The sequence below is a fragment of the Saccharopolyspora sp. ASAGF58 genome, from assembly GCF_012277335.1.
Lineage (GTDB): Bacteria > Actinomycetota > Actinomycetes > Mycobacteriales > Pseudonocardiaceae > Saccharopolyspora > Saccharopolyspora hattusasensis.
Genome location: NZ_CP040605.1, coordinates 345,001 through 400,576, shown reverse-complemented (window position 1 = coordinate 400,576; position 55,576 = coordinate 345,001). Strand labels below are relative to the sequence as shown.

Sequence of the window (55,576 nt, the reverse complement as noted above, 5' to 3'; positions counted from 1 at the left end):
CGTGCCCCGGGAGATGTCAAATGAATTTCCCGGGTCGACCCGGTGTCGTAACACCGGGTCGATCGCCCATCGCTTCCCGCCCCTCGGCGGAACGCTCCACCCGGGTCGCTCCACCCGGGTCGCTCCACCCGGGCCCCTCCACCCGGGCCCCTCCCTGGTCGCTCCGGCGGCGATTTCGCGCGAAATCGGCGTTCCTCACGCGAGCGGCTCGTCGATTTCGCGCGAAATCGCCCACGTACCGGGCGGCGCTTCAGGACGTCCGGCCGCTGGCGATGAGATCCCGCCGCTCGCGCTCGCCTAGGCCGCCCCAGACGCCGTATGGTTCGCGGGCCTTCAGCGCATGGGTCCGGCACTGCCGCATGACCGGGCACTTCCGGCAGATGCTCTTCGCCCGGCGCTCGCGGTTGTCGCGGGCGCTGCCGCGCTCGTTCTCCGGGTGGAAGAACCGGCCCACGTTGACGTCGCGGCAGGCCGCTTGGAGCTGCCAGTGCCAGGCTTCGCTGACGGGTTTGGGCAACCGAGCTGTTGCGGCCACTGCTACCACCTCCGGTGATCTTGCGTTGGCTGGCACCAGTCGCCCTACCCGCCGCGGTGCCCCGGTACACCTCCTGCGGCGAAGTGAACCCGGGGTTGATCGAGCAAGATTCATGTCCGGACGCGTGCTCGGCCAACGGGCTGAATGTCCACAGCGGACAGTGCTGGTCGATCCGGCCGGCCCACTACCGGCCGGGGGTAACCTTTAGCCCGGACCGGTGGCGATGGGAGCGGAGATGCACGGATACACCCAGGACAAGGACAACTACCTGAAGCGCTTGGCGCGCATCGAGGGGCAGGTCCGCGGGTTGGCCCGGATGATCGAGGAGGACAAGTACTGCATCGACATCCTGACCCAGATCTCCGCGGCCACCAGGGGCCTGCAGGCGGTGTCCCTGCGGCTGCTCGACGAGCACCTCAAGCACTGCGTCGCCGAGGCGCTGTCCGAGGGCGGGAAGAACGCCGACGAGAAGGTGCGCGAGGCCAGCGAGGCGATCGCGCGGCTGGTCAAGTCCTGACCTGCGCCGGCGCCACGCCGAAGTCGAGCGGTTGAGGGGCACCCGCGGCCTGGGTCGCGGGTGCCCCTCGCTCAAGAGCTGGTCAGCCCTGGGAGAGCAGGCCCCGCATGGTTTCGATCTCGGCTTGCTGGGTGTCGATGATCTGCTGCGCCAGCTGCTTCGCCGCCGGGAACTGGCCGCTGGTGAGCTCGGTCTGCGCCATGGCGACCGCGCCCTCGTGGTGCTTGATCATCAACGTCAGAAACTGCCGGTCGAACTCCGCGCCGCGAGCCCGTTCGAGCTGCTGCATCTCGGTGTCCGACATCATGCCGCCCATGTCGCCGTTACCGATGTCGCCGTGACCGATGTCGCCGTGACCCATGGCGCCGTGGTCCATGCCGGGCATGGACGCTGGGGCGCCCCAGTCGCGCAGCCAGCCGGTGAGCGTCTGGATCTCCGGGCCCTGCGCGGCCTCGATCTGCCGGGCCAGGTTCTTGACCTCCTCGGACTGGGCCCGCTCCGGTGCCAGCCGGGACATCTCGATCGCCTGCTCGTGGTGCGGGACCATGCCCTGCGCGAACGTGACGTCGGCCGCGTTGTTCGCCGCCTGCGGGTTGGCGCCGGGCTGGCTCGCGCTGGTCGGCGCCCCGTGGCCGGGCATGTTGCTCATGTCGTCACCGCCGCCGCAACCGGCCAGGACGGCCGCTGCTGCGGCCGCGCCGATGGCAGCGGTGAGCACGCGCGTGCGCTTCATGTGTTGTCCTCGTCTTTCGTGCGCTGAATCGGGCATGCGGAAGCAGGCCACGGGTTCCGTGGCCGCTCGGCTGCCGATCAGCGCCGAAGCACGCACAACATCGCCAACCGCCGGGGCACCGGGGTGGGCGGTCGGAAGCGGGTGAACGCCGTTATCGCGAGCGGCTTCGGGGTCCCGGCCAAGGCGCTGGCGATGCGGTGCAGGACGGGGAGCAGGAGCGCGATGAACCCGGCGGCGATCGCTAGGCAAAGGTGCAGCAGGCCGTGGTCCGGCGCTGCGGGCAGTTCGCGGCGCTCGGTCGGCATCCCGGCGTGCATGGCGGCCGCGGCGGGCGGTTCGCTGTGCTCGGTCGGCATCCCGGCGTGCATGGCGGCCGCGGCGGGCGCGGCGGGCGGGTGGGACTCGTGGTGCTGCGCGGGCATGTGGTGCATCAGCACCACGCCGAGTGCGAGGACCACCAGGAGTCCCCACCGCACGAGCCTCGAACGCGCCTGCACGACAGCAACCATACCGGGGCTGGGTTCAGGACTTGACGAGCCGGGCGATCGCGTCGCTGGCCTCGCGGATCTTCTCGGCGGCCTGCCCGCCGCCCTCGGCCACCGCCTCGGACACGCAATGCTTGAGGTGCTCGTCAAGCAGCCCGAGGGCCACCGCCTGCAGGGCCTTGGTGGTCGCCGAGACCTGGGTCAGCACGTCGATGCAGTACTCGTCGTTGTCGATCATCCGCGCCAGGCCGCGCACCTGGCCCTCGATACGGCGCAGTCGCTTGGCGTAGTCGTCCTTGTTCTGGGTGTAGCCGTGCATCGCGACCTCCTCGGGTGCTCCGGCGACACCACCGTTATACCCCTAGGGGGTAATGCGGGCAAGGTGGCCTCAGAGGAAGCCGTCCGGCCTGACCGGCTCCTTCGCGGACTCCGGGTCGTTGCGCTCGGTGCGCCGTAGCCACAGCACGCCGCCGAGCTGCACCAGCGCGGCGGCGCCGGTCAGCACCGCTGCGATGACCGCGAACGACGGCCAGTCGTAGATGAAGCCCAGCACCACGGCAGCGACGAAGAAAAGTGCCGTGCGCACCAGCAGCACGGTGAGCCGACTCTTGTTGATCACTCCGGGGGCACCTTCCTGCAGACGTTCGCCACCGTTGGGCCCGTGAGCACTTTTGGGGGCTATAGCACCCGAAAGTACTCACGGGCCCTAGACGTGAGTGTAGGCGGCGCGAACCGCCAGCCGCGCCCCGCGCCAGATCAAGAAGTGCCTGCTGAGCCCGATGAACGACAACTCACGCCGGGGCGTCGGCGATTCGACTCAGCACTCCGGCGACCAGCGCGACTCGATCCGGGATGTCGTCGACGATCACGGGCTCGTGCCGGGCGTGATCGCCATCACCGCTGGCGCCGAGCCCGTCGAGCACCGGAAGGCCAAACGCGGAAACAAGTTCGCATCACTGCCGACACCGACGCTGATCGGTTCGAGCGGCGCGCGCAGAGATGTGGCGCTGACCCGGATGTCGATGAGGCAGCTGGCCTTCCCCGCGATGACGTTGCGGGCGGTGCCACCGCTGACGGTGCCGACGTTGATCGTGGTTCCACGCTCGTGGTCGGCTTCTCCGGTGAGCTGGCTGATGATCTCGGCCAGCGAGTGGTAGCGCTGGCACCATCGGTGGGTTGTACCCGGAGTGGGCTTCCACGCCGTGCGTGGTAATGGTGAAGATCCCGACGCCCTTGCGCTCCGTCTTGACGTCCCAGCCGACACCCGGTTCCAGCCCGCAGCGGCTCCAGGGACGCCGTCCTCGTCCTCCATCACGAAGAATCCCGCGTTGATGCCGAAGATCGCGTCCCGTCGCGCCGACATGGCGGTCAGCTTCTCCCAGCCCGCGACCCTCACGGTGCCCTACAAGCATTCTCCGTCACCCGGGGTTGGCGCAATTTCGCGAGAAATGTGCCTTCACCCGGGTGACGGTCGATTTCTCGCGAAATTGCGCCGCGTCGGGACCCAGCCGGGCACCGGGTCCCCTACCGGCCCCGACCGGGCGCGCAGCGGGGTGTCCATGCGAGGCAGCTTGGCTCAATGAGCCGGCTAAATTGTTGTCGGGCGGTCGTCCCGCCCGGCAACAACTCACCTTTCAGCGTGTCATGCCTTCAGCGCGTCCGAAGGGGGAACACCTGGCTCGCCAGCGGGCACGCAGTAGATGGGATTGGCCGGAACGCCTGGCACCTCGCTGGGGTCGTAGCTGGAGATGGGCAGCGTCGGTGCCGGCACGCCGTCCGGCGTGCATTCGATGGGCGGAGTCGGATGCGTGGGGCTCTCAGTAGTGCCTCCGGCGAGAGCCGCTGCGGACGTGGTGGCGAGACCGACAACGGCCAGGCCGGCCAACGTGAGTGACTGCGCGATTCGCATTGTCTTCATGTGAAAATCTCCGAATGGTTTCCGGTTTTCATTCCGAATGTTCATCGGAACTAGCGCTAGAGTGCCTGATCTGGTGTTGGTTGAGCGTCAGGCAGCGCCTTATCATTTCTTTAGGGTGGAAGGTGCAGACTGTGTTGCCCGTACGCACTTTTCGCTCGTCGAGGGCGGCGCGCACTGTGGTATAGGAATGCTATGCGCGTACTGGTGGTCGAGGACGAGAGAATGATGGCGGACGCGGTGGGTGAGGGTTTGCGGGATAGCGGACTTGCCGTGGACGTCGTTTATGACGGTGCCGCCGCGCTCGAGCGATGCGTCAGCACCAGCTACGACGTCGTTGTACTCGACCGCGGACTCCCATTGGTGCACGGCGACGAAGTATGCCGCTCGCTCATCGCGGAGCGTCGCGAGACACGGATCCTGCTGCTCACCGCTGCGTCCGGGGTCGCCGACCGAGTCGCTGGACTTGAACTCGGTGCGGATGATTATCTGCCCAAACCGTTCGCCTTCACCGAACTCGTCGCTAGAGTGCGCTCACTGGGACGACGGAGCAGGCCGGCTGTACCGCCGGTATTGCAACGCGCAGGCATCGCCCTGGACCCGGCGCGGCACCGGGTCACGCGTCACGAACGCCCGGTTTCCTTGACCAAAAAGGAATTCATTGTCCTCGAAGAATTGCTTCGTGCGGATGGTGCGGTCGTTTCGGCGGAGGAACTGTTGGAAACGGCATGGGACGAGAACATCGATCCCTTTACCAACGTCGTGCGCGTAACCATGGCAACGCTGCGGCGCAAGCTGGGCGATCCCTCGCCTGTCGAGACCGTCTCCGGTGTTGGGTACCGGATCCCGTGAAACGCTGGCCGCTGCGGGTCAGGCTGACACTCGCGTACGTGATGCTGACAGCGGTCACGGGCGGGATAATGCTCGGCCTGATTCTGCTGATGGCGCAGCCGGTAACCCCAATGGGTGCCACGAGCGCCCCCGTGATTCCTGGCTCGTCGCCATTGGACGTCGCCCCCGAGCTTGGGGTGACGCCGATGACTGATCCAGAAGATCCGGAACTCGTCGATGTTGCCGGCACCTTGACCTATTCGTCCGTGCTCGAAAACGGTGTCGTCGCCCTGGCGATCGTCATGGCGGTGGCCTCTGTCCTCGGGTGGTTGACGGCCCGGCGGGCGCTGCGCCCGGTCCGGTCCATCACGAGTGCTGCTCGACGGGCGGCTGACCAGGAGTTGAGCACGCGCATTTGCCTATCCGGGCCCAACGACGAGATCAAGGAACTCGCCGATGCCTTCGACCACATGCTGGCGCGGCTGGAGCGTTCGTTCGCCAGCCAGCGCAGATTCCTCGCGAACGCCGCTCACGAGCTGAAGACCCCGGTAGCGGCGCAGCGAGCGGTCACCGAGGTGGCGATGACGCGGCCTGACGCCGAAACCGGGACCATAGAGCTGGGCCGCAAACTCCTGGCCAGCCTGGACCATCAACAGCGCGTACTCACTGGCCTGTTCGCGTTGGCCCAAAACGCTGAAACCGTCGAGAGGAGAGACACCGTCAACCTAGCTGACCTCACTCACGACATCCTGCACGAGCGAATCGCCAGGAACGACGAACAGATCGAGCCCAGATCGGAACTCGACGTGACCAAGGTCCGTGGTGACGCCGCCCTGCTCGAACAACTGATCCGCAACCTCATCGAAAACGCTTTCGTCCACAATGAACCCTGCGGCTGGGTGTTCGTACGCACCGGCGGCACGCCGACCGAGTCCGTCCTAGAGATCGCGAACGGCGGTACCCACATCGACGCCACCAAGATCGACCAATTGTTCGAACCATTCAGGCGGTTGTGCTTCAACAGGGCGAGCCCGCCCCCGGGCAGCGGCCTCGGACTCTCGGTGGTGCGAGCGATCACCGAAGCACATGGCGGTTCCGTCACTGCTCGGCCACGTGACGAGGGCGGGCTCGTCGTCCGGGTTTGCTTGCCGGCTGCCTGACACATGCCCCGCGAGCAGGCTTAACCGGTGCGGCGCTGGCGGGGACTGTCGCTGGCGTCAGAGCTGCTCAGGTTTAGCTCGATCTCCGCGCCCCAGCTGCTGCCGTCGATGTCCTGCACCGAGCCGAACGCGCTCACAGCACCCGCGTTGTTGAATGCGCCGTCCAGCCGACGGAACTCGTCCACCGCCGCGCGCACCAGCGCCGCGACCTCGCTTTCCACCGTCAATCGGTGGGTACGAACAGCGCCCGGCCCCCGGTGCCGCAGATGTCGGCCGCCAGCTGTTCGCCGACGTCCTTGCTCCGCGCGCCCAGGACCATCGCCGCGCCTTCGGCGGCCAGCCGCCTGCTCGTCGCCTCGCCGATCCCTGATCAGCGGGGTTCCGGGGGCCTCGGACGTCCCTGGAATTCCACGCGCCTTGTCGCGAAACGTCCGAGTCCGATCACGTCGAGTGATCTTGATCCGATACAGTGAGTTTGTGTCAGGGGGGACACGCGCGTGTGCCTGCGGGCGGGCAGCGCGTCCGCGGCGTGCCGAGCGACCTGTCCCTGAGCGGGGCCAGAACCATGGAAAGTACGTGGAAGTGACAACCCAGAACGAGCCTTCGGCACCCCCTGGAAAACCGCGACGTCGCCGGTCCGAGCGGTCGAACAACTCCATCCGGTCGCGGCTGACCTGGGCAGTCGTCATCCCGTGGATCGTCGTCGGCATCCTCTGGAGCGTGGGGTGCGCCCTGTTCGCCTACCAAGCCGTCTACGCCCAGCAGGTCGCCTCCGGTGTCCGGCAGCTGTCGCTGCCCGCGATGGCCGCGCTGGAGGAGGTGAAGAAGGAACGCCTGCGCAGCGTGGAGGTCCTGAGCCAGCCGGGGCTGGACATGACCGAACTGGTCGACCAGCAGGGCCGGACCGATCGCGCGATCGGTGAGATGAACGCCGTCGCCAGCGAGCTGCTCGAGCCGGCGCCGGACGAGATCCGGCGACCGATGGCCGACCTGACCGGCTACTTCGCTCGGATGAGCGACATCCGCTCGAAGGTGGCCACCAAACAGGCCACGGTCGACGAGATCGACGACTTCTACAACGGCCTGTTCGACACCGCCACGTACCTGGCCGACATGCAGGCGCGGATCATCCCCGACCCGGAGACGCTGCAAGGCGTGCTCACTGCTACAGACCTCTTCCGGGCCACGGACATGCTCTCCCGTGAGGCGTCGCTGGTCGGTACCGCGCTGAGCAACGGCCAGATGACCCCCGAGCAGCACCGGCAGATCGCTCGCTACATCGACGCGCATCACACCACGATGGAACAGAGCGCCTCGACTCTGCTGCCGAACGTCCGCGTGCGGTACGAGCAGATGCTGGCCAGCCCCGCCTGGCAGGAGTTGATCGCCGCCGAGAACCGCATCATCGCCACCCCCGGCTTCAACAAGAGCCAGGCGCCGGTGAAGCTCGAAGACTGGCGCCGGATCACCAACCAGGTCGGATCCGACATGTCCGGACTGGTGTACACCCAGGCAGACGACGTCTCCGCCGCAGGTGTCGACAACAGCATCAGTCCGCTGTGGACGGTGCTGTGGGGCAGCCTGGGCGCCTTGGCGGTCGCGGTCGTGTCGTTCGTCTTCTCCCGCCGCGTCTACCGCACGGTCGTCGACGACGCGCTGCTGACCCGGCTCCAGGGCCTGCGCAGCGAATCGCTGGAAATGGCCCAGAAACTGCCGGACGTCGTGCGCAGGCTGCGCAACGGTGAGCCCGTAGACATGCAGACCGAGATGGTGGTGCTGGAGCACTACGGCCACGACGAGGTCGGCCAGGTGGCGCAAGCGATCCGGCTGTTCCAGCAGGAGGCGGTGGAGGCGGCCGTCGGCGAAACCCGGGCCCGGCAGGGTGCGCGCGTGGTGTTCGTCGGCATGGCGTACCGGATCCAGCGGTTGCTGCGGCACATGCACGGCACCATCGACCAGTTGGAGCGCAACGAGGAGAACTCCGCGCAGCTGGCCAAGCTGTTCGACCTGGACAACTCGACCACCCGCGCCCGGCGCACGGTGGAGAACCTGCTGGTGCTCGGTGACCAGCAGCCGGGCCGGCGGTGGAGCCGCCCGGTCGCGCTGATGGACGTGCTGCGCTCGTCGGTCTCGGAGATCGACCAGTACTCGCGCGTGGTCATCGGGCACGTCCCGGAGGTGATGATCAGCGGTGCCGCCGTCGGCGACACGATCCATCTGATCTCCGAACTGATCGACAACGCGACCGCGTTCTCCCCGCCGACGACCCAGGTGCACGTGGACGCCACCGCGGTGGCGCGCGGCATCGCCATCGACATCGCCGACCAGGGTCTGGGCATGGAGGCGGCGAACCGCGACCACGCGAACTCGATGATGTCCGAGCCGCCGGAGTTCGACCGGCTGGTGCTGGAGAACAACAAGGCGGAGCAGCTGGGCCTGTTCACCGCCGCGCGGCTGGCGCACCGCCGCGACATCACCGTGAAATTCGGCGTTTCCGCTTACGGCGGAACCCGCGCCACCGTGCTGCTGCCGGACCGCATCCTGGACGCCGAAAACGCGCTGAGCACCAGCAACGGCAGCGGCGGGCTGCCCGGCTTGCCGACCGGGCGCGAGGCGGGAAGTGGCGCCAAACACGAACTCGACGCACCATCGGAGGTGCCGCAGTCGCGGGAATTGAGCTGGAATGGGGCCATGACCGACCAGCCCACCCCGCCGGCGCCGGAGCCGGTCGAAACGACTTACGAGTGGCCGAAGTCGGAAATTGCCCCGCAGGCCGACCCGCCCCGGTTCGAGCCCGCGTCGCAACCCGACCCGAACCCGGCACCGCTGCCGGAGCCCCCGGCGGAGCGGCGGCGGGCCGCGGGCGGACGTCCGGCGTTGCCCAAGCGCGTCCCGCAGACGCACCTCGTGGAAGGCCTGCGCGACGACCCGGACCACGAGGAGCAGGCCGTCATCGCATCCCCGACCCGGTTGGCGGGGTTCCGGCGAGCGTTCCGCGGCGGCTTCGACGACGCGCCCGGCGACCGCTCGTAAGCAGACCAGACAACAGCGCAAGTGTGTGAGGTGGGCATGACCGAAACAGCATCGAAACTGAGTTGGCTGCTGGACGACTTCGTGCAGGGCGTGCACGGTGCCGACCACGCCGTCGTGCTGTCCAACGACGGACTGGTGATCGCCAAGTCCGCAGGCATGGACCGCGACTCCGCCGACAAGTTGGCGGCTGCTTCGTCGAGCATGCGCAGCATCGGCAAGGGCGTCAGCAAGGACTTCGACCGAGGACAAGTGGCGCAGACGCACGTCGAGATGGAGCGCGGATTCCTGTTCGTCTCCGCGGCCGGCAGCGGGGCGTGCTTGGCAGTGCTGAGCACGTCGGAGGCGGACATCGAGCTGGTCGCCTACGAGATGGGCCGACTGATCACCCGGGTCGGCAGCTTCCTGTCGGCAGCTCCGAGGGACGTGCGTGGCGTGGCGGCGGAAAGGACCTGAGCGTGGACGAGGCGTGGTACGACGATGAAGCGGGCCCGATAGTCCGCCCGTACACGATCACGCGTGGACGCACTACCGGCAGGCACGCCCGGATCGACACGGCCAGCCAGATCATGACCGCCGAGCCCCAGCTGGAGGCGCCGCGGATGGAACTGACCCCGGAGTACCGCTGGATCCTGGACGCCTGCGTTCGTCCGGTGTCGCTGGCGGAGCTGGCAGTCCTGATGAAACAGCCGTTGGGCGTGGTCCGAGTCCTGTGCAGCGACCTGCTCGACCACGGCGCCATCCTCGTGCGCTCGCCGCGTACCGAAGTCAGCCGAGAAATCCTGGAGCAGGTGTACCGTGGGCTTTGCCAACTCTAGCCCGGCCGAAGGCCGTTCCTCGCAGCACAAACCCGTGCAGGTGCGGATCGATCCGGCCCACGAGTCCAATGTGGCGCCGATCCCTGTGAAACTGGTGATCGCGGGCGGTTTCGGCGTGGGGAAGACGACGCTCGTCGGTGCGGTCAGCGAGATTCCGCCGCTGACCACCGAGGAGGAGATGACCGTCGCCAGCGAGGGCGTGGACGACCTCACCGGCGTCGAGCGCAAGAAGACCACGACGGTCGCGCTGGACTTCGGGCGCATCACCATCTCCGAGAGGATCGTGCTGTACCTGTTCGGCGCGCCGGGCCAGAATCGGTTCTGGCCGCTGTGGAACGACCTCGCGCAAGGTGCGGCCGGTGCCGTGGTGTTGGTCGACACCCGGAAGTTGGAGGACGGGTTCGCTTCGATCGACTTCTTCGAGCGGCGCGACATCCCGTTCGTGGTGGCCGTGAACGTCTTCGATGATGCGCACCACTACGAACCGGAAGAACTCCGCGAGGCGCTGACGATCCCGTCGGATGTGCCGATCGTGCTCTGCGACGCGCGGGACCGGGAACTAACCAAGAACACCCTGACGACCTTGGTCGGGCACGCGATCGAGAAGTTATCGTCCACATCGGACGTGGCCTGATCGTGATCCGGTGAAGGCAGCCCGGTCGAACGACTCGCCGGGACGCCTTTCACCTTTCCTCTTCAACCCACGATGGGTTCGGTTCGGCAGCGGAAGTGGCGCGGGTGCGGTGCTCCGTTGGTCTTCGGGACTGGACGGAGAATTCCAGCGGGTTTCGTCGCCGGCCACGTCTTGCGGGATCAGTAGACTTGTGGCATTTGTCACTCATATCCGTTTGAGCTTCATCTTGACTCGAGTGCTGCGCACGTCTACCCGGAATCGGAATCCCGCCAGGCGCCCTCCTGGACCTTAGTGCTAAAGACTGGGCGGCGGGGCAATCACGCAGCGGGTGACCCGGGCAGAGGATGCGGGGCCGGCACGGTATTCCAGCACGGTATTACTGCCGGGGGCGCGCAGTCGATGGCGTCACGGTCAGTGTTGGAGCGTCTCCGGTAGACTTCCTCGGCCGGGGCGCAGAGTGGAAGCGAGAGTCTCGATGGCACGTGATGGGGACCCCAGCGGTTTCTCCGGGGGCGTGAGCAGGATCGATCCTTTCTGCTGGATCCCGGTGGTGCCGATGCTGCTCCTGGCTTTGGCGACCGTGCTGATGGGCGTGCCGCTGCTGGGGTTGCTGCTGCTGATCCTCGCGCTGGCGATCGTGGCTTTCGACCTGTGGGTGAACAACCGCCGTAAGTCGTCGCAGCGCCGTCTGCCGCCCCGCCGTGAGCCGCCCCGCCGTGAGCCGCCCCGCCGTGAGCCGCCCCGCCGTGAACCCACCCGCCGTGAACCCACCCGCCGCCCGGCGCGCCCGGCTGCGTCGGAACGCGCGGCGGCCCCGCGCGACGGTGGCGCACGAAACGGGGCGACCCGTGCCGTGAACCAGCCGCGTCGCAACCCCACCGGACAGGGAGCGCGCCCGCAACAGCGCCCCTCCGGGCGTCCCGGCGCCCGCCGCTGACAGTCGCCTGTCGGCGGCGCATTCCCGGGTGGCCGCACACCGCAGGCAGCGCTTGGCAAGCAGCGGCGTTTGACGCTCGCGGTGGGGTGGTGGTGTGGGGCGAACGGCCTGTTTGCCCCGTCTAGGGAGGCGGACAGGCCGTTCGCTCCGACAGGATCGGCTCAGGTGAGGTCGTCGAACTCGCCGGCTTTGCTGCCTTTGATCCAGGCGGAGATTTCGGTTCGGGTGAAGAGGATGGTGCCGGTGTCGGGTGTGTTGCTGTTGCGGATCGCGATGCGGCCGTCGGGCAACGCGGCGATTTCGCGCGAAATCGCCATTGCCCACGCGTGCCGGGTGGCGATTTCGCGCGAAATCGCCAACGCGGCGGCTTCGACGCAGTCCCCGCCGCCGCCGTTGCTTCCACCGGAGAAGCTGCTCTTGCGCCACTCCACATCTTCGAAGTGGTTCACGATGCCCTCCTGAGATGCTTTAGGTGAGGTCGTCGAACTCGCCGGCTTTGATCCCTTTGATCCAGGCGGAGATTTCGGTTCGGGTGAAGAGGACGGTGCCGGTGTCGGGTGTGTTGCTGTTGCGGACCGCGATGCGGCCGTCGGGCAACGCGGCGGTTTCGACGCAGTTCCCGCTACCGTTGCCGCCGGTCCCGGAGAAGCTGCTCTTGCGCCACTCGACCTGGTGTAAGACTTTGTCTGCGGTCACCGGATGCCTCCTAGCAACGGCACTCAACTGTACTTTCGGGCAGCCTGTGCAAGTCGTTCGGCTGATTTCGCAGGCGAAAGAGCTCGCTCCGTGAGAATACCGAAGCGGAGCGTGTACTCCCTTACTGCATCTCGATCCTCGATGTAGACCATGCGCCCAGGAGCTTCAGCCAGGCCGAAGTCTGGAACCGGGTCGGGCAGCGACAGGATTGCGAACGGTCCGTCGACGGCTGGGCTTGCTCCTGCGGTCATGGGCAGGACCTGGATGGTGATGTGCTCCTTCTTGCCCTCGTCGAGGAGTCTTTCGAGCTGGCGGCGCATGACCGGGTTCGTGCCAATGGGCCGTTCGAGCACCGCCTCTTCGATGATGGCGTGCAGCTTCATCGGGTGCTGCTTGGTGAGGATCTGTTGACGGGCGATGCGGGCGAGCACCCGTCGCTCGATGACATCGGCCGCAACGCCGGGGCTTCCGCCGGCCATGACTGCTCGGGCCCAGTCTTGGGTTTGCAGCAGGCCCGGGACGACCATCGTCTCGAACTGCCGTTGCGCGACCAGCTCGGCTTCGATGTTGAGCACGGCGTGGAAGTCCTGCGGCAGCTCCCGTTGGAAGGAAAGCCAGTAGCCGCGTTCGCTCGCGGTTGACGCCAAACCCAGAAGCCAGTTCCGCAGATCTGCGTCCGCGACCTCGTAAAGGTCGAGCAACTGCTCGACCTCGCGGGCTTTGACGCCCTGGTCACGAGTTTCGATGCGTTGCAGCTTCGATCGCGACCACTTTCCAGGCTGGTGCTTGAGCTTTTCGGCGGCCTCGGTCATGGTCAGGCCCGCCTGCTCGCGGAGCTGGCGCAGGCTCTCGGTCAGCTGCCAGCGGCGAACCGTGGCGCTGGCGACATCACCCATGTCCTGGCTCATGAATCTCCTATGTCGACTCGATCAGGCGAAATAACTGGGTACCCACTTGAAAATTTGGGTAACCAGATCGATTCTAGCTACCGTCAGTGCGCGATCAATTGCGGGAGGTAGTGATGGTAGTAGGCGCTGGTCAGGGTCTTCGTTCGAGTCCGGGCTGATTCCGGGGTCGTTGCCGGACGATGAGTTCGCCGCGTTGGTGCAGGAAGAGGCCGACGGCTCGCCACCTCGGGTGTTCGCGTTGGTGGAGGAGTACGGGCAGCGCGAGGACTGCGAGATCTTCGCCTGGGGGTTGGAATTCGGGAAGCGCGCGGCGGTCTTTGACCTCGACGGCACGCTCTTTGCGAGGTGCGCTTCGGCTGACGGCGCGCATGCGCTGTTCTCCCGGATCCGCAACGTGCGCCTCGCCTGGCCTTCCGCGGCGGCACCGCAGCCGCGGGGTTGATCCGGTCGCCCAACCGCAGGCAGCACCGTTTGATCGTTGCCCGCGGTTGGGCGGTGATCCCCCGGGAGATCAGCCGTGAGTCTTTGGGCTGCTGTAGCGAGGCTGCTGTAGCGAGGCTGCTGTCGCAACCCAACAGACTTACGGCCCCTGACCAGACGAAACGCTGGTTCGTCAGAGCTCGATGTGGAGGTTCTGGCCCGCGTTGATCGTGCAGCCGTTGGGAAAGTGGAGGATCGGGCGGCCGGTGTCGTCCGTGGCCGGGTGGACCTCGACCGGGGTGCCGTCGAGGGTGGCCCGCGGGACGTGGCTGGTGGCGTCGAGGCGGAGGGTTCGCAGGTTCAGGCGGCCGTGGTGGAGGTCGATCGAGCTGGTGCTTGCCGACTCCGCGCGGGTCTGGCGGTAGGTGCCCCAGCCCTCGGCCGTCGTGAACGCCGCCGCGAAGTTCTCGGTACCGATCTTGGGGGCGAAACCCAAATGGCCGCCGGGGCCGTGGTGTTCGAACCCGAGGGCGCTCAGGTAGGTGCCGAAGCTGGCCATCGAGCGCGCGTAGTGGTCGCTGCATTCGATCTCGTTGTACGGGTTCCGGCGCAGCGGGCCGTAGCGGTCGTGCACGGAGCGGGCGACCGCCAGGCCCTCGCCGACCATGCCTTCGGCGATCAGGTGAGCCGCCACCTGGTACTCGATGCCGTGCCAGGCCTCGTTGAAGTAGCTCACCGACCAGTTGTCGCCGGCCTCGTCACCGCCGCCGTTCGGCCAGGCGCACATCACCAGCGCGGGGACGTCCGCGTCGTAGAAGATGCGCCCGCCTTCGATCGGGCTGTTCTCCCGGTATTCCATCGGTCGCGGCACGAAGTTGTGCCGCCAGATGCTGCGCAGCGCCGACCGGGTCGGCTCGGGCGGCAGCACTCGGGGCAGCCCGAGCTGGGCGGCCCAGCTCTGGCCGAGCAGCTGGTCGGCGAAGCAGCCGCGGTTGGTGTTGACCGAGCCGGGGTGCGCCGGATCGCGTTCGTGCACGAAGTACTCGCCGTTGAACAGGTCCCGCACGATCACCTCGGTCCCGTTCGCCGCCAGCTCGGCGCAACGCCGGGCGAACGCGTCGTCGCCGGCCTCGCCGGCCATCGCAGCACCGGCCCGCAGCGCCGCCACGTAGAGTCCGGAAAGCCAGCTGTTGCGGCCGAACCAGGTGGCGTCCTGGGTGTTCGGCTGAGCGCCGTCGAGGGTGCCGTCCGGCTCCGCGTCCGAGGCGATCAGGTACTCGACCGCCTGCCGGGTTCGCGGCCAGACACGTTGCAGCCACTGGGAATCCGGTGACATCTGGTGTTCGCGGTAGATCCGCAGGATCGTCCCGGCCTGCCCGTCGACCGCCGGGCTCCGGTCGGCTTCGCCGCGCATACTCAGCTGCCCGGTCGCTGCGTGGAACCCGATCCCGAGATCCACGCGTTCCCGGATGTCCCGCTCCACGGTGGGGAACAGGCGGGCGAGCGCGTGCGCGTAGTGCCAGACGTGCGTGCAGGTCCCGGCGCAGCAGTAGGCGCCTTCCCAGCCGTAGAACCGGCCGTCAGCGAACCGGTAGCAGGTCGACGTCGACAGGATCGTGGTGTTGGTGGCGATCCGCTCCAGCAGCCAGTGCGGCAGCGTCGAGTCCTCGTACCAGGCGCGCTGCCACGCCCGCGTTCCGTCGATCAGGCGCTCTTGCTCGCGAGCCAGGTGCGCGACGACGTCCTGCGCGCTGCCGAACCGGGCCGCGTAGTGCCGCAGCAGCTCTCGGCTGTGCTCGAGGAAGGACAGTCCCTCCCGGTCCGGCACGGGGAAGAACCAGGCCAGCACGAACCGGATCGTCCGCTGCTCGCCAGGAGCTAGCGTCACGCCTGCCCGAACCACTGCGGCGCTGCGTTCGGCCAGACCGTCCACTGTGGATGCGCCGGGGGTCGGCTCGAAGATGTCTTGCGGCGAATTCCAGGACGCCGCAGCCGGGAGCACTTGCGCCCGGTCGGCGCCGAGCGTGGCGAGGGCGGCGCTGCCAAGATCCGGAAGCTCCGGCAGGGCGGGCTGCGCCGGGGCGTGATCGGTGAGCCGGAGCTGGTCGACCCCGACATGCCCCCACGGCCCGGTCTCGGCGTCGATGATCTCGACGACCGCGTCCTTGCCCTGCCACGGCCCCAGGTAGAGCACGCGGTCGGCCAGGTGGTCGCTGAACGAACCGGTGGCGGTGCCGACGATCTCCCCGTCCACGACGACGTTCAGGCAGCACGTGCCCGGGTAGTTCCCGCCGCTGATGCGGAACCTCAGGTAGTTGCGGTCGATCCGGAACGGCTCGCTGCGCAGCGTCCCGGTCGCGCGGTCCCTGGCGCCCGCGTCCTCGCCGGGCGCGCTCGCGTGCGAATCGACCATCCGCATCCCGAACGCCCCCGCCTCGCCCTGGTAGCCGGGCCGGTCGAGGGTGCGGACCGGGCCGGTGCCGAACGCGTCCCCAGTGGCGGACCAGCCCGAGTAGTCGGGTTTCTCCCAGTCCTCCAGCGCGAGGTCCGCACGTGCCGGGTTGTCGTCGGCGCCTTCGGCGGCGGTGAACTGCACACCGGCCGCGCCGTCGAGCGCGAACTCCTGAGAGCGCAGGCGGAGCGGGCGGGTGTGCCGGCTGGTCAGGCAAACGGGGTTCGCCATGAAACCGGCGATCTCGACGTCCACTGTGGCCGGTCCGGCGTTCGCCGCGGTGTAGTCGAGGAACACCGCCGGGTACGAGCTGTCGTCGATCTCGGTAGGGATGAACGGCGAGCACGCATCGAGCCTGACCTGCACCGGCTCCTGCGCATCGGCGTAGTCGACCGCCGCGGTCGGTGGGCGCCCCGCGAAGGTCACGCCTGGGAAGCCCCGCGCGTCGAGCCAGCGGGTGCGCACGTCGTCGCCGTCGGTGACGCGTACCGCGAAGCCGTGCTCGACCGGCGAGCTCGGCGGCATCGGCCGGGTGAAGTGCAGATCGTTGATGTTGGCGGGGGCGGTCCGGTTGTCGACGTCCCAGAGCCAGAGCCGCCCGTCGCCGCCCAGGTAGAGCTGCCCGCAGCCGATGCCGCCGATCGGCAGCCCGACGTACTTCAGCTCCTCGCCGCGCAGCCGGCTCCCTTCGCCGCGGTCGGACAGGTCCTCGCGTTCGGTTTCGGCGGACACCGCACACTCCTCCTGCGCTACCGCGCGTGATCGGCGGACTTCGGGGAGAAATCCAGCCAAGTCTAGGAATCCGCCGCGTCTCGGAGGGGGCACTCGCCGCGTTGATCAGCCGGTCGGACGAAGGCCTGCAGCGAACGGACCGTCCGCCTCGATAGGGCGAGCGAACGGCCCGTTCGCCTCATCCGCACGCTCGCCGGAGCCCGTTGTCGGCCGTGAGGATGGCCACTATGCGGGAGCGGCGTCCCGATATGTGGTCGGCCGGGGATTACAGTGCTGTAGTCCATTCGTGTTTAACGAGGAAGGTTTCGGCGCCATGGCTGTCGGCCACGCCCCAGCACCAGGTGTGCGGGGTCCCGGACCATCGGGGGGTCCCACCCCGCGGAACTCGACCCGGCAGGTCGTGCTTGCCAGCCTCGTAGGGACCTCGATCGAGTTCTTGAAGTAGGTGCGGAAGACCTGCACGAACGGCACCTTCGCGCGCTCGTTGCGGGCCACGACCTTCGCGAACGCCGGGGTCTCGTGCCTCGGTGTCCTACAACCTCGCCAGCCTGCTGGGCGCCTCGGTCGCCCCGTACATCGCGACCTGGCTGGCCAGCTCCTACGGGCTGGGCTGGGTCGGCGTCTACCTGGCGGCGATGGGCGTGATCACGCTGATCGCGCTGTTCGTCGCGAAGGAGACCCGCGAGGAGTCAATCGACGACTGAGCCCAGCCGCGCGAGCAGCTCGTCCAGCAGCGGCAGCGAGGTCGCGTGGTTGACACGGATGAAGCCCCGTCCGGCCGTCGAGCCGGGCGGGGCGCATCGCGTTCCGGCGTTGACCCGCACGCGAGCCTCGCGCAGCAGCACGTCCGCCGGTTCCGGGCCGAGGACGCTGAAGTCCAGCCACGCCAGGAAACCGGCCTGCCCCCGGTGCACCCGGATCTGGGGGCGGTCGTCGGCCCACGCCTGGAGCCGGTCGCGGGTGCGGTCCAGATAGCTGCGCACCGCCGCGAGCCAACCGCCGTCGTCGCGCCACAGCGCGGTCGCGACGGCGAGACCGGGAACCGAGGCGCGCATCGCCTCGTACGGCGGAATGGTTTCGACGACGTGCCTCGTGGATTCCTGGCCGACCAGCACGGCGGATTTGAGGCCAGGCACGTTCCAGGCCTTGGACACGCTGGTCACCGCGACGGCGTGCGACGCGGCAAGCTCGCTGACCGCGGCATAGGGGACGAACTCCTGGTCGCTTGCGCGCAGCGGGGCGTGGACCTCGTCGCTGATCACGAAAGCACCGTGCCGGTCGGCGAGTTCGGCGATCGCTTGCAGCTCCTCGCGCGTCCACATCCGGCCGGTCGGGTTGTGCGGGTGGCAGAGCAGCACCGCCCGCGCCCCGGCGGCGAGTGCGTCGGCGACCGCGTCGAAGTCGATCCGCCAGCCCCCTCCGGTGGGCAGCAGCGGGCATTCCCGGACCGGCCGGTCGAGGTGGGTGAGCAGGACCAGGAACAGGGGATAGGTCGGGGTCAGCAGCACGACGCCGTCGCCGGGTTCGGTCAGGTGGCGCAGCGCCGTGTCGAGCCCGGACATCACGTCGGCGACAGGCGTGAGCAGTGCGGGATCGACCCGCCAATCCTGTTCCCGCGCAGCCCAATCGGCGAACGCCGCCAGGTACTCGTCTGCCACCGGGTAGCCGAAATCGGATCGCTCGATCAGTTCCAGCAGCACGTTCCGGGCAACCGGGCACAGCGGGTAGTCCATCTCGGCGACCCAGGCGGGCAGGACGTCGGGGGCGACCAAGGCCCACTTTTGCGAACGTCGGCGCTGCAGCTCCTCGGGGTTCAGGGCGTCGAACTCGGCGTGCAACTCCGCAACGGTCATTTCCACGATTGTGCAGCAACCCGGCTCGCCCAGCCACGATCGGCGAAAATCGTTGGCGCGATCCCGGGTTCTCGTGGTTAGGTCCGGGGCATGTCCGACATCGTCGCTGGTGGGCACCTGCGCGCGTGGGTTCGGGAAGACTTCGACGTCGATCTCGTGGCGATCGATCCGGTTGGCAACGGCGCCGACGTGGCCGCGGAAGTCTGGCGCGGGACTTCAGCCGTGGGGCAGCGGTACGCGGTCAAGTGGAGCGGTGGCGGCACGACGGCCGGGCTGGCGGTGTCGGCGTGGCTCGCCGAGCGCGGGGTGCCGGGGGTCGTCGGACCGGTGCCGACGCGTGGCAGCGGGTTGTGGAGCGAGCGCGCGGGGCGTCGGTTGTCCCTGGCGCCGTGGGCATCCGACGAGGGCGCGTTGAACGGCGGGATGACGGCAGAACACTGGGAGGCATATGGGGCGATGCTTGCGCAGGTGCACGCCATGCCCGCGGCGGATGCGCCGAAGTCGCTGCCTCGCGAGGAACACACGCATGAGCGTTGGGCATCGGCCGTTCGCGTCCTCCACGGCGAGTGCACTTCCGGTGAGCTTCCGGCCGATGACCTGGTGCGCACCCTGACCTCGGAGTGGCGCGCCGCGGCGGACCGCATCGGGGCGCTGCTCGCGCAGGCCGACGCCCTGGGGCGGAAACTCCGCGCGCAGTACGCGCCCAACGTCGTCTGCCACGGCGATCCGCACCTGGGGAACCTGCTGCTGCGCGGCGCGGACATGTTCCTGATCGACTGGGACGATGCGGTTCTCGCGCCGCGCGAACGGGACCTCCTGTTCGTGATCGGCGGGGTCCTGCTCCCGTTCGCGCCGGTCAGCCGACAGGAACAGCAGTGGTTTTTCGCCGGTTACGGGCCGGTGGACATCGACCCGCACCGCCTGACCTACTACCGGTGCGTTCGGGCCTTGGAGGACCTCGCTGTCCCGGCCGCCCAGGTGCTGGAACTCCGCGAGCCGACGGCCGAGCGAGCAGAAGCGCTGTCCATCTTCCGAGGCGTCGTGTCGTCCACCGGGCTCGCCGGTCTCGTCCTCGACTCGCCGGCCCCGTAGCTGCGGTGGTGCGGGCTGTAGAACCGTAGCGGTGCGCGCAGTGGAACCTAAGAGCCTGTTGGTGAATGGTCTGGGTGGGTGGTCGCTTAGCGGAACCTGAGAGCTTCCCTGGACTGCGGGCGCCCCTCCTGATGTATGTCCAATACGCGGCGGAGGGGCCGTCCTCGCCAGAAAACCTCTCAGAACCCGCCGATGGTCTTCTTGGCAAGGTGGATGCAAGCGGCTGCGCCGCTTCCAAAGGCGCGGACGGCATTCGCCGACAGGCTCTTAGCTTGTTGTTTAACCTTTGAGCGTTATTCAGGCAGCGGGTGATCACCCCAAAATAGAGCAACGACCCCAACCAGGTAAGATCGTTTTCTCCCAAAGAAGACGACTTAAAGGTAGGGCCGTTGCGTTATCAGTCTACTACAGGGCTTGCTGCTGACCAGATCGAGGAGCTTGTCGTGCGTATCTGGCAGATCGTCCAGTGTCGCGGCAAGCAACCGTGGCCTCTGACGGTGGGACTGTATCGGGCTGTCGTGATCACTTTGGTGTATGTCCGACAGAATTTAAACCAGGCAGCTGTCGGCGATTTATTCGGTCTGAGCCAGCCGACTGTATCGCGGATCTATCGAGGGATTCTTCCCTTGATCGGGGAGGCATTATGTCTGCACATTCCAGATCTCAAGGATGCCATCCGTGGCCGACTCGTCCTGGTCGACGGAACCGATGTCCCGACCGGCAACCGCGCTGGTCACGAGGTCAACTACTCCGGCAAGCGCCGCCGCGCAGGCCTCAACATCCAGATCGCAGCAGATACCGATGGTGACCTGTTGGGAATATCCGCGCCGATGCGCGGCTCGATGCATGACCGCAAAGCATTCGACGAGTGCGGTTGGGAAGATCGCCTCTCGGACACCCCTACTATCGCCGACCCCGCATACCAAGGGACTCACGCGATCACTCCACGCAAGAAACCCAAGGGCGGTGAACTCTCCACAAACGACAAGTCGAACAACAAGACCATCTCCTCAATACGGTCTGCCGTCGAGCGATGCATCGCCCACGTAAAGAACTGGAAAATACTCGCCACCGGCTATCGGGGACGCCTCGCCGAACTGCCTACCATCATCCGCATTATCGCAGCGCTCGAATTCTACCGCCTTGGGTGGTAACGCTCGTGAATAACGCTCTTTGCGGTTTTGGTGCTGTTCGAGGGTTAGGTCGCGTTTGATGGTCTTGCCGACGTCGTGACGGGTGGCGCGGTGGGTGTTGCGGGAGCCGGTTGGGCGTCCGGGACCGGGTCGGGAGGGTTTCGGTGCGGCTGCCGGGGAACCGGTCTTCGCGTGGAGGTTGCGAAACCCCCGCCGGACGCGGGCGGGCGTCAGCCGACGGGCCTCGGTGACCGGTCTTTCCCAGGGCCGTCGAAGGTCTTCAGCGATGGGGCGGGCGAGGCGTAGTTGCGTGTGGGCGACCACGATGAGCCAGGTCCAGCGATCGGCCGAGCCGGGTGCCCGCAGTTTCGGGCGGGTCCACCCGAGGGTCTGCTTGAGCAGTCGGAAGGTGTGCTCGAGGTCGAATCGGCGGAGGAATGCCTGCCAGAGCAGATCAACCAACTCGGCGCTGGCGCCGGTGACCGAGGACCACAGCCACACCGGTTTGGGGTCCCGGTCTCCGGGCAGGTGGTCGACCTGTAAGCGGATCAGGGTGCCCTCGACGAGGGGTAGCTCGCCCTCATGGTCCAGCCAGGCACCGCGGTGGGTCAGGCGGGGGTGCAGCCGGTCCCAGGCCCGTGCCTGGGCGTGTCCATAGCGGGTGGTGTCGGTGCCGGTGGTGTGGTCGGGGGCATGCCAGCTGTTCTCCTCGGCGAGGGTGAACACGCCGCCGTGCTTGCGTGGCCGCCCGACGGTACCCGGCGGTCGGGGCGGTGCGGGCCGCAGCAGGACGCGGTCGGAGCGGATTCTGCCCACCAGCTCCACGGGCAGATCGGCGAGGACGAAGGCCAACCGGGTCACGTCGTAGCCGGCGTCGGTCACGATCAGGATGCGCGGATCGCCGGGCCGCCAGTGTCCGGCGTCCATGATCCGGCCCACGACCTCACGTAGCTGAGCGGCGGTGACCGCGGTGGCATCGTCGGCGGGCCCCAGCCGCACCGCATCCAGGATCGCCGTCCACGAGGTACGCCCCGTCTCCAGCGCGGCGACAAAGGAGTAGGGCCAGCCCGGGATGAGCTGCGAGGCGCTACGGGAGCGGCCATAGACATGGCAGAACAGCCGCTCGGGGCTGCACGCGGCGTCCGGGCGCAGCCAGGGCGAGACGTCCACGGCCAGGGTGATCCGCCCGTCAGCGGCACGCGGTAATGGCAGCCTGGCCAAGGTGGTGCGTAACCGGTCGACCTCGACGCGGCCGTGGTTGATCGCGTCGTAGCCGGCGCCATGCCCGCGCCGGTGCTCCGCGGCCAGGGACAGCTCGGCCAGGCTGGTGACCGGTCCATCGCTGCATAACACCGCGTCGGTCAGCTCGAACAACGCATCCGCCCGCCCGGTCAGACACTCGTAGAACCGTTGGCGGAACCCGGACAGCTCCCCGAGCGCATCAGCTTGGCCGGTGTCGTGCACACTCATCATCGAAGCCCTTGGTTGTGATCTTCCATCTGTCGCAAGAGGAATGATCAACCAAGGGCTTCATCTATGATCAACCGGGGCCCCACCACGGTGCTACCTGGTTAAACAACAAGCTTAGACCACGCCGTCGTCCTAGATGATTGATTCCGTGAAGTTGGTGTTAGTGGTCGAACGCGATGAGTGAGCGTTTGCTGGTCGCGCCGGTTTCCCAGTTGTGCCAGATGCCTGCGGCCATGGCCAGCAAGCGCTGGGCGACGCGGGTGAACACGCCTGCCGGGGTGCGTCCGCCGTGCTGTTCGAGGCCGAGTTGGCTTTTGAGGGTCTGGTTGACCGACTCGATCCACTGGCGCACACCGCCGAGGTTGCCGCATGCGTAGGTTTCGTCCTTGCGGTCCGGGCGCAGTAGCCGCAGTTGCTTCGACTCGGTGAGTTTCTTGAACTCCTTGCCGGAGAAACCCTTGTCGGCCAACAGAATCTGGCCGTTGCGGATCAGGTAGTGGTTGTTGTCGAGTAACGCGGCCAGCACCTCGCGTTCGCCGATCTTGGGGTCGGCCAGGCACCACATGACCGGCATCCCGTCCCCGGTACACACGAGGTAGAGCTTCAGGCCCCAGTACCACCTGGAGTGTGACGCGCAGTAACCATAGTTGGCGTGGCCGGCCAGGTCCGAGCGTTTCACCGTCTCCCGGGACATGCCGCATGGCACCGGGGTGGCGTCGGTGATCCACAGGTCGTCGAACCAGGACGGGCAGCACGCGGCCAGGGTGATGATTGCCTTGCACAGCAAGGGCTGCGCGTTCCTCAAACGCTTGTTGTATCCGGGCTGGCGAGGCACGTGCGGGAACATCGCCAGCAGCTCGGGGTTGCTATGCACGTGCCGCATCCAGCGACGCTCACCGTTGTAGCGCAGCAGAACCTGAGCCACCGCCAGCGTCAGCAACTCACTGTCGGTGAACAGCGGGCGCCGTCCCCGTCCGGTCCGAGCCGGGACGACATGGTCATCGATCAGCACGTAGAGTGCGGTCAGGAGGGTGTTCAGTTCTTTCGTCACAGTTTGATCTTGAACACCCTCCTCCCAGGCCGTCACACCGGCCCCCTTCACATGATCTTCACGGAATCAATCATCTAGAAGAACGTGCGCACCAGGTCGATCACGGTGTCGCCGGCGATGACCGGGATCAGGGGCCACTTGTCGAACACCGTGCAGGGGTGGGACAGGCCGAAACCCATCCAGTCGCCGATCTGCGGATCGGCGTCCCGCACGGTCAGGAACGCGTGCTGGTCGGCCAGCGAAGTCACCTCGCACGAACCGGCGGCCAGCTCCCGGATCTCGCCGTCCGCGCCGCGGATCACCTGCGGTTCCGGGAGGTCCTGGTCGAACGACACGTCCCGGCGGCCCATGGTCAGCAGCGCCAGGCCCCGCTCGGGCCGGGAGGTGACCTGCGCCCACACCCGCATCGCGGGGCGGAACGGCGATTCCGCGCCCGCCAGCCGGTGCTCGCGGCCGAACGGCGAGCGGACCCGGTAGAAACCGTCGTCGTGCAGCAGGTATCCGCCGCTGCGCAGCACCGGCACGACCTGCAGCCCGGCCGGCCACGGCTCGGTGAACGCCTCGGCGACCTGGTCGAAGTACGCGCTGCCGCCGCAGGTGACGATCACCTCGTCCAGCCCCGCGAAGTGGCCCGCCTGGGCCAGTTCCGCCACGAGGTCGCGCAACCGCCCCAGGTATCGATCCACAGTGGACAACGCCTGCTCGCTGACGTCGTGCCCCAGCGCGCCCTCGTAGCCGCCGACCCCGACCAGTCGCAGCATCGGGCTTTCTAGTACCAGGTCGGCGATCTCGCGCGCTTCGGCGATCGTGCGCGCACCGGTCCGGGCACCGTCGCTGCCGAGCTCGACCAGCACGTCGACCCGCCGGGACGCGCCGTGGTGGGCCAGCGTCTCGGCCATCAGCTGCGCTCCACGCACCGAGTCCACGAAGCAGCTGAACTCGAATTCGGGGTTGGCGTCCAGTTCGCCGGCCAGCCAGGCCAGCCCGCTGGGGTCCAGCAGCTGGTTGGCGAGCATGATCCGCTCGACGCCGAAGGCGCGATAAACCCGCAGCTGGCTGACGTTCGCCGCGGTGATGCCCCAAGAACCGGTCGCAAGCTGCCGTTCGAAGAGCCGCGGCGCCATCGTCGTCTTGCCGTGCGGCGCGAGCTGCAGGCCGTGCAGCGCGCACCAGTCGGCCATGGTCTGCAGGTTGTGCTGCAAGGCCGCATCATCGAGCACCAGCAGCGGGCCGACGAAGCCCGCGTCGTACAACTTCGGGCGCTGCTTGAGGAACTCGCCGACGGTGCTGCCGAAGGCCTCGGACGGCATGCCTTTGAAGCGCCAGTCGATGCGCTCGTCGTGCAGCGAGCGAACCGCCGCGGTGTTGATCCCCCGTGCCGACACCAAGGCCTCCTATTGCGTAGAATGCAACAGCGGTTGCGTAGAATGCCGGATAGGTGTGTACCATCAGCCGCGCGACGCGTCAACGGATGGAGCGGCCGGTGAGCCAGAGCTTGGAACGCGGTCTGACGGTGCTGACCGCGCTGGCCGCCGGGCAGCAGACGCTCGACCAGCTTGCGAAACGCCTGGGCGTGCACAAATCAACCGCGATGCGCCTGCTGCGCACCCTCGAGGCGGGCCGCTTCGTGCGCCGCGAGGACGTGCACCACTACCGCCTCGGCAGCGCCCTGTTCGACCTCGCCCACCAAGCGCTGGAAGACCTCGACGTGCGCGGCGTGGCTCGGCAGTACCTGGTGGCGCTGGGGGAGATCAGCGGGCACACCGTGCACCTGGCGACCCTCGAAGACAATCAGGTCGTCTACATCGACAAAGTGGACAGCCAGCACCCGGTGCGGATGTACTCCCGCATCGGCCGCCGCGCGCCGGTGCACTGCACGGCGGTGGGCAAGGTGCTGGTGGCTTACTGGCCGACGCAGCAGCGCCGCCGGTTCGCCGAACAGCTCAACTACCCGAAGCTGACCACCAACACCATCGACTCGGCCGAGCGGTTCCTGGCCGAACTGGACCGGGTGCGCGCCCAGGGCTACGCGGTGGACCGCGGCGAGCACGAGAACTTCATCCACTGCGTCGGCGCGCCGATCCGCAACCACCGGGGCGAGGTCGTCGCGGCTCTGTCGCTTTCGGTGCCGAAGGTACTGCTGGACTTCGACGGGCTGCTCGGCCTCGCCGACGACGTGCGGCGCGCCGCCGACGGGGTTTCCGCCGAGTTGGGGTGGCAGCCGGAAAACCCGAGAGCAAAGGAAGTCTGATGGCCAGGGCCCGCGTCGTCGGCGAACCCTTCCCGGCTCGCACCACGGTCTACGTCGGCCTACCCGCCGGCCTCCTCGTCGAAATCGACGCCCTCGCGGTCCTCGAAATCGACGCCCTCGCGGTCCTCGACTGATTCGAATGTTCAAGGGCTGATTCGAATGTTCAAGGGCGCCTTCGGCCGGATCGGTCGGAGGCGCCTGTCGCTTACGCCGCTACCCGCACCGCCACGCAAGCCAAGCCGCACAGTTCTTTACTCCTTGCGGCCGGTGACGGCGAGGGTCAGGCCGAGGCCGATCATGGCGAAACCGCCCGCCCGCTGGACGATCGCCAGCCGCCGCGGGGCGCTGGCGATCCAGGTCCGGGCCGTGGCCGCGAACAGGCCCCATATGCTGTCCGAGACCAGCGCGATGGCGATCGGGATGAGCCCGAGCAGCAGCATCTGCACCGGGACGTGGCCCAGTTCCGGGTCGATGAACTGCGGGACCACCGCGGTGAAGAAGATGAATGTCTTCGGGTTCGCCACCCCCACCACGACGCCTTCCCGCAGCGTCTTCAGGATGCCGAGGCCCGGCGTCTGCCCGGGCAGTTCGCCAGCGAGCGGGCGACTGCTGCGCAGCGCCTTGATGCCCAGGTAGACGAGGTAGGCCGCGCCCGCCATCTTGATCGCGGTGAACACCACGAGCGACTGCGCCACCACCGCGCCGACGCCCAGCGCCACCGCGACGGCCACCAGGTAGCACCCGATGGCATTGCCGACGACGCTGGTCAGCGCGGTGCGCCTGCCATGCGCCAGCGCCCGGCCCACGACGAACAACACGCTCGGCCCGGGCACCGCGATGATCACCAACGACATCGCCGCGAAAACCAGCAACCGATCAACCGATACCATCACGCGCACCTCCTCGATCAGCCTGGCAAGCCAACACGCCAGACGCCAGCCGTTTCACCCGGCAGCTTCGCGCCGCGGCGCCACGCGGCAGCTTCTACTGTGGACACATGCCGCTGCGCTCGCTGCTGTCCTGGACCGTGCTGGTGCCGGTGCTCGCGATCATCGCGCTGGCCATCACCTGGACCCACAAGGAACTCGGCATCATCCCGGTGCTCATCGTCGCGATCCTGCTCGCGGGCGCGGTGCTGACCGCCGTGCACCACGCGGAGATCGTCGCCCACCGGGTGGGCGAACCGTTCGGCTCGCTGGTCCTGGCGGTGGCCGTCACGGTCATCGAAGTAGGGCTGATCGTCACGCTGATGAGCTCCGGCGGCCCGGAAGCCGCGACGCTGGCTCGCGACACGATCTTCGCCGCGGTCATGATCACCACCAACGGCATCGTCGGCCTCTCCCTACTGGTGGGCGCCCTCCGCTACGGGCTGACGCCGTTCAACGCCGAAGGCACTGGTGCGGAGCTGGCGACGGTGACGACGCTGGCCGCGTTGAGCCTGGTGTTCCCGACCTTCACCACGACCCTGCCGGGCCCGGTGTACTCGGCACCGCAGATGGCGTTCGCCGCGGTGGCCTCGCTCGTGCTGTACGGCATGTTCGTGTTCACCCAGACCATCCGGCATCGGGACTTCTTCGTGCCGGTCACCGACGAGGGCACGGTCGCCCCAGAGGAAGACCACGCGCGGCCGCCGAGCGGAGGCCGGACAGCGGCGAGCCTCGTGCTGCTGGTGGTCGCGCTGGTCGCCGTCGTCGGGCTGGCGAAGGTAGAGTCCCCGGCGATAGAGGCCGCGGTCGAGGCGGTCGGCTTCCCGCAGTCCTTCGTCGGCGTGGTGATCGCCCTGCTGGTGCTGCTGCCGGAGACGATCGCGGCGGTGCGCGCCGCCGCCCGCCAGCGGGTGCAGATCAGCCTCAACCTCGCCTACGGCTCTGCGATCGCCAGCATCGGCCTGACGATCCCGGTGATCGTGCTCGCCTCGATCTGGCTGAACGGCCCGCTGCACCTCGGACTCGGCGGAACCCAGCTCGTGCTGTTCATCCTGACGGTCATCGTCAGCGTCCTCACGGTCGTCCCCGGCCGCGCCACCCGCCTGCAAGGCGGCGTCCACCTCGCCATCCTCGCGGCCTTCATCTTCCTGGCCGTCAACCCGTGACGAAGGCGGTGAGGCGCACCCGATCAGGTCGGCGGCCAGTTCTCGTCGGCGTGTTACGAGTGTCCACAGTTGACAGTTGGAGATGGTAGCCGGGCCGGCGCTGTCCCGGCGGGAAAACTTCTTCACGCGAAGCCTTGTTGTGTTATCTGCTATCGGCCAAAAGCTCGGTCGGCATTCGGCTCGTGGTCAAGATCTTGCGGCTTGGCAAGGACTTCGGGTATTGACTGTCCACTGTGCATTGCATTGTGTGCAATGTCCGTAGTCGCGCGGGTCTTTCGGCCGTGCCGGGTTTTCCGCGGAACGGGGATCCTGGCGCCCGAGCACGAGCCGATCCGCTTCCGGAGGGCTGATGTGGGTGTGCCGGGCGTTGCGAAATGGCATGTGGCGGGCGACTGGTTCTATACGTGCAAGTGTGAGATCCCGTGCCCGTGCTCTTTCGCGCAGCCGCCGACCTACGGCGACTGCGACGGCATCCGGCTGTGGCACATCCGAACCGGCGACTACGGCGACCTGGGGCTCAGCGGCCTGAACGTCGCGATGCTGATTTCCTACGCCGGGAACGTCTGGACGGGGGAGCACCACGACGCGCGTGCCGCGTTCTTCTTCGACGAGCGCGGCGGCGAGGCGCAACTCGCGGCGCTTCGGGCGATCTTCACCGGGCGGGCCGGCGGTTGGCCGCAGCGGTTCGTCGAAATGCTCCGGCCGGAGATCGTGGCCGTGGAGTCGAGCCCGATCGAGGTCCGCATCGCCGACGACCTGGCCGGCTGGAGCGTCCGGCTCCCCGGATACGCGGAGGCGGCCGTCGAAGCGCTCACCGGTCCAACTGCCGCCGAAGGCGTCCGGGTCCAGGTGCACAACCTGCCGGGCGCGGAGGTCGGCCCAGGTCAGCCGCTCGCGACCTGGGGACGGGCGACTCTCGACCGGGCCGACGCGTTCGGCTTCAGCTGGGAGCGGGTGGGCAACTCCAGCACGCACATCCCGTTCGGCTGGACGGGACCGGAGGCGGCATGACCCGCTCGGGGGATCAGTAGACGGGGCCGGTGTACTTCTCGCCCGGGCCCTGCCCCGGTGCGTCCGGGTGGGTGGAGGCCTCGCGGAACGCGCGCTGCAGCGACTGCAGGCCGTCGCGGACCGGACCCGCGTGCGGCCCGAGGTACTCGACGGAGGCGGTGACCAGCCCGGCCAGCGCGGTGATCAACCGGCGCGCCTCGTCCAAGTCGCGCTCCGCCGCGGCGTCCGGGTCCTCGGCGGCCAGCCCCAGCTTCTCCGCCGCCGCGGACATCAACATGACCGCCGCGCGGCTGATCACCTCGACGCTGGGAACATCGGCGAGCTCGCGGACGTTGAGTTCCATGTCTGCGTCGTGCGCCTGCTGCTCACCCGGCAGGTCGGACGTGGTCGGGGGCGCGGTTGGCTGCGGTTCGGTCACGCCTGCTACCCTGACACGCACGACCAGCCCCTGCTCAAGCGGGGGCGGCAAAGTGGAGTCCCGCTCCCACCCGAGTAGCCGCCACAGGCTTCCGGGTCCCGGTCCTGTCGACGGTGCGAGCCGTCGGTGGCACGAACGGTATTGCGGTACCGGTTCGATCGGTATGGAGTCAGGGTCCCGCGGGCCGCGCAGGCGGAACGACGGGACCTCTGCATTCCGGGGTGAGCTCTACGCGCCGCGGTGCAGTCAACTACAGCCATCGAACCGAGGAGGGCCCATCAGCTCCGAGACGCGCATCAACGACCGCATCAGGGTTCCGGAGGTCCGGTTGGTCGGACCGAACGGTGAACAGGTCGGGATCGTCCGCATCGAGGACGCACTCCGGCTAGCCCAGGAAGCGGATCTGGACCTTGTCGAGGTCGCCCCGCAGGCGCGCCCGCCGGTCTGCAAGCTCATGGACTACGGCAAGTTCAAGTACGAGAGCGCGCAGAAGGCTCGCGAATCGCGTCGCAACCAGCAGCAGACCGTCATCAAGGAGCAGAAGCTCCGGCCGAAGATCGACCCGCACGACTATGAGACGAAGAAGGGCCACGTGTCCCGCTTCCTCAACCAGGGTCACAAGGTCAAGGTGACGATCATGTTCCGCGGTCGTGAGCAGTCGCGTCCCGAGTTGGGCTTCCGCCTGCTGCAGCGACTGGCCGATGACGTGTCCGAACTCGGGTTCATCGAGGCGAACCCGAAGCAGGACGGTCGCAACATGATCATGGTTCTTGCGCCGCACAAGACGAACAAGACCAAGCCCAAGGCGAACGCTTAAGTCCGCAGGGCTCGTGATGTGACGCCGGGCCGGGACGCAGTCCGCGCCCCAGCCCGGCATCAGTACGAAACGAGGACGAGAAGATGCCGAAGAACAAGACCCACAAGGGCACCTCGAAGCGCTTCAAGGTGACCGGCACGGGCAAGCTGCGGCGCGAGCAGGCCGGTCGTCGGCACATCCTGGAGAAGAAGTCCAGCCGTGTCACCCGCCGGCTCGAGGGCACCGAAGCGGTGGCCAAGGCCGACGTCAAGCGCATCAACCGACTGCTGGGTCGCTGAACCCCGACCCGCTGCACCCGAAGCAGCAGGTCAGCAACGCAGTTCCAGCAACCCGCACGGGCGGTTCCCCGCCCCCGATGAGATAACAGGACGGACCCCGTGGCACGCGTCAAGCGGGCAGTCAACGCCCAGAAGAAGCGCCGCACCATTCTCGAGTCGGCCCGCGGCTACCGCGGTCAGCGCTCCCGGCTGTACCGCAAGGCCAAGGAGCAGATGCTCCACTCGATGACCTACGCCTACCGCGACCGGCGGGCCCGCAAGGGTGACTTCCGGAAGCTGTGGATCACCCGCATCAACGCCGCGACCCGGCAGCACGGCCTGAGCTACAACCGGTTCGTGCAGGGCCTGAAGGCCGCCGAGGTCGAGGTCGACCGGAAGATCCTGGCCGAGCTCGCGGTCAACGACCCGCAGGCTTTCGCCGCGCTGGTCGAGGTGGCTCGCAAGAACCTGCCGGAGAGTGCGGCCTGACCACCGAAGGCCCCTACGCTGCACCGCGACCCGGGATGACGACTCCACTCACGGAGCGATCGTCCCGGGTCGCGGTCGCTCGCAAGCTCACCCGCCGCGCCGGCCGGGAGAAGGCCGGGGCGTTCCTCGCCGAAGGCGCCCAGGCGGTGGGCGAGGCGCTGACCGCGCACGCCGACGGGGTGCTGCGGGTGCGCGACGTCTTCGCCACCGAGCAATCCCGGCACGCCGAGTTCCTGGACCGGGCCCGCGCCGAGTCGGTGCCGGTCCACCTGGTCACCGAGCGGGCAGCGGCGTCGCTGTCGGAGACGGTGACCCCGCAAGGACTGATCGCGGTCTGCGACCTGCCGGACACCACGCCGTCCGCCGCGCTCGCCGGGCGCCCGAAGCTGGTCGCGGTGCTGGTCGGTGTGGCGGATCCGGGCAACGCGGGAACCGTGGTACGGGTCGCCGACGCGGCCGGTGCCGGTGCCGTGCTGTTCGCCGGCGACACCGTCGACGCCTACAACGGCAAGGCGGTGCGGGCGTCCACCGGGAGCCTCTTCCACCTGCCCGTTGCGCGTGACCGCGACGTCTCCGCCGTGCTTTCCGCCTGCCGCGCGGCCGGGCTCCGCCTGGTCGGCGCCGACGGCTACGCCACCGGCGACCTCGACACGGCCGACCGCGACGGTGAGCTCGCCGAGCCCACGGCGTGGGTGTTCGGCAGTGAAGCCCACGGGCTACCGGATGAGGTGAAATCGGAACTGGATGCCACGCTCCGGGTCCCGCTCTACGGGCCTGCGGAAAGCCTCAACCTGGCCACGGCCGCAGCAGTCTGCCTCTACGCCTCAGCCCGCGCCCAGCACCGCCAGGACGCCTAGGCCGGGCGATTTCGCGCGAAATCGGCACCTGCCAGGCGGCGTGGGCGGCGATTTCGCGCGAAATCGGCACCTCTCACGCGGCGCGGGCGGCGATTTCGCGCGAAATCGCCTCACCGGATCTCGGCGAAAAGCGGTTGGGGCCGTCGCATAGACTCTAGGGGCTAGCTTGCGGCTTGAGTCGTATGCCAATGAGCAGGTTCGCCGACCTGGGCAACTGCCGCTCAGGGATCGGGCACCGATGCCTGTCGGATCAACGGGAGTCACGCACTAACGATGTCTGGAGCCAACGACCCGTACGACCCGAAAGAGGTCGCCGCGCTGTCGCCGGAGACGCTGGACCGCGCGGTGGTCGAGGCCGGCAAAGCCTTCGCCGCGGCCACCGACCTCGACGCGCTGGCCGTGGTCAAGCCCGCGCACCTCGGTGACCGCTCGCCGCTGCTGACCGCGCGCCGGGAGATCGGCGCGCTGCCGCCGAAGGCGCGCTCGGAGGCGGGCAAGCGCGTCAACCAGGCTCGCGAGGCCATTCAGGGCGCCTTCGACGAGCGCCGCGCGGCCCTGCAGGCCGAGCGCGACGAGCGGGTGCTGCGCGAGGAGACGGTCGACGTCACGCTGCCCTGGGACCGGGTCCCGGCCGGCGCGCGCCACCCGATCACCCAGCTCGCCGAGGACATCGAGGACACCTTCGTGGCGATGGGCTGGGAGGTCGCCGAGGGCCCCGAGCTGGAAGCCGAGTGGTTCAACTTCGACGCGCTGAACTTCGGCAAGGACCACCCGGCGCGCACCATGCAGGACACCTTCTACGTGGCCCCGGAGAACTCCGGGCTGGTGCTGCGCACCCACACCTCGCCGTCGCAGGTCCGCGCCCTGCTGGATCGCGAGCTGCCGGTGTACGTGGTCTGCCCGGGCCGCACCTTCCGCACCGACGAGCTGGATGCCACCCACACCCCGGTGTTCTCGCAGGTCGAGGGCCTGGCGGTGGACAAGGGCCTGACCATGGCGCACCTGAAGGGCACGCTGGACGCGTTCGCCCGGTCGATGTTCGGCCCGGAGTCCAAGACCCGGCTGCGGCCGTCGTACTTCCCGTTCACTGAGCCATCGGCCGAGATGGACGTGTGGTTCCCGGAGAAGAAGGGCGGCGCCGGCTGGGTCGAGTGGGGCGGCTGCGGCATGGTCAACCCGAACGTGCTGCGCGCCTGCGGCGTCGACCCCGAGGTCTACACAGGCTTCGCCTTCGGCATGGGCCTGGAGCGCACGCTGATGTTCCGCAACGGCATCCCCGACATGCGCGACATGGTCGAGGGCGACGTCCGGTTCACCCAGCCGTTCGGTATTTGAGGATCTGTCGATGGTTGATCTGCGTAGCGGTGCAAGTGGCGGAACCTCAGAGGCTCCCTGGACTGTGGGTGCCCCTCCTTGTGTATGTCCAACGCCTGCTATGACACTCACCGACACCACCCACCAGAACGAGAGAGAGGCCTGACCAAGTGCGGATTCCGGTTTCCTGGTTGGCCGAGCACCTTGAGCTGCCCGAGGAGACGACCGCGGAGACGCTGGCCGAAGCGTTCATCCGGATCGGGTTGGAGGTCGAGGAGGTCGCCCACCTGACCCAGGTGCGCGGGCCGCTCGTGGCCGGTCGTGTCGCCGAGATCGAGGAACTCAACGAGTTCAAGAAGCCGATCCGGTTCTGCCAGGTCGAGGTCGGCGAGACCGAGACCGGCCAGCAGCGCGTGCAGGGCATCATCTGCGGTGCCCGCAACTTCCAGGAGGGCGACCTGGTCGTGGTCGCGCTGCCCGGTGCGGTGCTGCCCGGCGACTTCGAGATCACCTCGCGCAAGACCTACGGCAAGGTCAGCGAGGGCATGATCTGCTCGGCCAAGGAGCTGGGCATCGGCGAGGACCAAGACGGCATCCTGGTGCTGCCGCCCGGCTCTGCCGACCCCGGCGATGACGCGGTCGAGCTGGTGGGGCTGGAAGACTCGATCATCGAGCTGTCCATCACCCCGGACCGCGGCTACTGCTTCTCGGTGCGCGGCCTGGCCCGCGAACTGTCCAACGCGCTGGACGTGCCGTTCGGCGACCCGGGCACCCGCCCGGTCCCGGCCGACGACCGGCCGTCGCGCGGCGTGGAGCTGCGCGACCCGAGCGCCTGCCAGCGGTTCGTGCTGCGCCGGGTCACCGGCGTCGACCCGACCGCGCCGAGCCCGTGGTGGATGCGCCGCCGCCTGGCGCTGGCCGGGATCCGCTCCATCTCGCTGGCCGTGGACGTCACCAACTACGTGATGCTCGAACTCGGCCAGCCGCTGCACGCGTTCGACACCGCGAAGCTGACCGGCGACCTGGTGGTGCGCCGCGCCGAGCAGGGCGAGAAGCTGACCACCCTGGACGGCCTGAGCCGCGAACTGGACCCGGACGACATCGTGATCGCCGACGAGTCCGGCCCGGTGTCGCTGGCTGGGGTGATGGGCGGCGAGTCCACCGAGATCAGCCACAACACGCACGACGTTTTGCTGGAGGCGGCGAACTGGGCTCCGGCCAGCATCGCCCGCACCATCCGCCGGCACAAGCTGCCCAGCGAGGCGGGCAAGCGGTTCGAGCGGTCGGTGGACCCGGCGATCGCCGCGGTGGCCACCGAGCTGGCCGCGCAGTTGCTGGTCCGCTACGGCGACGGCACCATCGCGCCGGGCCGCACCGACGTCGGCGAGCCGAAGCGGCCCGAGCCGGTGACCATGCCGCTGGCGTTGCCGGACAAGATCGCCGGGGTGTCTTACGAGCGCGGCGTGACCGCCCGGCGGCTGGGCCAGATCGGCTGCCGCATCGAGGTCGGCACCTCCGACCTGGGAGTCGGCCTGGTGACGGCGACCCCGCCGACCTGGCGGCCGGACCTGAAGCAGCCGTATGACCTGGTCGAGGAAGTGCTGCGCCTGGAGGGGTACCACACGATCCCCTCGGTGCTCCCCGCCGCGCCGCCCGGGCGCGGGCTCACCGCCCTGCAGCGCCGCCAGCGCGCGGTGTCCCGCGCGCTGGCCGGTGAGGGCTACGTCGAGGTGCTGCCGTTCCCGTTCGTCGGAACGGCGATGCTCGACGCCTTCGGTCTCGCCGAGGACGACCCGCGGCGGCGCACCATGTCGGTGCTCAACGCGTTGGAAAGCGACCGGGCGCTGCTGACCACGACGCTGCTGATCGGGTTGGCGGAAACCTTGCAGCGCAACGTTTCCCGCGGCCAGCGCGATCTCGCGCTGTTCCACATCGGACAGGTCGTGCAGCCTGCGGAGAATCAGCCCGTGGTGCCGGAGGTCGGCGTCGACGGACGTCCCACCGACGAGCAGATCGCCGCGCTGCACGCATCGCTGCCGGCGCAGCCTGCACACGTCGCCGTGATGCTGGGCGGCCAGCGCGAGCAGGCCGGTTGGTGGGGCAAGGGCCGCGAGGTGAGCTGGGCGGACGCGGTGCAGGCCGCGCGTGTGGTCGCCGCGGCGGCGGGGGTGGAGCTGAACATGGCCGCGGGCGAGCTCGCGCCGTGGCACCCGGGCCGGTGCGCGCAGCTGAAGGTCGGCGAGACCGTGGTCGGTCACGCCGGTGAGCTGCATCCGAAGGTCGTCGAGGCGCTGGGCCTGCCGAGGCGGACCTGCGCGATGGAGCTCGACCTGGACGCCCTGCCGTTGTCCGACCGCCGCCCGGCGCCGCAGATCTCGGCGTACCCGCCGGTGCTGATGGACATCGCCTTGGTGGTGGACGACGGCGTGGCCGCAGCCGACGTGGTCGACGCGGTCCGTACCGGCGGCGGCGAGCTGCTGGAGGATGTGCGGCTGTTCGACGTCTACGCGGGCGAGCAGTTGGGCGAGGGCAAGAAGTCGCTGGCCTTGGCGCTGCGCTTCCGCGCTTCGGACCGGACCCTGAAGCAGGAGGAGGCCACCGAGGCCCGGGACGCGGCGGTGCGCGCCGCCACCGAGCGTCTCGGCGCCAGCCTCCGTGCGTGATTGTTCTGCCGCAATTTCCATTGAAATCAAAGGTTTGATTTCAATGGAAATTGCGGTCTTGGCCGTCAGGGAGTCGCCGTGGTCAAGCTCGATCGGTTGATCAACGTCCTCGGCGGCTTCGGGGCCCGGTTAGGCAGCCCGCCTCGGAGCAGGTCGACGGAGCTGCGTTCGGTGGCGCTGCACGACCCGGCCGATCCCGCCCCGGGTGGTGAGGACGTGCTGCTCGCCGTCGGCGTCGAGGCGAGCGGGGCGGCGGAACTGCTCTCGGCAGCCCACGCCAGCGTCGTCGTGTTCCGCTGCGCCGAACTCGACGAGCAGGCGCTCGCGGCGGCCCGGGAACGAGACGTGACGGTCGTGCTCGTCGACCCGGCCGTGTCGTGGGGGCAGCTCGCGGGCGTCGTCTACGGGCTGGTGCTGGAAGGCCGGGAAACCGAGGCCGGGCGGGGCCCGACCGACCTGTTCGCGCTGGCCGACGCGCTCGCCGACTCCGTCGGCGGCCCGGTGACGATCGAGGACCACCGCTCCGGCGTGCTCGCGTATTCCAGCCGGCAGCACAGCGCCGACCGCGCCCGGATGGCCACGATTCTGGGGCGGCAGGTGCCTGCGGAAATCCGCCGGAAGCTCGTCGAGCGCGGGGTTTTCCGGCACCTGGAGACTTCCGACGAGCCGATCTTCGTGGCTCCGCTGGAACCGGAGTCCGCGCACGGCCGGGCCGTGGTGGCTGTCCGCGCGGGCAAGGAACTACTGGGCTCGATCTGGGTCCTGACGGAGCACGAGCTCACCGGCGCCCACCAGGCCGCGCTGGTCAGCGGCGCTCGCACCGCCGCGCTGCACCTGCTGCGCGCCCGGGCCAGCGCTGACCTGGAGCGGCAGGTCGAATCCGACCTGGTCATCGGCCTGTTGGAGGGGCATGCGGACGCCGCCGCGGTGCTGAGCCGCCTGGGCCTGCGCAGCAGAAGGCACCGCGTGGTGGCAGTGCAGGTGCACGTCGGCGGCGCGCCGGAGGCTGTCCCGCTGCTCGCGTTCGAGCGCGCGACAATGGGCTTCGGCTGGTCACGACCCGGCCGCAGCGCCCTGTTCGCGAACACCGTCTACACGATCCTGCCGCACGAGGATGCCGAGCCCGCCTGCGAATGGGCGCGGGCCCTGGTCCGCGAGCTCGCCGGCGACGCTACGGTCCTCGTCGGCGTGGGTGGACCGGCCGAGCCGATGGAGCTGGTGGACAGCAGGCGGGAAGCCGACGAGAGCCTGGCGATCCACGCGAAGAGGGCGGACCGGGTCCCGGCCGTGGTTTACGACGACGCCTGGCACGAGATCATGCTGCGGCGGCTGCGGCACGCCGCAGCGACCGGCCGCGCCCCGGATCGCGGCCCGGTGGTCGAGCTCCGCCGCCACGACCGCGAGCACGGCACCAGCTACGTCGAAACGCTTCGCGCCTGGCTGGAGTGTCAGGGCGATTTGGGCGCTGCGGCGGCGAGGCTGGGGGTCCACCCGAACACGGTCCGGTACCGGATGCGGAAGATGGCCGAGCTGACGCCGCTGGTTCTCGACGATCCCGACGCCAGGCTCGCGATGATCATCGCGCTCGCAGTGTAGTCGGATTCGGCCAATCGGGTGGCCGGGATTTGTGGGATTCCGACACTGGCCGGGCGGCGCGGACCGGGCAGGCTCCACCTCAGGACGTTTGAGGAGGAAGCATGCGCGAGGACGGGATCGACGGGGTTCCGCGCCGGGCCGTGGTGGTCGGTGCCGGCGTGGTCGGCTTGTCGACCGCTTGGTTCTTGCAGGAGCACGGCGTCGAGGTCACGGTGCTGGACCGCGAGGACGTGGCGGCCGGCGCGTCTTGGGGCAACGCCGGTTACCTGTCGCCGGGTTTCTCGATCCCGCTGCCAGAGCCGGGCGTGCTGCGCTACGGGCTGCGGTCGCTGTTCGACCGCGACGCCCCGCTGTACGTGCCGACCTCGGTGGATCCCGGCCTATGGTCGTTCCTCATCGGTTTCGCCCGGCGGTGCACGCCCCGGGCCTGGCAGCGGTCGATGCGCGCGTTCGTCCCGATGAACGCGGAGTGCCTGGACGCCTTCGACGCGCTCACGGCGGGCGGGGTGTCCGCGCCGACCGTGCCGGCGCCGATCACGGCGGCGTTCGAGAAGCCCGAGCAGGTCGCCGAGCTGCGGCACGAGTTCGAGCAGATCCGCCGCTGCGGCCAGGAAATCGAAGTCCACGAACTGTCCACTTCGGACGTCGATGTGCCGCAGCTGTCGCCGCGCATCGCGGCGGTGCTCCGGGTGGAAGGGCAGCGTTACGTCGACCCGGGCGAGTTCACCCGGAGCCTGGCGAAGGCGGTGGTCGAACGCGGCGGCAAGCTGCGCACCGGGTTCCGCGTGCGGCACGTGCTGCGCGGCTCCGGACAGGTGATCATCAAATCCGAGCAGGAGGAGCGGGTGTCGGCCGAGGCGGTCGTGCTGGCCACCGGTTCCTGGCTGAGCCGCCTGGCGAAACCGCTAGGTGTCCGCACCCCGGTGCGCGCCGGGCGCGGCTATTCCTTCACGGTCCCGACCGAGCAGCCCGTTCCCGGCCCGATCTACCTGCCCGCGGTGCGCGTCGCCTGCACGCCGTACCAGGGCGGGCTGCGGGTGGCGGGAACCATGGAGTTCCGCCCGGCGGACGACCCGCTGGACCGCGGCCGCATCGAGGCGATCGTGCGCTCCGCGCGACCGCTGCTGCAGGGCGTCGGCTGGGAGGTGCGCCACGACGAGTGGGTCGGCGGCCGACCGGTGACGACCGACGGACTGCCGCTGATCGGGCAGACGAAGATGTCCGGCGTCTACGTCGCGGGCGGCCACGGCATGTGGGGCCTGACGTTGGGGCCGCTAACCGGCCGTCTGCTGGCGGAGCAGATCGCCACCGGCAAGCGCCCGGCGCTCCTGCGACCGTTCGACCCGCTGCGATGAGCATCGACCTGACCTCGGCGGAACGAGCGGAACTCGACCGGCTCCGCCGGGAGAACCACCTCCTGCGAGTGGAGAAGGAGATGCTGCTGCGAATCGCCACGGAATACGCCCTGGAGCGGCACGGCCGAGCCGACCTCGTTGACGCGCGAGGGCGAAGCGGATCTTTCCCCGAACCGCCACCTGGTTGATCGACTTACTGCCAGGATGTCCGGGTGGTCGGAGCTGGGGGCGCGCAGAGCCTGCAAGAGGTTCTGCGGCAGCGGCAGGGCAGCGAGTTCGTCGGCCGCGGCCTGCAGTGCGACATCTTCCGCACGAACTTGCACGCCGCCGGTCATCGGCGAGTGAGGTTGTGGGCCACGAACTCGGTCGCGGTGATGCCCATCAGCACGAGGTACTGGGCCCCGCCGCACAGGAACTCCGGGTCGCGCAGGTGGCCTTCCTCGCGGAAGCCGAGTTTGCCATGCAGCGCAAGGGAAGCGAGGTTGCCGTCGTAGATCCCGACCTCGCATTTGCGGTAGCGGCCCCGCCCGAACATGTACGCGAGCAGGGTGCTGATCGCGTCGTCGGCGTAGCCGCGCCGGCGGTACTGCGGGCCGATCCCGATGCCGTAGCTGAACCGGCCGGAACCGGGTTCGGCCTGGCTGGTGAACATCGAGCCGACCAGGGTCCGGTCGTGCAGCGTCTCGATGGCGAGCTGGATGTCGTCGCCGGATTCCGGGTGGTTCGCCCGGTGTGCCGCCCAATGCCGGAATCCGTCGAACTTCGGGAAGTGCTCGCGCGAGGACTCCCGGTCGAACCGCATCAGGGTGCGCCGGTCCGCAGGCTCGACCCGCCGCAACCGCACCCGCCGACCGACCGGACTCGACGTCGAATCGCGGTGGGCCACCTTGCCGGGGCGGGGTGGGGTCATCGTCATCGGCAACGATGATGCCGGTCGGCCCCCATCGATCTCGAAGCGGGGTGCCGAAACACCGGGCGCGGGACCGTCTCGTTAAGGCCGGGGTTTCCGTTCATGCGCCCGAAATCCCGGGTTCGGCGGAGAGTGCCGGCCCGATCGCTGAAAGTCCGCAGGCGAACATGCGCAAGTCCGGATTCCGGAGTCTTTGTGGCGCAGCACAACCGCGGCCAACACGTCCTGCACATGCCGCGACTGCGGGCACGCGGCGGCGGACAACCGCGACGACCAGGAGAGTCCGCGGGCGCCTCGGTACGGCGTCACCAGTTTCGGGTGCTGTCGAGCCGGAGTTGTTTCTGGACTACGGCGGTGGCCTTGCGGACGGCGGACTCGTCCGCGTTGAAGGCAACGGCTGCGTCGGGGTAGGTGGCCTTTGCGGCGCCGGACCAGTAGCGGATGGCCCGGTCGACGGTCGCCGCGATGACCCGGGGTGAGAACCGGGTGACGAGGTCGTCGGGGCTCGGGAGGCGCCACCAGGCCGCCAGGCAGCGGGCGGTGAAGGTCAGGCCGTGGCGCGCGGTCGTGCGGTCGAGGAGGAGGCCGGCCACGGTGTCAAGCTTCTGACGCGCGGGTGGAGCGTGGGTGACTGGCTTGAGTCTCATCCGGGCGACCATCCCGAGATGCCAGGGGGCCGCGTAGGGGAAGATTTCTTCCAGGAGCCGATCGGGTGACCACAGCAGCAGGTACGGGAAAGTGCCGTGGTCGGTGTAAAGCGCGCCCGCGGTGCCGCCGCGTTGTCCGGCGACCGGATGGTCGTAGTTCTGGCAGGTGAATTTCATCAGCGTGTCGCCGGTGGGGACGCCGACTCCGCGCAGGGCGCCGGCGCTGCCGTAGACGCGGGTGAGAGCGGCCAGCGGAGAGTCCGGAGCGATGAGCCGGGCGAGTTTCCGGTTTTCACCCGCGGCGAGGTAGTTCCAGAATGCCGCGGCTTCCAGTTCCTCGGCCTTGCCCGGCAGAACCGGCCGGGCGACGGGCTGCTTGCGGTCGGCTCGCGGGGGTGCGGCCACCTTGTCTTTCGCAGGCGCCGTTTTAGGCGTCTTGCCGGGTTTTTCCCGCGACGGCTGGGCGGCTTGGTTCCGGGATGGCGGCGCAGGCACAGCCGGCGGCGGCGGCGTTTTGGCAGGGGAACAGACAGTGCAACCGAGGTGGGTCTTGGTCGCCACCAGCGGCGCGTGGGCGTCGCAGTTCGGGCACCGAGTGGGAGCGAGGTCACTCACCAATGGCAGGTAGTCGAAGACGACGGGCCAGCGGCGGTCGCCACGCCGGATATCGGTGGTCAGACGCCAGGCGGGCACGTCGATGATGTGCAGCCGGTAGGGCCGCAGCTTGTGCTGGTGGCGGTATTTCTCGCCAATCTCGGCCAGCCGTCGATCACGCTCGGCGATCGTGGCCTGGGCGCGGGCGTCCAGCAGGGCCGCGCGGTCTGGATCGGCATCGGTGCGGCGTTTGTCGATGGCGGCGAGCGCCGCGGCATAGTACTCGCTGGCCCGGGTGGTCTCGGCGGCGCGCTCGGCATCCGCAGTCTGGGCCAGTACCCGGCCTCGCGACGCGGCCGCCTCGTCGAGTACCGAATGCGTGGCGGCTAGCGCCGGGATCAGGGCGTTTCCCGGGACGTGGCGCGCGAGTCCGGTGTCGGTGACGGCGATGGCGTCTCGCACCCGCGCCGCGGCTTGCTCGGGCCAGGCGATCAGCGACCCGACGTCGAGCAGGCATTCCGAGACTTCGGTGAACTGCTCCTCGGCCGAGACGGTGTGGCTGACCAGCGCGCCCAGTCGCAGCGTCGCACGATGAGTCCGGATCGGTGCGCCGGTGGCGTCGATCCGGCCGTGGTCGACAGGCATGCGGTCGCGGATCAACGCCAGCAGGTCCTCGGTGGACATCGGTTTCGAGCCGTGGGGCAGGGTGAGCGTCCCGACGTCGGCGGCGTCGATGACGGCTCCGGCGGCCTTGTCGATCTCGGGATGTCCGGCGCCGAGGAACTGCACGCCATCTTCCCGGGCGATGTCCGGATCATCGGTGATCAGCGTGGACTCCGGCAGGTCGTGCGCGGCGGCCAGTTGGTCGGGCAGAACCGTCAGCACCGCCTCGCCCGAGGGTTCCCACAGTCCGCCCTGGGAGTCCAGGTAGTCCAGCCAGAAAGCGAAGGCGGGGTTGTGGCTGCCGGTCATTCGTTGTCCTCCCCGACCAGGGCATCGACATTGCGCCGATCCGCCACGTAGGACGTGCGTGCCGCCGCGAGTTCTTCGCCGATTTCGTCCATGCGGCGGGCGAAGGCGGATTCGTTCTCGGTCGAGGTGAAGGCTTCGAACACCGCCTTTTCGAAATCGAAATCCTCGTCGATCCGGCCAAGGATCATGTCGAGTTCCCCGACGACGAGCTCGAACATGTTGATTTTGGTCTCCAGAACGTGCAGGATCCGTTCCTCGATGGTTCCCCGGCAGGCCAGGTTGGTCAGCAGCACATCGTGGGTCTGGCCGACCCGGTGCAGGCGGCCGAGGCGCTGTTCGATCTGCATGGGGTTCCACGGCAGGTCAAGGTTGATCATGACGTGACAGAACTGGAGGTTGCGTCCTTCGCCGGCGGACTCCGTGGACAGCAACACCTGTTCGGTGTCGCGGAAGGCTCCGATCACCCGCTCTTTCTCTGCCCGGGGCAGGCCGCCGTGGTAGACGACGGCGCTGATCCCCGCCGCCCGTGCCGCTTCGGCGACCGTGTCCAGGGTCTGCCGGAAAGCGGTGAACACCAGCACCTTCTCCCCGCGTGCCGCGTACTCGCCCAGCTTCGCCGTCAGCAGGCGAAGTTTGGCCGGATAGGTGATCGACTTCGCCGTGGCCGCCAGATCGGTCCAGCCGAGTTTGGTCATGGTCGGCGCGGCCGCCGCCGGTGTGGAACCGGCCAGCCTGGCGACCGAGCGCAGCGCCAGTCGCCGTGCGGCGGGCGCTTCCTTGGCCTCGACCCGGATCCGCTCGGTCAGCTCCGCATACAGAGCCTGCTCGTCGGCGTCCGGGGTGACCAGCGTGGTTTCGGCGAGGCGTTGCGGTAGCCGTAGCGCGACCTCGCTGCGCCGGTGGCGCACCATCACCTGACGGGTCCGGCTCCGCAGCTCAGCCAGGTTGCGGGGGCTGTTCACGTCGCCACCGGCGGCGACATGCCGGGAGCGGAACTGCGCCGGCGTGCCGAGCAATCCGGGCGCGACGAGGGAAATCATCTCGTACAGATCCTGCAGGCGGTTTTCCACCGGGGTGGCCGTCAACAGCAGGAGGAACCGCGCACTCAGTGCCCGGATAAGTTTTCCCGACGCGCTGCGCGCGGACCGCAGCCGGTGTGCCTCGTCTGCGATCACCAGGTCCCATCCGGCGCCGGTGAGTTCGGCCTTCAGCGGGTCCCGGCGGGCCGCGGCCAGCGAGACCAGCACCACCGGCCGGTTTCCGCGTTCATCGATTGCCCGATCCTTGCCGGATATGATCGCGGTGGGCAGGCCGAATTTGCGTTCCAGTTCGTCCCGCCACTGCTCGACCAGGCCAGCTGGGGTGATCACCAATGTCCGGTCGGCCAAGCCCCGGAGTCGTAGCTCGGAGGCGATCAGTCCGGCTTCGATGGTCTTGCCCAGCCCGACCTCGTCGGCGAGGATCGCCCGGCCTCTCATGCGCCGCAATACGGTGGACGCGGTCTCCCGCTGGTAGTCGAACGGCTCGAATGCCAACTGCGGCAATGACAACAGAGTGTCGAACCCGGGCCGTCGCAACACCGAGACCGCCTGGTCCACCAGTGCCGAGCGGGCCGGGTCGACGGGCGCGGCCGGGGACAACTGGCCGAGTAGGCTGAGCAAGGTCTCGGGCAAGGTTTGCGGCCCGGCGTCCCCGGGATCATCGCTCTGCGTCACCAACATCAGTCCCACCATAGCGCGGACGACCGGCCGACCTGCTTCGCGGTGCTGCGACGGTGTTGTGGGAGGCTATCCAGGTGAGTCCGGTGAGTAAGGGACGCAAGCGCAAACCCGCGAAAGGCCGACGGAAGCCCGGTGAACACCGCGCCCATCCGTCCGGATCGCTGTTCGGGGCGCCGTCGCCCGGGACCGAATTCGATGCGGCGGCATACCTGAGCGACCTTTCGCCGGTGTTGTCCAAGGCGGAAGTCAAGGACATCCTGGACCGGCGGTTGTTCGCCGTGCCCAACCGCGACGCCACCTTCCGCGGCGCGGATTTCGGCAGGCTCAACCCTGTCGACCCCGACGAGCGCGACATCCTGATCATGAGAGAGCATCCGGAATACCGCCGGGCGCTGGAGGATCCGTCGTGGGAAGGGGAGATCGGCGGGGTCAACCCGCGGCTGCACGTGGCGCTGCACGAGATGGTCGCGAACCAGTTGTGGGACGGTGAGCCGATCGAAGCGTGGCACGCCGCCCGCCGGCTGCTGGATCTCGGGATGGACCGGCATGACGTGTTGCACGAGCTGATGAACGTGGGCGTCGAACATCTGCACGGCGCCCTGACCGGCTCTGGACCGGTCGATCTCGATGCCTACCGGCGGACATTGAACGACCTGGGCCAAGAGCCCGTGAACACACGTGTCCGGCGCAGCGACACCGCGTACCAGATCAAGGTCGGTATCGCCGGCAGCGAACCGTCGATCTGGCGACGGCTTTCCCTGCCCGGTGACACACCGCTCGATGAGCTGCACCACATCCTCCAGGTCTCTTTCGGCTGGGAGGGCTGGCACCTGCATGAGTTCGAGGCTAAGGGCAGGCGCTACACCGATGTCAGCGGCGGATCCACGCGCGGTGTCCATGACGAACGCCGGGCGACCCTCAACCTCGTCGCCCCGCGCCAGGGCGACCGGGTGCGCTACACCTACGATTTCGGCGACGACTGGATCCATGATCTCGTGGTGGAGGCCATCGAACCGGCCGAAGGCGAAGCCCGCGTGCTATGCCTGGACGCCGATCGTGCCGGACCGCCCGAGGACTGCGGCGGCATCTACGGCTACCAGCGTCTTCTCGACGCGATGACCGGCCCCCGGCATCCCGACCGCGACCACTACGAGGATGTGCTCGGCGAATCATTCGATCCGGCCGCCGTCGATCTGGAGGCGATCAACTCCGTACTGGCCGCGATCAGGATTCCCGGCACCAGCTGACCCGGGCGCCACTCTGGCTGAGCCGTACGGTGCCGGTGAGCCCGTGAGTACTTTTGGGCGCTATAGCACCCGAAAACACTCACGGGCCCTAACCAGCAGGTCCGTGCGCCTAACGCTTCAAAGTGCCGAGGAACCGCGCAAAGGCGCCAGGGCCGAAGACCAGCACAGGACCATCAGGATCCTTCGAGTCCCGAACACCGACAACAGCCGGCTGGACAGCCACTTCGACACACTGGCCGCCGCTAGAGCCACTCCGGCTGCTCTTGCGCCAAGTAACGGCAGGAAAGTTTGGGGCGGACATGCTCACCCCTTCTGTTCGCTTACTGGTAGGTCTGCTTCACCTTATCGAGGAACGCACGGGATTCCTCGGGCGGTAGGGAAGCAGCGCGGAGGCGCTCGAACACGACGCTGTAGCGCGTGAATTCCCCGGGCTCCCACAAGTAGGTCGCACCAAGCACATCTTCCAGATACACCACGGAGAGTTGCTGGTCGACGAGCTGCAGAAGCGTTGCTGCGGATGCAACTGCGATGCGGTTGGGGACTTCGAAGGGTAGGACACGAACCTCGATATTCGGGCGATGTGACGAGTCGATCAGGTGCTCAAGTTGCCGCCGCATGATCTCGGCACTTCCCTGCACACGGCGCAAAGCGGCTTCGCTGAGGACGACCTGAAGGTTCACGGGTCGGATGCGGCGTGTCAGCACCTCTTGACGTTGCAATCTGGTCTGCACCTGCCTGTCGATGAGCCGCGGATCGGCAGCTGGCTCCCAAGCTTGAATCGTCGACCGTGCGTAATCCTCGGTCTGCAGAAGACCGGTTACGATCTCGACCTCGTAGATCTTGATCTCCGATGCGTCGCTCTCCAACGCCAGGAAGCGTTGGAACCAGTCCGGGACCGCGTCGCGGTACATGGTTCGGCGACGGCTGCGTTTCGGAACCTGCGTCGCAAGGCCCGTCAAGTACTTTCGGCGCTTCGCCGGTGCGCGGTAGAAGTCCGACAGCGTCTCGACTTCTTCCGGTGTTGCGGCTTGCTTGCCGTTCTCGATCTTGCTGATCTTGGGGACCGCGCCGCCCAGCACTTCGGCTGCTTCGGCGGCGGTGCGGCCCGCGTTCTCGCGCAGGCGGCGCAGCTCGATCCCGATCTGGATCTTGAGCACCTTCGGGTCCGGAGACGTCGCCATGCCGCACATCTTGGCACCCCGCTGCACCGAAATCGGAAATCGCAAGATCGATCACTCGATTCAGCGACTGTTAACGAGCAAGTTTCTCGCTAAGCTTCTCGCACATTGATCGGCAGATGGGAGTCGGGATGTTGGAGCGGCGTTTTTCGCTGGGGCCTTGGGGTGAGGACGAGCTTCCGGCGGTGCTGGAGGATCTGGCCGGGGCGGACCAGCCGAAGAAGTTCGCGCTGTGCGAAGTCGACCGTGACGGTGACAAGGTCGCCGCCGCGCGGATCTACCTGTGGGGCTTGGACTTCTGCCGTGCTCCGGGTGGCGATGGCCTGGGTGCGGTGTTCGTCAGTCCACACGGCTGGATGGGCAACTCCGACTCGGCCGAAGGCGCCCTGGAGTGCTTCTCGCTGATCCGCGACCTCCGCCTGGTCTGGCTCTGACGGGTCGTGAGTGCGTAATCGGGCTGGAGCCCGGCTACGCACTCACGACTAGGTGCACGCCCGAACGCCCGTTTGATTAATGTTGCATCGGAGTGCATAATCATCCGCATGACGGTTCGAGTGGCTGTTGCCGGTGCAAGCGGGTACGCGGGCGGGGAACTGCTCCGCCTGCTGCTGTCGCACCCGCAGGTGGAGATCGGCGCGTTGACCGCGGGCGGGAACGCCGGGAGCAAGCTCGGGCAACACCACCCGAACCTGCTGCCGCTGGCGGACCGCGTGCTCACCGAGACCACGACCGCCGAACTCGCCGGGCACGACGTCGTCTTCCTCGCGCTCCCGCACGGCCACTCCGCGGCCATCGCCGCCGAGCTCGGCGAGGACACCACCGTCATCGACTGCGGCGCCGACCACCGGCTCAACGATCCCACCGACTGGGCCCGCTGGTACGGCGGCGAACACCCCGGCACCTGGCCCTACGGCATCCCCGAGCTCCCCGGCGCCCGCGACCGGCTCCGCGGCTCCCGCCGCGTCGCCGTCCCCGGCTGCTTCCCGACCGTGTCCTCGCTGGCGCTCGTCCCGGCGCTCGCCGCCGGGCTCGTCGAGCCGGACGCTGTCGTCGTCGCGGTCACCGGCACCTCCGGTGCCGGCCGCGCGCTCAAGCCGCACCTGCTCTCCGCCGAGGTGATGGGTTCCGCCAGCGTCTACGGCGTGGGTGGCGCGCACCGGCACACGCCGGAGCTGATCCAGAACCTCAGCGCCGCGGCGGGGGAGCCGGTGAAGGTTTCGTTCACCCCGGTCCTCGCTCCGATGCCGCGCGGCATCCTCGCCACCTGCTCCGCTCCGCTGCGCGAGGGCGCTGACGCGGACGCCGCGCGCAAGGTCTACCTCGACGCCTACGGCGACGAGCCGTTCGTGCACGTGCTGCCCGAGGGCCACTGGCCGCAGACCTCCGCCACGCTGGGCGCGAACACCGTCCACCTGCAGCTGGCGGTGGACCCGGACGCCGGGCGGCTGATCATCGTCGGCGCCGAGGACAACCTCACCAAGGGCACCGCCGGTGGTGCCGTGCAGTGCATGAACCTCGCGGTCGGCCTGCCGGAGACCACCGGGCTGCCGACCGTCGGGGTGGCGCCATGACCGGGCTCAAGCTCCGGCTGCACGCTGAGCCGCTGGCGGTCGGCATGGTTCCGGCGCACGCCAACCTGGCCCTGACCGGTGGCACCACGCCGATCCACGGCAGCCTGACCACCGGGGCGGGCCGCACCATCGTCTTCCCGCATTCGCTGGCCGCCGAGGCCGGTCCCGACGTGCGGGTCGAGGGCCCGTTCCGGGCGCTGGAGGTCGCCGGGCCGCTGGAGTTCGCGTTGACCGGAATCCTGGCCGCGCTGCTGGTGCCGCTGGCCGAAGCCGGGATCAGCGTCTTCACGCTGTCCACTTTCGACACCGACTGGATCCTGGTGCCCGCGGACGCCGCGGAGAGGGCCGCCGACGTCCTGACCGCCGCCGGGCACGTTGTCGAGGCGACGTTATGAGTGTGGTAAGCCGCCTGTTCCGCAAGATGCCCCGGGAGCGGGTGTTCCGCAAGGTGCCTCGGGAGCGGGTGTTCCGCAAGATGCCCCGGGTGCGGGTGTCCCGCAAAGCAGAGGAGAGCCAATGAGCGTGACCGGACCTGCCGGTTTCCGGGCGGCCGGAGTCGCCGCCGGGATCAAGGCCGCGGGCGCGCGTGATGTCGCGCTGGTCGTCAACGACGGCCCGCAGCAGGCCGCGGCCGGGGTGTTCACCACCAACAAGGTCAAGGCGGCGCCGGTGCTGTGGTCGCAGCAGGTGCTCAAGGAGCGCAAGCTTCGCTCGGTGGTGCTCAACTCCGGCTGCGCCAACGCCTGCACCGGCCCGGAGGGCTTCCAGGACACCCACGCCACCGCCGAGAAGGCGGCCGACGTGCTGGGCGTCGGCGCCATCGAGGTCGCGGTCTGCTCCACCGGCCTGATCGGCGAGCGGCTGCCGATGGACGCGCTGCTGTCAGGCGTGGACACCGCGGCCAAGGCGCTGGCGAACGACGACCAAGCCGGTCTCGACGCGGCCACCGCCGTGCTCACCACCGACAGCAAACCCAAGCAGGCTCTCGGGAAGCACGACGCGGGCTGGTCGATCGGCGGCTTCGCCAAGGGCGCCGGGATGCTCGCGCCGAACCTGGCCACCATGCTCAGCGTCATCACCACCGACGCGATGATCGGCGGCGACGACCTCGACGAGGCGCTGCGCGCGTCCACCCGGGTCACCTTCGACCGGTTGGACGTCGACGGCGGCACCTCCACCAACGACACCGTGCTGGTGCTGGCATCCGGTGCCTCCGGGGTCGAACCGTCCAAAGAGGACTTCACCGAGCTGCTCACCGCGGTCTGCACGGACCTGGTCCGCCAGCTGCAGGACGACGCCGAGGGCGCCACCAAGACAATCGACATCACCGTGCGCGGCGCGGCCAGCGAGGCCGACGCGGTCGCCATCGGCCGCACCATCGCCGAGGACAACCTGGTCAAGACCGCGATGTTCGGCTCCGACCCGAACTGGGGTCGGATCGCGATGGCGCTCGGCCGGGTCGACGCCGAGATCGACGTGGCCAAGCTGGAGATCGCCACCAACGGCGTCACGCTCTACGCCGACGGCACCAAGGCCCGCGACCGCAGCGCGGCGGACCTGTCCGGCCGCGCCATCGAGATCGTCGTGGACCTGCACCTCGGCGAGCACGCGGCGACCATCCTGACCACCGACCTGTCCCACGATTACGTCGAAGAGAACAGCGCTTACTCGTCATGACCCAGCAAGAAACCAGCGACCGGCTGGCCACCGCGGCCGAGAAGGCCAGCGTCCTCGTCGAGGCACTCCCGTGGCTGCAGCGCTTCCACGGCGCGACCGTCGTGGTCAAGTACGGCGGCAACGCGATGATCGACGACGAGCTCAAGCGTGCCTTCGCGCACGACATGGTGTTCCTGCGGCTCGCCGGGCTGCACCCGGTGGTGGTGCACGGCGGCGGCCCGCAGATCACCGCGATGCTCGGTCGGCTCGGCCTGGAAGGCGAGTTCCGCGGCGGCCTGCGGGTGACCTCCCCGGAGACCATGGACGTGGTGCGCATGGTGCTGGTCGGCCAGGTCGGGCGGGAGCTCGTCGGGCTGATCAACCAGAACGGGCCGTTCGCGGTCGGCATGTCCGGCGAGGACGCCCGCCTGTTCACCGCCGAGCGTCGCACCGCGACGGTCGACGGCGAGGCCGTGGACGTCGGGCTCGTCGGCGACGTGGTGTCGGTCAACGCCGACGCGGTGCTCGACCTGATCAAGGCCGGTCGCATCCCGGTCGTCTCCACCGTCGCCCCCGACGTCAACGGCGTGGTGCACAACGTCAACGCCGACACCGCCGCCGGGGCGCTGGCAGTCGCGCTCGGTGCCGAGAAGCTCGTGGTGCTCACCGACGTCGAGGGCCTCTACACGAACTGGCCGGACCGCTCGTCGCTGGTGTCGCGCCTGGACGCCGACCAGCTGGCGGAACTGCTGCCCGGCCTGTCCAGCGGCATGGTCCCGAAGATGGAGGCCTGCCTGCGCGCGGTGCGCGGCGGGGTGCCGCGGGCGCACGTCATCGACGGCCGCCTCGCGCACTCGGTCCTGCTGGAGGTTTTCACCAGCGCCGGAGTCGGCACGATGGTGCTGCCGGCACAGGCAGAGGAGGGCGAGAACTGATGACCACCAACGCCGCGGGAGCGCAGCGCTGGCAAGCGTCCATGATGGACAACTACGGCACCCCCAAGCTGACTCTCGTCAGCGGCTCGGGCGCCGAGGTGACCGACGCAGACGGCAAGACCTACCTGGACTTCCTCAGCGGCATCGCGGTCAACGCGCTCGGCCACGCGCACCCCGCCGTGGTGCAGGCCGTCACCGCGCAGATCGGCAAGCTCGGCCACGTCTCCAACCTCTACGTGCACGAGCTGGGCCTCAAGCTCGCCGAACGGCTGCTGGACCTCGCCGGCGCGACCGGCCAGGGGCGGGTGCTGTTCTGCAACTCCGGTGCCGAGGCCAACGAGGTCGCGTTCAAGATCGCGCGGCTGACCGGCCGGGCCAAGCTCGTCGCCGCCCACGGCGGCTTCCACGGCCGCACCATGGGAGCCCTGGCGCTCACCGGCCAGCCCGCCAAGCAGCAGCCCTTCGAGCCGATGCCGCCCGGAGTCGTGCACTTGCCCTACGGCGACGTGGCCGCGCTCGAGTCCGAAGTGGACGACAACACCGCGGCGGTCTTCCTGGAGCCCATCCAGGGCGAGAACGGCGTGGTCGTGCCGCCCGAGGGCTACCTGCAGGCAGCCCGGGAGATCGCCACCCGCAACGGCGCGCTGCTGGTGTTCGACGAAGTGCAGACCGGCATCGGCCGCACCGGCTCGTGGTTCGCCTTCCAGCGCGCGGGCGTCTTGCCCGACGTGATCACCCTGGCCAAGGGCCTCGGCGGCGGCCTGCCGATCGGCGCCTGCATCGGCCTCGGCGCCGCCGGCGACCTGCTGCACCCCGGCCAGCACGGCACCACCTTCGGCGGCAACCCAGTGGTCTGCGCCGCGGCGCTGGCGGTGCTGGACACCATCGCCGCCGACGGGCTGCTCGAACACGTCGAGCAGGTCGGCAAGGACCTGGTCACCGGCCTGCGGCAGCTCGACCACCCGCTGATCGGCGAGGTGCGCGGCGCGGGCCTGCTCGTCGGCATCGGCCTCACCGAGCCGGTGTCGGCCAAGATCGCCGCCGCCGCGCAGGACGCCGGCTACCTGATCAACCCCATCCAGCCCGACGCGATCCGGCTGGCCCCACCACTGATCGTGCGCCCCGAGCAGGTGCAGCGGCTGCTCGCCGACCTGCCCACCTGGCTCGACGCTGCCAAGGAGAACCCCTGATGCCCCGGCACTTCCTCCGCGACGATGACCTCACGCCCGACGAACAGGCCGAGGTCCTCGACCTCGCCGACCAGTTCAAGGCCGACCCGCTCGGCTCCGACGCGCTGGCCGGGCCCAAGTCGATCGCGGTGATCTTCGAGAAGAACTCCACCCGCACCCGCCTCTCCTTCGAGGTCGGCATCGCCCAGCTCGGCGGCCAGCCGGTCGTCGTGGACGGGCGGATGATGCAGCTCGGCCGCGAGGAGACCATCGAGGACACCTCCCGGGTGCTGTCCCGTTACGTCGACGCCGTGGTGTGGCGGACCTTCGAGCAGGCCCGCATCGACGCCATGGCCTCGGCGTCCCGCGTGCCCGTGATCAACGCGCTCACCGACGAGTTCCACCCCTGCCAGGTGCTCGCCGACCTGCAGACCATCCGGGAACGGCACGGCAAGCTCGCCGGGCTGACCCTGACCTACCTCGGCGACGGCGCCAACAACATGGCGCACTCGCTGATGGTCGGGGGTGCCACCGCAGGCATGCACGTCCGCGTCGGCGCGCCGGACGGCTTCCGGCCGCTGGACTGGGTGCTGGACGCGGCCAAGAAGTGCGCCGCCGAGACCGGCGGCTCGGTCGAGGTGTTCAACACCCCGAACGGCGCGGTCGAGGGCTCGGACGTGCTGGTCACCGACTCCTGGACGTCGATGGGGCAGGAGAACGACGGCAAGGACCGGATCAGCCCGTTCCGGCCGTTCCAGGTCAACTCCGAGCTGCTGGCCGCCACCGGCAAGGCCGGCACGAGCGTCCTGCACTGCCTGCCCGCGCACCGCGGCATGGAAATCACCGACGAGGTGATCGACGGCCCGGCCAGCGCGGTGTTCGACGAGGCAGAGAACCGCCTGCACGCGCAGAAGGCGCTGCTGGCGTGGCTGGTGCGACGACCATGACGACCCGGGTCGCGCGGCAGGCCCGCATCGTCGAACTGGTCGCGTCGATGGGCATCCGCAGCCAGACCGAACTGGCCAAGCTGCTCGCCGGCGACGGCATCGAGGTCACCCAGGCGACGCTGTCCCGGGACCTCGACGAGCTCGGCGCGGTCAAGCTGCGGGGCGCCGACGGCGGCGCGGCGGTCTACGTCATCCCCGAGGACGGCAGCCCGGTCCGCGGTGTGCAGGGCGGCACCTCGCGGCTGAGCCGACTGCTCGGCGAACTGCTCGTCGGGGCCGACGGGGCGGGCAACCTGACCGTGTTGCGCACCCCGCCGGGCGCGGCGCAGTTCCTGGCCAGCGCCATAGACCGGGCCGCGCTGCCGGAGGTGGTCGGTTCCATCGCGGGCGACGACACCGTGATGATCGTCGCCCGCGAGCCCCTCACCGGGCACCAGCTGGCCGAGCGGTTCACCGAGATGGCAGCAGGGGAACGGCAGTCCGAAGTGGACGCCGAAGCCCGGTCCACGGTGGACGGCAGGGGGCAGGGTCCTAGGGACCAAGACGATGAGTGAGCGGGTCGTGCCGTCGTCGGCACCGTCGTGCAAGGCTGCACCGGCAAGGGCAACGACCGCGATCCCGAAGAAGGGCCGCGCCCACCACCCCATCACCCGGTGGGCGCGCAATTTCGCGAGAATTTGACCGTCACCCGGGTGAACGTCAATTTCTCACGAAATTGGCACCCGCGGCACAAACCGCACCCCCGGCACAAACCGCACCGACAGCAACAAACAACCTGACACGACTGAGGGGACACCGTGACGCAGCAAGGCAGCGAGCCCACCAAGCTCTGGGGCGGCCGGTTCGCCTCCGGCCCGGCCGAAGCGATGGCCGCGCTGAGCCTGTCGACCCACTTCGACTGGCGCCTGGCGCCCTACGACATCGCCGGCTCCCGAGCCCACGCCCGCGTGCTGCACGGCGCCGGGCTGCTCACCGCCGACGAACTCGAGCGGATGCTCACGGGCCTGGACACCCTGGCCGCCGACGTCGAGGCGGGCACCTTCCAGCCGGTGATCGACGACGAAGACGTGCACACCGCCCTCGAACGCGGTCTGCTGGAACGCGTCGGCCCGGAACTCGGCGGCAAGCTGCGCGCCGGCCGCTCCAGGAACGACCAGGTCGCCACCCTGTTCCGGATGTGGCTGCGCGACGCCAACCGCCGCGTCGTCGCGGGCGTCCTCGACATCGTCGACGCCCTCGTCGCCCAGGCCACCGAACACCCCGAGGCGGTGCTGCCCGGCCGCACCCACCTGCAGCACGCGCAACCGGTGCTGCTGGCGCACCACCTCCTTGCGCACTGCCAGGCGCTGCTCCGCGACGTCCAGCGCTTCCGCGACTGGGACGCCCGCACCGCCTACTCGCCCTACGGCTCGGGTGCCCTGGCGGGCTCCTCGCTCGGGCTCGACCCGCAGGCCGTCGCCGCCGAGCTCGGCTTCGCCGGTGCCGTCGACAACTCCATCGACGGCACCGCTTCGCGCGACTTCGCCGCCGAGGCCGCGTTCTGCCTCGCGATGCTGGGCGTGAACCTCTCGCGCATCGCCGAAGAGGTGATCATCTGGAACACCGCCGAATTCGGCTATGTGACCCTCGACGACGCCTGGGCCACCGGCAGTTCGATCATGCCGCAGAAGAAGAACCCGGACGTCGCCGAGCTGGCCCGCGGCAAGTCCGGGCGGCTCATCGGCAACCTCAGCGGGCTGCTGGCCACGCTGAAGGCGCAGCCGCTGGCCTACAACCGGGACCTGCAGGAGGACAAGGAGCCGGTCTTCGACTCCGTAGAGCAGCTGGAACTGCTGCTGCCCGCGATGGCGGGCATGCTCGGCACCCTGACCTTCCACACCGAACGGCTCGCCGAGCTCGCGCCCGCCGGCTTCACCCTCGCCACCGACATCGCGGAGTGGCTGGTGCGCCAGGGAGTCCCGTTCCGCGTCGCGCACGAGGCGTCGGGGGAGTGCGTGCGCACCGCCGAGGCCCGCGGCGTCGGACTTGAGGAACTGACCGACGAGGAGCTCGCCGCGGCCAACCCGGCGCTCACCCCGCAGGTACGCAAGGTGCTGACCGTCGAGGGCTCGATCGCCTCCCGCGACGCGCATGGCGGCACCGCCCCGAACAGGGTCGCCGAGCAGCGCGAACGCGTTGTCGCCGGAGTGCGGCAACATCGCGAGTGGCTCTCCAAGTGATCACGGTTTGGGCACGACCGGTAGGGTCGAGCGTGTGAGTCAGGTGACACGCGACGAACTAGCTCTCGATCCGCTGTGGGTGGCCCGCCGGTTGCTCGGCTGCGAACTGCGATCGACGAGCCCGCAGGGCGAGGTCGGCGTGCGCCTGGTCGAGGTCGAGGCCTACCGCGGCATGGACGACCCCGCGTCGCACTGCTACCGCGGGCGCACCGAGCGCAACGCGGTGATGTTCGGCCCGGCCGGCCACCTGTACGTGTACTTCGTCTACGGGTTGCACTTCTGCATCAACGTCGTGTGTCTCACCGACGGCGTCCCCGGCGCGGTCCTGCTGCGCGCCGGGGAGGTCACCACGGGTACCGAGCTCGCCCGCTCCCGGCGGCCAGCGGTTCGCAAGGATGTCCAGCTCGCCAGCGGGCCCGCTCGGCTTGCCGGGGTGCTCGGCATCACCCGCGAGCACAACGGCGTCGACCTCACCAGCTCGGAGTCGCCGATCCGGCTGTACAACGGCACCTTGGTCGGCGAGGACGACATCCGCAGCGGGCCCCGGGTCGGCGTCGCCGCGGCGATGGACCTGCCGTGGCGGACCTGGGTGGACGGCTCCTCGGCGGTCAGCTCGTACCGGCGTGGCGGGCGTCGCCGCATCCAGGCCCGGACGTAAACCCGGTTGCGGGGATGCGCGAAACTGAACTGCGTGAGCGAGCACATCCTTGACGAGCTGACCTGGCGCGGCCTGATCGCGCAATCCACCGACCTAGACTCGCTGCGGCGGGAACTCGACGACGGGCCGCTCACGCTCTATGCCGGTTTCGACCCGACCGGCCCCAGCCTGCACGCCGGGCACCTGATCCCGATCCTGACCCTGCGCCGCTTCCAGCAGGCCGGGCACCGGCCGGTGGTCCTCGCCGGCGGCGCCACCGGCCTGATCGGCGACCCGCGCGACGTCGGCGAGCGCAACCTGCACGACGAGAACACCGTGCTGGAGTGGACCGGCAAGATCCGTGACCAGCTGTCCGCGTTCGTCGACTTCGACGACTCGCCGACGGGGGCGATCGTGGAGAACAACGCGCACTGGACCGCCGACCTGCCGGTCACGGCGTTCCTGCGGGACATCGGCAAGCACTTCTCGGTGAACACGATGCTGGCGCGGGAAACCGTGAAGCGGCGGCTGGAAACCGACGGCATGTCCTACACCGAGTTCAGCTACATGCTGCTGCAGGCCAACGACTACGTGCAGCTGTACCGGAAGTACGGCACCCGGCTGCAGCTCGGCGGCTCCGACCAGTGGGGC

61 protein-coding genes and 1 pseudogene (1 of these 62 cut by a window edge) are annotated in these 55,576 nt (G+C 68.8%); 38 read left to right on the top strand and 24 right to left on the bottom strand.

Annotated features, from left to right (window positions below):
- Positions 1-250: 250 nt before the first annotated feature.
- A complete protein-coding gene (locus tag FDZ84_RS01635) occupies positions 251-535 on the bottom strand; it encodes a WhiB family transcriptional regulator (protein ID WP_168584393.1) in 285 nt (94 codons plus the stop codon).
- Positions 536-770: 235 nt separating this feature from the next.
- Between FDZ84_RS01635 and FDZ84_RS01630 the strand changes: the two genes are divergently transcribed.
- Positions 771-1,052, top strand: coding sequence for a metal-sensitive transcriptional regulator (locus FDZ84_RS01630; protein WP_168584392.1), 282 nt, complete (start codon positions 771-773; stop codon positions 1,050-1,052).
- Positions 1,053-1,134: 82 nt separating this feature from the next.
- Here the strand turns inward: FDZ84_RS01630 and FDZ84_RS01625 are convergent, their stop codons facing one another.
- From FDZ84_RS01625 to FDZ84_RS01600, 6 genes are all read right to left on the bottom strand, one after another.
- Positions 1,135-1,785, bottom strand: a complete 651-nt coding sequence (locus FDZ84_RS01625; RefSeq protein WP_168584391.1) for a DUF305 domain-containing protein — start codon at positions 1,783-1,785, stop codon at positions 1,135-1,137.
- Positions 1,786-1,862: 77 nt separating this feature from the next.
- Positions 1,863-2,282, bottom strand: coding sequence for a hypothetical protein (locus tag FDZ84_RS01620; protein WP_168584390.1), 420 nt, complete (start codon positions 2,280-2,282; stop codon positions 1,863-1,865).
- Between the two features lie 25 nt (positions 2,283-2,307).
- On the bottom strand, positions 2,308-2,589 hold the full coding sequence (locus tag FDZ84_RS01615) for a metal-sensitive transcriptional regulator (RefSeq protein WP_168584389.1): 282 nt from the start codon (positions 2,587-2,589) through the stop codon (positions 2,308-2,310).
- 69 nt (positions 2,590-2,658) lie between these two features.
- Positions 2,659-2,889 carry a hypothetical protein gene (locus tag FDZ84_RS01610; RefSeq protein WP_210435390.1) on the bottom strand — a complete coding sequence of 77 codons (231 nt, stop codon included), beginning with the start codon at positions 2,887-2,889 and terminating at the stop codon, positions 2,659-2,661.
- A 246-nt stretch (positions 2,890-3,135) separates the two neighbouring features.
- Entirely contained in the window at positions 3,136-3,582 is a 447-nt protein-coding gene (locus FDZ84_RS01605) for a peptidase dimerization domain-containing protein (RefSeq protein WP_246869108.1), read from the bottom strand.
- A gap of 330 nt (positions 3,583-3,912) precedes the next feature.
- The gene (locus FDZ84_RS01600) at positions 3,913-4,188 is read right to left on the bottom strand and encodes a hypothetical protein (protein WP_168584388.1); all 276 of its coding nucleotides are present in this window, start codon (positions 4,186-4,188) and stop codon (positions 3,913-3,915) included.
- 192 nt (positions 4,189-4,380) lie between these two features.
- On the opposite strand from FDZ84_RS01600, the gene FDZ84_RS01595 reads away from it, so the two are divergent.
- Complete coding sequence (locus tag FDZ84_RS01595) at positions 4,381-5,037, top strand: response regulator transcription factor (RefSeq protein WP_168584387.1); 657 nt, start codon at positions 4,381-4,383, stop codon at positions 5,035-5,037.
- Positions 5,034-6,176 (top strand): HAMP domain-containing sensor histidine kinase, encoded by a 1,143-nt coding sequence (locus FDZ84_RS01590; protein ID WP_168584386.1) that lies wholly within the window; start codon positions 5,034-5,036, stop codon positions 6,174-6,176. The genes FDZ84_RS01595 and FDZ84_RS01590 overlap by 4 nt, the downstream gene beginning before the upstream one ends.
- 20 nt (positions 6,177-6,196) lie before the next feature.
- Here the strand turns inward: FDZ84_RS01590 and FDZ84_RS01585 are convergent, their stop codons facing one another.
- Both FDZ84_RS01585 and FDZ84_RS40330 read right to left on the bottom strand, forming a co-directional pair.
- Positions 6,197-6,397 (bottom strand): hypothetical protein, encoded by a 201-nt coding sequence (locus FDZ84_RS01585; RefSeq protein ID WP_168584385.1) that lies wholly within the window; start codon positions 6,395-6,397, stop codon positions 6,197-6,199.
- Between the two features lie 2 nt (positions 6,398-6,399).
- The gene (locus tag FDZ84_RS40330; RefSeq protein WP_305852037.1) at positions 6,400-6,540 is read right to left on the bottom strand and encodes a hypothetical protein; all 141 of its coding nucleotides are present in this window, start codon (positions 6,538-6,540) and stop codon (positions 6,400-6,402) included.
- Between the two features lie 212 nt (positions 6,541-6,752).
- Here FDZ84_RS40330 and FDZ84_RS01580 point away from each other — a divergent pair, with 212 nt between their 5' ends.
- The 5 genes from FDZ84_RS01580 (at position 6,753) to FDZ84_RS01560 (ending at position 11,595) form a co-directional block, all read left to right on the top strand.
- Positions 6,753-9,209: a nitrate- and nitrite sensing domain-containing protein gene (locus FDZ84_RS01580; protein ID WP_168584384.1), complete on the top strand. Its 2,457-nt coding sequence runs from the start codon at positions 6,753-6,755 to the stop codon at positions 9,207-9,209.
- Positions 9,210-9,245: 36 nt separating this feature from the next.
- The gene (locus FDZ84_RS01575; RefSeq protein WP_168584383.1) at positions 9,246-9,662 is read left to right on the top strand and encodes a roadblock/LC7 domain-containing protein; all 417 of its coding nucleotides are present in this window, start codon (positions 9,246-9,248) and stop codon (positions 9,660-9,662) included.
- A gap of 2 nt (positions 9,663-9,664) precedes the next feature.
- Complete coding sequence (locus FDZ84_RS01570; protein WP_168584382.1) at positions 9,665-10,024, top strand: DUF742 domain-containing protein; 360 nt, start codon at positions 9,665-9,667, stop codon at positions 10,022-10,024.
- A 70-nt stretch (positions 10,025-10,094) separates the two neighbouring features.
- Positions 10,095-10,658 (top strand): ATP/GTP-binding protein, encoded by a 564-nt coding sequence (locus FDZ84_RS01565; protein ID WP_168589723.1) that lies wholly within the window; start codon positions 10,095-10,097, stop codon positions 10,656-10,658.
- A gap of 475 nt (positions 10,659-11,133) precedes the next feature.
- The gene (locus FDZ84_RS01560; RefSeq protein WP_168584074.1) at positions 11,134-11,595 is read left to right on the top strand and encodes a hypothetical protein; all 462 of its coding nucleotides are present in this window, start codon (positions 11,134-11,136) and stop codon (positions 11,593-11,595) included.
- Positions 11,596-11,756: 161 nt separating this feature from the next.
- Here FDZ84_RS01560 and FDZ84_RS01555 read toward each other — a convergent pair whose 3' ends face one another.
- From FDZ84_RS01555 to FDZ84_RS01545, 3 genes are read right to left on the bottom strand one after another with little or no spacing between them, the layout of a single operon-like run.
- Positions 11,757-12,026, bottom strand: a complete 270-nt coding sequence (locus tag FDZ84_RS01555) for a DUF397 domain-containing protein (RefSeq protein ID WP_168584381.1) — start codon at positions 12,024-12,026, stop codon at positions 11,757-11,759.
- A 37-nt stretch (positions 12,027-12,063) separates the two neighbouring features.
- On the bottom strand, positions 12,064-12,291 hold the full coding sequence (locus FDZ84_RS01550) for a DUF397 domain-containing protein (RefSeq protein WP_168584380.1): 228 nt from the start codon (positions 12,289-12,291) through the stop codon (positions 12,064-12,066).
- A gap of 23 nt (positions 12,292-12,314) precedes the next feature.
- Positions 12,315-13,199, bottom strand: coding sequence for a helix-turn-helix transcriptional regulator (locus FDZ84_RS01545; RefSeq protein WP_168584379.1), 885 nt, complete (start codon positions 13,197-13,199; stop codon positions 12,315-12,317).
- 169 nt (positions 13,200-13,368) lie between these two features.
- On the opposite strand from FDZ84_RS01545, the gene FDZ84_RS01540 reads away from it, so the two are divergent.
- Positions 13,369-13,641 (top strand): hypothetical protein, encoded by a 273-nt coding sequence (locus FDZ84_RS01540; protein ID WP_168584378.1) that lies wholly within the window; start codon positions 13,369-13,371, stop codon positions 13,639-13,641.
- Between the two features lie 171 nt (positions 13,642-13,812).
- On the opposite strand, the gene FDZ84_RS01535 is transcribed toward FDZ84_RS01540, so the two are convergent.
- The gene (locus FDZ84_RS01535; protein ID WP_168584377.1) at positions 13,813-16,803 is read right to left on the bottom strand and encodes a GH116 family glycosyl hydrolase; all 2,991 of its coding nucleotides are present in this window, start codon (positions 16,801-16,803) and stop codon (positions 13,813-13,815) included.
- 527 nt (positions 16,804-17,330) lie between these two features.
- Between FDZ84_RS01535 and FDZ84_RS01530 the strand changes: the two genes are divergently transcribed.
- Positions 17,331-17,507 (top strand): hypothetical protein, encoded by a 177-nt coding sequence (locus FDZ84_RS01530; RefSeq protein WP_210435389.1) that lies wholly within the window; start codon positions 17,331-17,333, stop codon positions 17,505-17,507.
- Here FDZ84_RS01530 and FDZ84_RS01525 read toward each other — a convergent pair.
- Positions 17,493-18,656: a MalY/PatB family protein gene (locus tag FDZ84_RS01525; RefSeq protein WP_246869107.1), complete on the bottom strand. Its 1,164-nt coding sequence runs from the start codon at positions 18,654-18,656 to the stop codon at positions 17,493-17,495. The genes FDZ84_RS01530 and FDZ84_RS01525 overlap by 15 nt on opposite strands.
- A 90-nt stretch (positions 18,657-18,746) precedes the next feature.
- Between FDZ84_RS01525 and FDZ84_RS01520 the strand changes: the two genes are divergently transcribed.
- Positions 18,747-19,748 (top strand): aminoglycoside phosphotransferase family protein, encoded by a 1,002-nt coding sequence (locus FDZ84_RS01520; protein WP_168584375.1) that lies wholly within the window; start codon positions 18,747-18,749, stop codon positions 19,746-19,748.
- Positions 19,749-20,137: 389 nt separating this feature from the next.
- Positions 20,138-20,902, top strand: a complete 765-nt coding sequence (locus tag FDZ84_RS01515; RefSeq protein ID WP_168584374.1) for a transposase family protein — start codon at positions 20,138-20,140, stop codon at positions 20,900-20,902.
- Between the two features lie 21 nt (positions 20,903-20,923).
- On the opposite strand, the pseudogene FDZ84_RS01510 reads toward FDZ84_RS01515, so the two are convergent.
- The 3 genes and pseudogenes from FDZ84_RS01510 to FDZ84_RS01500 all read right to left on the bottom strand — a co-directional run.
- Positions 20,924-22,345, bottom strand: a pseudogene (locus FDZ84_RS01510) (NF041680 family putative transposase); the annotation flags it as partial.
- Positions 22,346-22,511: 166 nt separating this feature from the next.
- The gene (locus tag FDZ84_RS01505) at positions 22,512-23,402 is read right to left on the bottom strand and encodes an IS982 family transposase (protein WP_168584373.1); all 891 of its coding nucleotides are present in this window, start codon (positions 23,400-23,402) and stop codon (positions 22,512-22,514) included.
- Between the two features lie 74 nt (positions 23,403-23,476).
- Complete coding sequence (locus tag FDZ84_RS01500) at positions 23,477-24,787, bottom strand: amino acid deaminase (RefSeq protein ID WP_246868726.1); 1,311 nt, start codon at positions 24,785-24,787, stop codon at positions 23,477-23,479.
- 98 nt (positions 24,788-24,885) lie between these two features.
- Between FDZ84_RS01500 and FDZ84_RS01495 the strand changes: the two genes are divergently transcribed.
- Positions 24,886-25,653, top strand: coding sequence for an IclR family transcriptional regulator (locus FDZ84_RS01495; protein WP_168584372.1), 768 nt, complete (start codon positions 24,886-24,888; stop codon positions 25,651-25,653).
- Positions 25,653-25,787, top strand: a complete 135-nt coding sequence (locus tag FDZ84_RS38470) for a hypothetical protein (RefSeq protein WP_371812951.1) — start codon at positions 25,653-25,655, stop codon at positions 25,785-25,787. The genes FDZ84_RS01495 and FDZ84_RS38470 overlap by 1 nt, the downstream gene beginning before the upstream one ends.
- A gap of 117 nt (positions 25,788-25,904) precedes the next feature.
- Here the strand turns inward: FDZ84_RS38470 and FDZ84_RS01490 are convergent, their stop codons facing one another.
- Complete coding sequence (locus FDZ84_RS01490) at positions 25,905-26,543, bottom strand: LysE family translocator (protein ID WP_168589721.1); 639 nt, start codon at positions 26,541-26,543, stop codon at positions 25,905-25,907.
- 107 nt (positions 26,544-26,650) lie between these two features.
- On the opposite strand from FDZ84_RS01490, the gene FDZ84_RS01485 reads away from it, so the two are divergent.
- Both FDZ84_RS01485 and FDZ84_RS01480 read left to right on the top strand, forming a co-directional pair.
- Positions 26,651-27,745: a calcium:proton antiporter gene (locus FDZ84_RS01485; RefSeq protein WP_168584371.1), complete on the top strand. Its 1,095-nt coding sequence runs from the start codon at positions 26,651-26,653 to the stop codon at positions 27,743-27,745.
- Positions 27,746-28,096: 351 nt separating this feature from the next.
- Positions 28,097-28,756, top strand: a complete 660-nt coding sequence (locus tag FDZ84_RS01480; protein WP_168589720.1) for a DUF1326 domain-containing protein — start codon at positions 28,097-28,099, stop codon at positions 28,754-28,756.
- A gap of 13 nt (positions 28,757-28,769) precedes the next feature.
- On the opposite strand, the gene FDZ84_RS01475 is transcribed toward FDZ84_RS01480, so the two are convergent.
- Positions 28,770-29,099, bottom strand: a complete 330-nt coding sequence (locus tag FDZ84_RS01475; RefSeq protein WP_168589719.1) for a DUF1844 domain-containing protein — start codon at positions 29,097-29,099, stop codon at positions 28,770-28,772.
- 352 nt (positions 29,100-29,451) lie between these two features.
- On the opposite strand from FDZ84_RS01475, the gene infC reads away from it, so the two are divergent.
- From infC to FDZ84_RS01430, 9 genes are all read left to right on the top strand, one after another.
- A complete protein-coding gene (infC, locus tag FDZ84_RS01470; protein ID WP_029535984.1) occupies positions 29,452-29,991 on the top strand; it encodes a translation initiation factor IF-3 in 540 nt (179 codons plus the stop codon).
- An 83-nt stretch (positions 29,992-30,074) separates the two neighbouring features.
- Positions 30,075-30,269, top strand: a complete 195-nt coding sequence (gene rpmI, locus FDZ84_RS01465; RefSeq protein ID WP_010313612.1) for a 50S ribosomal protein L35 — start codon at positions 30,075-30,077, stop codon at positions 30,267-30,269.
- Positions 30,270-30,368: 99 nt separating this feature from the next.
- Positions 30,369-30,737 carry a 50S ribosomal protein L20 gene (gene rplT, locus FDZ84_RS01460; protein ID WP_093266845.1) on the top strand — a complete coding sequence of 123 codons (369 nt, stop codon included), beginning with the start codon at positions 30,369-30,371 and terminating at the stop codon, positions 30,735-30,737.
- Positions 30,738-30,772: 35 nt separating this feature from the next.
- On the top strand, positions 30,773-31,594 hold the full coding sequence (locus tag FDZ84_RS01455; RefSeq protein ID WP_168584370.1) for an RNA methyltransferase: 822 nt from the start codon (positions 30,773-30,775) through the stop codon (positions 31,592-31,594).
- A 273-nt stretch (positions 31,595-31,867) separates the two neighbouring features.
- Complete coding sequence (pheS, locus tag FDZ84_RS01450; protein WP_168584369.1) at positions 31,868-32,929, top strand: phenylalanine--tRNA ligase subunit alpha; 1,062 nt, start codon at positions 31,868-31,870, stop codon at positions 32,927-32,929.
- A gap of 149 nt (positions 32,930-33,078) precedes the next feature.
- Positions 33,079-35,571 (top strand): phenylalanine--tRNA ligase subunit beta, encoded by a 2,493-nt coding sequence (gene pheT / locus FDZ84_RS01445; protein WP_168584368.1) that lies wholly within the window; start codon positions 33,079-33,081, stop codon positions 35,569-35,571.
- Positions 35,572-35,649: 78 nt separating this feature from the next.
- Positions 35,650-37,167: a CdaR family transcriptional regulator gene (locus tag FDZ84_RS01440; RefSeq protein WP_168584367.1), complete on the top strand. Its 1,518-nt coding sequence runs from the start codon at positions 35,650-35,652 to the stop codon at positions 37,165-37,167.
- A gap of 101 nt (positions 37,168-37,268) precedes the next feature.
- A complete protein-coding gene (locus FDZ84_RS01435) occupies positions 37,269-38,522 on the top strand; it encodes an FAD-binding oxidoreductase (RefSeq protein ID WP_168584366.1) in 1,254 nt (417 codons plus the stop codon).
- On the top strand, positions 38,519-38,710 hold the full coding sequence (locus FDZ84_RS01430) for a hypothetical protein (protein ID WP_168584365.1): 192 nt from the start codon (positions 38,519-38,521) through the stop codon (positions 38,708-38,710). The genes FDZ84_RS01435 and FDZ84_RS01430 overlap by 4 nt, the downstream gene beginning before the upstream one ends.
- Positions 38,711-38,853: 143 nt before the next feature.
- Here FDZ84_RS01430 and FDZ84_RS01425 read toward each other — a convergent pair whose 3' ends face one another.
- The 3 genes from FDZ84_RS01425 to FDZ84_RS01415 all read right to left on the bottom strand — a co-directional run bounded on the left by FDZ84_RS01425 (position 38,854) and on the right by FDZ84_RS01415 (position 43,366).
- Positions 38,854-39,438 carry a GNAT family N-acetyltransferase gene (locus FDZ84_RS01425; RefSeq protein ID WP_371812757.1) on the bottom strand — a complete coding sequence of 195 codons (585 nt, stop codon included), beginning with the start codon at positions 39,436-39,438 and terminating at the stop codon, positions 38,854-38,856.
- A gap of 299 nt (positions 39,439-39,737) precedes the next feature.
- Positions 39,738-41,645, bottom strand: coding sequence for a hypothetical protein (locus FDZ84_RS01420; RefSeq protein ID WP_168584364.1), 1,908 nt, complete (start codon positions 41,643-41,645; stop codon positions 39,738-39,740).
- Entirely contained in the window at positions 41,642-43,366 is a 1,725-nt protein-coding gene (locus FDZ84_RS01415) for a DEAD/DEAH box helicase (RefSeq protein WP_168584363.1), read from the bottom strand. The genes FDZ84_RS01420 and FDZ84_RS01415 overlap by 4 nt, the downstream gene beginning before the upstream one ends.
- A 278-nt stretch (positions 43,367-43,644) precedes the next feature.
- Between FDZ84_RS01415 and FDZ84_RS01410 the strand changes: the two genes are divergently transcribed.
- Positions 43,645-44,613 (top strand): plasmid pRiA4b ORF-3 family protein, encoded by a 969-nt coding sequence (locus tag FDZ84_RS01410; RefSeq protein WP_246869106.1) that lies wholly within the window; start codon positions 43,645-43,647, stop codon positions 44,611-44,613.
- A gap of 109 nt (positions 44,614-44,722) precedes the next feature.
- Here the strand turns inward: FDZ84_RS01410 and FDZ84_RS01405 are convergent, their stop codons facing one another.
- Both FDZ84_RS01405 and FDZ84_RS01400 read right to left on the bottom strand, forming a co-directional pair.
- On the bottom strand, positions 44,723-44,914 hold the full coding sequence (locus FDZ84_RS01405; protein ID WP_168584361.1) for a DUF397 domain-containing protein: 192 nt from the start codon (positions 44,912-44,914) through the stop codon (positions 44,723-44,725).
- Positions 44,915-44,933: 19 nt separating this feature from the next.
- Positions 44,934-45,794 carry a helix-turn-helix transcriptional regulator gene (locus FDZ84_RS01400; protein WP_168584360.1) on the bottom strand — a complete coding sequence of 287 codons (861 nt, stop codon included), beginning with the start codon at positions 45,792-45,794 and terminating at the stop codon, positions 44,934-44,936.
- 128 nt (positions 45,795-45,922) lie between these two features.
- Between FDZ84_RS01400 and FDZ84_RS01395 the strand changes: the two genes are divergently transcribed.
- The 12 genes from FDZ84_RS01395 to tyrS all read left to right on the top strand — a co-directional run.
- A complete protein-coding gene (locus FDZ84_RS01395; RefSeq protein WP_168584359.1) occupies positions 45,923-46,225 on the top strand; it encodes a hypothetical protein in 303 nt (100 codons plus the stop codon).
- Positions 46,226-46,333: 108 nt separating this feature from the next.
- On the top strand, positions 46,334-47,362 hold the full coding sequence (argC, locus tag FDZ84_RS01390; RefSeq protein WP_168584358.1) for an N-acetyl-gamma-glutamyl-phosphate reductase: 1,029 nt from the start codon (positions 46,334-46,336) through the stop codon (positions 47,360-47,362).
- Entirely contained in the window at positions 47,359-47,757 is a 399-nt protein-coding gene (locus FDZ84_RS01385; protein ID WP_168584357.1) for an ACT domain-containing protein, read from the top strand. The genes argC and FDZ84_RS01385 overlap by 4 nt, the downstream gene beginning before the upstream one ends.
- Entirely contained in the window at positions 47,754-47,882 is a 129-nt protein-coding gene (locus tag FDZ84_RS39900; protein ID WP_256413646.1) for a hypothetical protein, read from the top strand. The genes FDZ84_RS01385 and FDZ84_RS39900 overlap by 4 nt, the downstream gene beginning before the upstream one ends.
- Complete coding sequence (argJ, locus tag FDZ84_RS01380) at positions 47,879-49,039, top strand: bifunctional glutamate N-acetyltransferase/amino-acid acetyltransferase ArgJ (RefSeq protein ID WP_168584356.1); 1,161 nt, start codon at positions 47,879-47,881, stop codon at positions 49,037-49,039. The genes FDZ84_RS39900 and argJ overlap by 4 nt, the downstream gene beginning before the upstream one ends.
- Positions 49,036-49,953, top strand: a complete 918-nt coding sequence (gene argB / locus FDZ84_RS01375; RefSeq protein WP_168584355.1) for an acetylglutamate kinase — start codon at positions 49,036-49,038, stop codon at positions 49,951-49,953. Before argJ ends, argB begins: the two co-directional genes overlap by 4 nt.
- Positions 49,953-51,143, top strand: a complete 1,191-nt coding sequence (locus FDZ84_RS01370) for an acetylornithine transaminase (protein WP_168584354.1) — start codon at positions 49,953-49,955, stop codon at positions 51,141-51,143. Before argB ends, FDZ84_RS01370 begins: the two co-directional genes overlap by 1 nt.
- Positions 51,143-52,069, top strand: coding sequence for an ornithine carbamoyltransferase (argF, locus tag FDZ84_RS01365; protein ID WP_168584353.1), 927 nt, complete (start codon positions 51,143-51,145; stop codon positions 52,067-52,069). Before FDZ84_RS01370 ends, argF begins: the two co-directional genes overlap by 1 nt.
- A complete protein-coding gene (locus FDZ84_RS01360) occupies positions 52,066-52,623 on the top strand; it encodes an arginine repressor (protein ID WP_246868725.1) in 558 nt (185 codons plus the stop codon). Before argF ends, FDZ84_RS01360 begins: the two co-directional genes overlap by 4 nt.
- A gap of 243 nt (positions 52,624-52,866) precedes the next feature.
- Positions 52,867-54,288: an argininosuccinate lyase gene (gene argH / locus FDZ84_RS01355; protein ID WP_168584352.1), complete on the top strand. Its 1,422-nt coding sequence runs from the start codon at positions 52,867-52,869 to the stop codon at positions 54,286-54,288.
- A 34-nt stretch (positions 54,289-54,322) separates the two neighbouring features.
- On the top strand, positions 54,323-54,946 hold the full coding sequence (locus FDZ84_RS01350) for a DNA-3-methyladenine glycosylase (protein ID WP_168584351.1): 624 nt from the start codon (positions 54,323-54,325) through the stop codon (positions 54,944-54,946).
- Positions 54,947-54,979: 33 nt separating this feature from the next.
- Positions 54,980-55,576, top strand: the 5' portion of a protein-coding gene (tyrS, locus tag FDZ84_RS01345; protein WP_168584350.1) for a tyrosine--tRNA ligase. Its footprint extends 678 nt past the window's final position; the window shows 597 of its 1,275 coding nt (coding positions 1-597); the start codon lies at positions 54,980-54,982; the stop codon falls past the right edge of the window.

Coding starts and splice junctions, on each gene's coding strand:
- FDZ84_RS01625 (WP_168584391.1), bottom strand. CDS start 1,785: ATGAAGCGCACGCGCGTGCTCACCGCTGCCATCGGCGCGGCCGCAGCA.
- argF (WP_168584353.1), top strand. CDS start 51,143: ATGCCCCGGCACTTCCTCCGCGACGATGACCTCACGCCCGACGAACAG.
- argC (WP_168584358.1), top strand. CDS start 46,334: ATGACGGTTCGAGTGGCTGTTGCCGGTGCAAGCGGGTACGCGGGCGGG.
- argB (WP_168584355.1), top strand. CDS start 49,036: ATGACCCAGCAAGAAACCAGCGACCGGCTGGCCACCGCGGCCGAGAAG.
- FDZ84_RS01435 (WP_168584366.1), top strand. CDS start 37,269: ATGCGCGAGGACGGGATCGACGGGGTTCCGCGCCGGGCCGTGGTGGTC.
- FDZ84_RS01560 (WP_168584074.1), top strand. CDS start 11,134: ATGGCACGTGATGGGGACCCCAGCGGTTTCTCCGGGGGCGTGAGCAGG.
- FDZ84_RS01385 (WP_168584357.1), top strand. CDS start 47,359: ATGACCGGGCTCAAGCTCCGGCTGCACGCTGAGCCGCTGGCGGTCGGC.
- FDZ84_RS01425 (WP_371812757.1), bottom strand. CDS start 39,438: ATGACGATGACCCCACCCCGCCCCGGCAAGGTGGCCCACCGCGATTCG.
- FDZ84_RS01475 (WP_168589719.1), bottom strand. CDS start 29,099: ATGGAACTCAACGTCCGCGAGCTCGCCGATGTTCCCAGCGTCGAGGTG.
- FDZ84_RS01405 (WP_168584361.1), bottom strand. CDS start 44,914: ATGTCCGCCCCAAACTTTCCTGCCGTTACTTGGCGCAAGAGCAGCCGG.
- pheS (WP_168584369.1), top strand. CDS start 31,868: ATGTCTGGAGCCAACGACCCGTACGACCCGAAAGAGGTCGCCGCGCTG.
- FDZ84_RS01485 (WP_168584371.1), top strand. CDS start 26,651: ATGCCGCTGCGCTCGCTGCTGTCCTGGACCGTGCTGGTGCCGGTGCTC.
- FDZ84_RS01605 (WP_246869108.1), bottom strand. CDS start 3,582: ATGGAGGACGAGGACGGCGTCCCTGGAGCCGCTGCGGGCTGGAACCGG.
- FDZ84_RS01575 (WP_168584383.1), top strand. CDS start 9,246: ATGACCGAAACAGCATCGAAACTGAGTTGGCTGCTGGACGACTTCGTG.
- FDZ84_RS01455 (WP_168584370.1), top strand. CDS start 30,773: ATGACGACTCCACTCACGGAGCGATCGTCCCGGGTCGCGGTCGCTCGC.
- FDZ84_RS01415 (WP_168584363.1), bottom strand. CDS start 43,366: ATGTTGGTGACGCAGAGCGATGATCCCGGGGACGCCGGGCCGCAAACC.
- FDZ84_RS01600 (WP_168584388.1), bottom strand. CDS start 4,188: ATGAAGACAATGCGAATCGCGCAGTCACTCACGTTGGCCGGCCTGGCC.
- FDZ84_RS01630 (WP_168584392.1), top strand. CDS start 771: ATGCACGGATACACCCAGGACAAGGACAACTACCTGAAGCGCTTGGCG.
- FDZ84_RS01395 (WP_168584359.1), top strand. CDS start 45,923: ATGTTGGAGCGGCGTTTTTCGCTGGGGCCTTGGGGTGAGGACGAGCTT.
- FDZ84_RS01525 (WP_246869107.1), bottom strand. CDS start 18,656: ATGACCGTTGCGGAGTTGCACGCCGAGTTCGACGCCCTGAACCCCGAG.
- FDZ84_RS01545 (WP_168584379.1), bottom strand. CDS start 13,199: ATGAGCCAGGACATGGGTGATGTCGCCAGCGCCACGGTTCGCCGCTGG.
- FDZ84_RS01490 (WP_168589721.1), bottom strand. CDS start 26,543: ATGGTATCGGTTGATCGGTTGCTGGTTTTCGCGGCGATGTCGTTGGTG.
- argJ (WP_168584356.1), top strand. CDS start 47,879: ATGAGCGTGACCGGACCTGCCGGTTTCCGGGCGGCCGGAGTCGCCGCC.
- FDZ84_RS01430 (WP_168584365.1), top strand. CDS start 38,519: ATGAGCATCGACCTGACCTCGGCGGAACGAGCGGAACTCGACCGGCTC.
- FDZ84_RS01420 (WP_168584364.1), bottom strand. CDS start 41,645: ATGACCGGCAGCCACAACCCCGCCTTCGCTTTCTGGCTGGACTACCTG.
- FDZ84_RS01400 (WP_168584360.1), bottom strand. CDS start 45,794: ATGGCGACGTCTCCGGACCCGAAGGTGCTCAAGATCCAGATCGGGATC.
- FDZ84_RS01595 (WP_168584387.1), top strand. CDS start 4,381: ATGCGCGTACTGGTGGTCGAGGACGAGAGAATGATGGCGGACGCGGTG.
- FDZ84_RS38470 (WP_371812951.1), top strand. CDS start 25,653: ATGGCCAGGGCCCGCGTCGTCGGCGAACCCTTCCCGGCTCGCACCACG.
- rpmI (WP_010313612.1), top strand. CDS start 30,075: ATGCCGAAGAACAAGACCCACAAGGGCACCTCGAAGCGCTTCAAGGTG.
- FDZ84_RS01520 (WP_168584375.1), top strand. CDS start 18,747: ATGTCCGACATCGTCGCTGGTGGGCACCTGCGCGCGTGGGTTCGGGAA.
- FDZ84_RS01615 (WP_168584389.1), bottom strand. CDS start 2,589: ATGCACGGCTACACCCAGAACAAGGACGACTACGCCAAGCGACTGCGC.
- FDZ84_RS01370 (WP_168584354.1), top strand. CDS start 49,953: ATGACCACCAACGCCGCGGGAGCGCAGCGCTGGCAAGCGTCCATGATG.
- FDZ84_RS39900 (WP_256413646.1), top strand. CDS start 47,754: ATGAGTGTGGTAAGCCGCCTGTTCCGCAAGATGCCCCGGGAGCGGGTG.
- FDZ84_RS01360 (WP_246868725.1), top strand. CDS start 52,066: ATGACGACCCGGGTCGCGCGGCAGGCCCGCATCGTCGAACTGGTCGCG.